Origin of the sequence: Algihabitans albus (assembly GCF_003572205.1) — a bacterium.
GTDB classification, from domain to species: domain Bacteria; phylum Pseudomonadota; class Alphaproteobacteria; order Kiloniellales; family DSM-21159; genus Algihabitans; species Algihabitans albus.
Genome location: NZ_QXNY01000006.1, coordinates 394426 through 450519, shown reverse-complemented (window position 1 = coordinate 450519; position 56094 = coordinate 394426). Strand labels below are relative to the sequence as shown.

General features: G+C 66.1%; 56 protein-coding genes (2 of these 56 cut by a window edge). 33 read left to right on the top strand and 23 right to left on the bottom strand.

The features are described 5' to 3' along the window. Positions 1-1267, top strand: partial view of a vitamin B12-dependent ribonucleotide reductase gene (locus tag DBZ32_RS18870; RefSeq protein WP_119168781.1) — the end only. Its footprint begins 2456 nt before the window's first position; only the last 1267 of its 3723 coding nucleotides appear in the window; its start codon lies beyond the left edge, outside the window; its stop codon occupies positions 1265-1267. Positions 1268-1428: 161 nt separating this feature from the next. On the opposite strand, the gene DBZ32_RS18865 is transcribed toward DBZ32_RS18870, so the two are convergent. Beyond that, complete coding sequence (locus DBZ32_RS18865) at positions 1429-1794, bottom strand: YunG family protein (protein WP_119168780.1); 366 nt, start codon at positions 1792-1794, stop codon at positions 1429-1431. A gap of 463 nt (positions 1795-2257) precedes the next feature. On the opposite strand from DBZ32_RS18865, the gene DBZ32_RS22200 reads away from it, so the two are divergent. The 3 genes from DBZ32_RS22200 to DBZ32_RS18855 all read left to right on the top strand — a co-directional run bounded on the left by DBZ32_RS22200 (position 2258) and on the right by DBZ32_RS18855 (position 4534). Next, positions 2258-2428 carry a hypothetical protein gene (locus tag DBZ32_RS22200; protein ID WP_162906842.1) on the top strand — a complete coding sequence of 57 codons (171 nt, stop codon included), beginning with the start codon at positions 2258-2260 and terminating at the stop codon, positions 2426-2428. A gap of 248 nt (positions 2429-2676) precedes the next feature. Next, a complete protein-coding gene (locus DBZ32_RS18860; protein WP_119168779.1) occupies positions 2677-3144 on the top strand; it encodes a RidA family protein in 468 nt (155 codons plus the stop codon). A 19-nt stretch (positions 3145-3163) separates the two neighbouring features. Then, positions 3164-4534, top strand: coding sequence for a glutamine synthetase family protein (locus DBZ32_RS18855; RefSeq protein ID WP_119168778.1), 1371 nt, complete (start codon positions 3164-3166; stop codon positions 4532-4534). A gap of 60 nt (positions 4535-4594) precedes the next feature. Here DBZ32_RS18855 and DBZ32_RS18850 read toward each other — a convergent pair whose 3' ends face one another. The 3 genes from DBZ32_RS18850 to dctP all read right to left on the bottom strand — a co-directional run bounded on the left by DBZ32_RS18850 (position 4595) and on the right by dctP (position 7715). Beyond that, complete coding sequence (locus DBZ32_RS18850) at positions 4595-5935, bottom strand: TRAP transporter large permease (RefSeq protein ID WP_119168777.1); 1341 nt, start codon at positions 5933-5935, stop codon at positions 4595-4597. A 3-nt stretch (positions 5936-5938) separates the two neighbouring features. After that, entirely contained in the window at positions 5939-6493 is a 555-nt protein-coding gene (locus DBZ32_RS18845) for a TRAP transporter small permease (RefSeq protein ID WP_119168776.1), read from the bottom strand. A gap of 142 nt (positions 6494-6635) precedes the next feature. Continuing rightward, positions 6636-7715 (bottom strand): TRAP transporter substrate-binding protein DctP, encoded by a 1080-nt coding sequence (gene dctP / locus DBZ32_RS18840; protein WP_119168775.1) that lies wholly within the window; start codon positions 7713-7715, stop codon positions 6636-6638. Between the two features lie 204 nt (positions 7716-7919). Here dctP and DBZ32_RS18835 point away from each other — a divergent pair, with 204 nt between their 5' ends. The 4 genes from DBZ32_RS18835 (at position 7920) to DBZ32_RS18820 (ending at position 11583) form a co-directional block, all read left to right on the top strand. Then, positions 7920-8777 (top strand): IclR family transcriptional regulator, encoded by an 858-nt coding sequence (locus DBZ32_RS18835; RefSeq protein WP_119168774.1) that lies wholly within the window; start codon positions 7920-7922, stop codon positions 8775-8777. A gap of 113 nt (positions 8778-8890) precedes the next feature. Continuing rightward, positions 8891-10147 carry a 3-isopropylmalate dehydratase large subunit gene (locus DBZ32_RS18830; RefSeq protein WP_119168773.1) on the top strand — a complete coding sequence of 419 codons (1257 nt, stop codon included), beginning with the start codon at positions 8891-8893 and terminating at the stop codon, positions 10145-10147. Between the two features lie 12 nt (positions 10148-10159). After that, entirely contained in the window at positions 10160-10678 is a 519-nt protein-coding gene (locus tag DBZ32_RS18825; RefSeq protein ID WP_119168772.1) for a 3-isopropylmalate dehydratase small subunit, read from the top strand. Further along, positions 10675-11583, top strand: a complete 909-nt coding sequence (locus DBZ32_RS18820; protein ID WP_119168771.1) for an isocitrate lyase/PEP mutase family protein — start codon at positions 10675-10677, stop codon at positions 11581-11583. Before DBZ32_RS18825 ends, DBZ32_RS18820 begins: the two co-directional genes overlap by 4 nt. A gap of 54 nt (positions 11584-11637) precedes the next feature. Here DBZ32_RS18820 and DBZ32_RS18815 read toward each other — a convergent pair whose 3' ends face one another. The 4 genes from DBZ32_RS18815 to nthA form a co-directional block, all read right to left on the bottom strand. Continuing rightward, positions 11638-13218, bottom strand: coding sequence for a sensor histidine kinase (locus tag DBZ32_RS18815; RefSeq protein WP_162906841.1), 1581 nt, complete (start codon positions 13216-13218; stop codon positions 11638-11640). 199 nt (positions 13219-13417) lie between these two features. After that, positions 13418-13690: a nitrile hydratase accessory protein gene (locus DBZ32_RS18810; protein ID WP_119168769.1), complete on the bottom strand. Its 273-nt coding sequence runs from the start codon at positions 13688-13690 to the stop codon at positions 13418-13420. Beyond that, positions 13687-14361: a nitrile hydratase subunit beta gene (gene nthB, locus DBZ32_RS18805; RefSeq protein WP_119168768.1), complete on the bottom strand. Its 675-nt coding sequence runs from the start codon at positions 14359-14361 to the stop codon at positions 13687-13689. The genes DBZ32_RS18810 and nthB overlap by 4 nt, the downstream gene beginning before the upstream one ends. Continuing rightward, positions 14358-15038 (bottom strand): nitrile hydratase subunit alpha, encoded by a 681-nt coding sequence (gene nthA, locus DBZ32_RS18800; protein WP_119168767.1) that lies wholly within the window; start codon positions 15036-15038, stop codon positions 14358-14360. The genes nthB and nthA overlap by 4 nt, the downstream gene beginning before the upstream one ends. Before the next feature lie 344 nt (positions 15039-15382). Here nthA and DBZ32_RS18795 point away from each other — a divergent pair, with 344 nt between their 5' ends. Genes DBZ32_RS18795 through DBZ32_RS18780 form a run of 4 tightly spaced genes read left to right on the top strand, consistent with a single transcriptional unit; the run spans position 15383 to position 18548 of the window. Continuing rightward, positions 15383-16423: an aliphatic sulfonate ABC transporter substrate-binding protein gene (locus DBZ32_RS18795; RefSeq protein ID WP_119168766.1), complete on the top strand. Its 1041-nt coding sequence runs from the start codon at positions 15383-15385 to the stop codon at positions 16421-16423. After that, positions 16423-17271 carry an ABC transporter permease gene (locus DBZ32_RS18790; RefSeq protein WP_119168765.1) on the top strand — a complete coding sequence of 283 codons (849 nt, stop codon included), beginning with the start codon at positions 16423-16425 and terminating at the stop codon, positions 17269-17271. Before DBZ32_RS18795 ends, DBZ32_RS18790 begins: the two co-directional genes overlap by 1 nt. Then, positions 17264-18001 carry an ABC transporter ATP-binding protein gene (locus tag DBZ32_RS18785; protein WP_119168764.1) on the top strand — a complete coding sequence of 246 codons (738 nt, stop codon included), beginning with the start codon at positions 17264-17266 and terminating at the stop codon, positions 17999-18001. The genes DBZ32_RS18790 and DBZ32_RS18785 overlap by 8 nt, the downstream gene beginning before the upstream one ends. Positions 18002-18014: 13 nt before the next feature. Continuing rightward, entirely contained in the window at positions 18015-18548 is a 534-nt protein-coding gene (locus DBZ32_RS18780) for an OsmC family protein (RefSeq protein WP_235830269.1), read from the top strand. Here DBZ32_RS18780 and DBZ32_RS18775 read toward each other — a convergent pair. Together DBZ32_RS18775 and DBZ32_RS18770 are read right to left on the bottom strand one after the other, a co-directional pair. Continuing rightward, a complete protein-coding gene (locus DBZ32_RS18775) occupies positions 18545-18991 on the bottom strand; it encodes a hypothetical protein (protein ID WP_119168763.1) in 447 nt (148 codons plus the stop codon). The genes DBZ32_RS18780 and DBZ32_RS18775 overlap by 4 nt on opposite strands. Before the next feature lie 18 nt (positions 18992-19009). Beyond that, positions 19010-19384 (bottom strand): DUF6152 family protein, encoded by a 375-nt coding sequence (locus tag DBZ32_RS18770; protein ID WP_162906840.1) that lies wholly within the window; start codon positions 19382-19384, stop codon positions 19010-19012. Between the two features lie 346 nt (positions 19385-19730). Between DBZ32_RS18770 and DBZ32_RS18765 the strand changes: the two genes are divergently transcribed. From DBZ32_RS18765 to DBZ32_RS18745, 5 genes are all read left to right on the top strand, one after another. Then, positions 19731-20378: a FecR family protein gene (locus DBZ32_RS18765; protein ID WP_162906839.1), complete on the top strand. Its 648-nt coding sequence runs from the start codon at positions 19731-19733 to the stop codon at positions 20376-20378. Between the two features lie 164 nt (positions 20379-20542). After that, on the top strand, positions 20543-22507 hold the full coding sequence (locus tag DBZ32_RS18760; RefSeq protein ID WP_162906838.1) for a CHASE2 domain-containing protein: 1965 nt from the start codon (positions 20543-20545) through the stop codon (positions 22505-22507). A gap of 66 nt (positions 22508-22573) precedes the next feature. Continuing rightward, positions 22574-23740: a GNAT family N-acetyltransferase gene (locus DBZ32_RS18755; RefSeq protein WP_119168760.1), complete on the top strand. Its 1167-nt coding sequence runs from the start codon at positions 22574-22576 to the stop codon at positions 23738-23740. Beyond that, positions 23737-24498, top strand: a complete 762-nt coding sequence (locus DBZ32_RS18750; RefSeq protein ID WP_119168759.1) for a hypothetical protein — start codon at positions 23737-23739, stop codon at positions 24496-24498. The genes DBZ32_RS18755 and DBZ32_RS18750 overlap by 4 nt, the downstream gene beginning before the upstream one ends. 144 nt (positions 24499-24642) lie before the next feature. Further along, positions 24643-25185 (top strand): hypothetical protein, encoded by a 543-nt coding sequence (locus tag DBZ32_RS18745; protein ID WP_119168758.1) that lies wholly within the window; start codon positions 24643-24645, stop codon positions 25183-25185. A 78-nt stretch (positions 25186-25263) separates the two neighbouring features. Here DBZ32_RS18745 and parA read toward each other — a convergent pair whose 3' ends face one another. Further along, positions 25264-25899 (bottom strand): ParA family partition ATPase, encoded by a 636-nt coding sequence (parA, locus tag DBZ32_RS18740; protein ID WP_119168757.1) that lies wholly within the window; start codon positions 25897-25899, stop codon positions 25264-25266. Between the two features lie 404 nt (positions 25900-26303). On the opposite strand from parA, the gene DBZ32_RS18735 reads away from it, so the two are divergent. From DBZ32_RS18735 to DBZ32_RS18700, 8 genes are all read left to right on the top strand, one after another. After that, a complete protein-coding gene (locus DBZ32_RS18735) occupies positions 26304-27296 on the top strand; it encodes an L-threonylcarbamoyladenylate synthase (protein ID WP_119168756.1) in 993 nt (330 codons plus the stop codon). A 47-nt stretch (positions 27297-27343) separates the two neighbouring features. Beyond that, positions 27344-28795 carry an FAD-binding oxidoreductase gene (locus tag DBZ32_RS18730; RefSeq protein WP_119168755.1) on the top strand — a complete coding sequence of 484 codons (1452 nt, stop codon included), beginning with the start codon at positions 27344-27346 and terminating at the stop codon, positions 28793-28795. A 120-nt stretch (positions 28796-28915) separates the two neighbouring features. Then, positions 28916-30643, top strand: a complete 1728-nt coding sequence (locus DBZ32_RS18725) for a PAS domain-containing sensor histidine kinase (protein WP_119168754.1) — start codon at positions 28916-28918, stop codon at positions 30641-30643. 173 nt (positions 30644-30816) lie between these two features. Further along, on the top strand, positions 30817-32613 hold the full coding sequence (locus DBZ32_RS18720; protein ID WP_119168753.1) for an acyl-CoA dehydrogenase: 1797 nt from the start codon (positions 30817-30819) through the stop codon (positions 32611-32613). Positions 32614-33359: 746 nt separating this feature from the next. Beyond that, positions 33360-33656, top strand: coding sequence for a BufA1 family periplasmic bufferin-type metallophore (locus tag DBZ32_RS18715; RefSeq protein WP_119168752.1), 297 nt, complete (start codon positions 33360-33362; stop codon positions 33654-33656). 45 nt (positions 33657-33701) lie between these two features. After that, positions 33702-34622, top strand: coding sequence for an MNIO family bufferin maturase (gene bufB, locus DBZ32_RS18710; protein ID WP_119168751.1), 921 nt, complete (start codon positions 33702-33704; stop codon positions 34620-34622). Further along, positions 34612-35367 carry an HvfC/BufC N-terminal domain-containing protein gene (locus DBZ32_RS18705; RefSeq protein ID WP_119168750.1) on the top strand — a complete coding sequence of 252 codons (756 nt, stop codon included), beginning with the start codon at positions 34612-34614 and terminating at the stop codon, positions 35365-35367. Before bufB ends, DBZ32_RS18705 begins: the two co-directional genes overlap by 11 nt. A 32-nt stretch (positions 35368-35399) precedes the next feature. Then, positions 35400-35897 (top strand): DoxX family protein, encoded by a 498-nt coding sequence (locus tag DBZ32_RS18700; RefSeq protein WP_119168749.1) that lies wholly within the window; start codon positions 35400-35402, stop codon positions 35895-35897. Positions 35898-36012: 115 nt separating this feature from the next. Here the strand turns inward: DBZ32_RS18700 and DBZ32_RS18695 are convergent, their stop codons facing one another. From DBZ32_RS18695 to DBZ32_RS18685, 3 genes are all read right to left on the bottom strand, one after another. After that, the gene (locus tag DBZ32_RS18695) at positions 36013-37233 is read right to left on the bottom strand and encodes a polyhydroxyalkanoate depolymerase (RefSeq protein ID WP_119168748.1); all 1221 of its coding nucleotides are present in this window, start codon (positions 37231-37233) and stop codon (positions 36013-36015) included. Between the two features lie 348 nt (positions 37234-37581). Continuing rightward, positions 37582-38397 (bottom strand): maleate cis-trans isomerase family protein, encoded by an 816-nt coding sequence (locus DBZ32_RS18690; protein WP_119168747.1) that lies wholly within the window; start codon positions 38395-38397, stop codon positions 37582-37584. Between the two features lie 11 nt (positions 38398-38408). Beyond that, positions 38409-39653 (bottom strand): D-amino acid dehydrogenase, encoded by a 1245-nt coding sequence (locus tag DBZ32_RS18685; protein WP_119168746.1) that lies wholly within the window; start codon positions 39651-39653, stop codon positions 38409-38411. 256 nt (positions 39654-39909) lie between these two features. Between DBZ32_RS18685 and DBZ32_RS18680 the strand changes: the two genes are divergently transcribed. The 7 genes from DBZ32_RS18680 (at position 39910) to DBZ32_RS18650 (ending at position 45670) form a co-directional block, all read left to right on the top strand. Then, on the top strand, positions 39910-41358 hold the full coding sequence (locus DBZ32_RS18680; RefSeq protein WP_119168745.1) for a DegQ family serine endoprotease: 1449 nt from the start codon (positions 39910-39912) through the stop codon (positions 41356-41358). A gap of 243 nt (positions 41359-41601) precedes the next feature. Then, a complete protein-coding gene (locus tag DBZ32_RS18675) occupies positions 41602-42279 on the top strand; it encodes a winged helix-turn-helix domain-containing protein (RefSeq protein WP_119168744.1) in 678 nt (225 codons plus the stop codon). Positions 42280-42289: 10 nt separating this feature from the next. Beyond that, a complete protein-coding gene (locus DBZ32_RS18670) occupies positions 42290-43690 on the top strand; it encodes a sensor histidine kinase (RefSeq protein ID WP_119168743.1) in 1401 nt (466 codons plus the stop codon). A gap of 20 nt (positions 43691-43710) precedes the next feature. Beyond that, positions 43711-44496 carry a DUF1194 domain-containing protein gene (locus DBZ32_RS18665; protein ID WP_119168742.1) on the top strand — a complete coding sequence of 262 codons (786 nt, stop codon included), beginning with the start codon at positions 43711-43713 and terminating at the stop codon, positions 44494-44496. Positions 44497-44514: 18 nt separating this feature from the next. Then, a complete protein-coding gene (locus DBZ32_RS18660; RefSeq protein WP_119168741.1) occupies positions 44515-44811 on the top strand; it encodes a hypothetical protein in 297 nt (98 codons plus the stop codon). Between the two features lie 194 nt (positions 44812-45005). Beyond that, positions 45006-45242: a hypothetical protein gene (locus DBZ32_RS18655; protein WP_119168740.1), complete on the top strand. Its 237-nt coding sequence runs from the start codon at positions 45006-45008 to the stop codon at positions 45240-45242. A 206-nt stretch (positions 45243-45448) separates the two neighbouring features. Beyond that, a complete protein-coding gene (locus DBZ32_RS18650; protein WP_119168739.1) occupies positions 45449-45670 on the top strand; it encodes a hypothetical protein in 222 nt (73 codons plus the stop codon). A 102-nt stretch (positions 45671-45772) separates the two neighbouring features. Here the strand turns inward: DBZ32_RS18650 and DBZ32_RS18645 are convergent, their stop codons facing one another. The 5 genes from DBZ32_RS18645 to DBZ32_RS18625 form a co-directional block, all read right to left on the bottom strand. After that, positions 45773-46243, bottom strand: a complete 471-nt coding sequence (locus DBZ32_RS18645) for an OsmC family protein (protein ID WP_119168738.1) — start codon at positions 46241-46243, stop codon at positions 45773-45775. Positions 46244-46417: 174 nt separating this feature from the next. After that, on the bottom strand, positions 46418-46996 hold the full coding sequence (locus DBZ32_RS18640; protein ID WP_119168737.1) for a MerR family transcriptional regulator: 579 nt from the start codon (positions 46994-46996) through the stop codon (positions 46418-46420). A gap of 285 nt (positions 46997-47281) precedes the next feature. Next, positions 47282-48331 (bottom strand): TRAP transporter substrate-binding protein, encoded by a 1050-nt coding sequence (locus DBZ32_RS18635; protein WP_119168736.1) that lies wholly within the window; start codon positions 48329-48331, stop codon positions 47282-47284. Positions 48332-48413: 82 nt separating this feature from the next. Continuing rightward, positions 48414-49739, bottom strand: a complete 1326-nt coding sequence (locus tag DBZ32_RS18630; RefSeq protein ID WP_119168735.1) for a TRAP transporter large permease — start codon at positions 49737-49739, stop codon at positions 48414-48416. Next, the gene (locus DBZ32_RS18625) at positions 49739-50245 is read right to left on the bottom strand and encodes a TRAP transporter small permease subunit (protein WP_208539297.1); all 507 of its coding nucleotides are present in this window, start codon (positions 50243-50245) and stop codon (positions 49739-49741) included. The genes DBZ32_RS18630 and DBZ32_RS18625 overlap by 1 nt, the downstream gene beginning before the upstream one ends. 241 nt (positions 50246-50486) lie before the next feature. On the opposite strand from DBZ32_RS18625, the gene DBZ32_RS18620 reads away from it, so the two are divergent. Further along, positions 50487-51362: a MurR/RpiR family transcriptional regulator gene (locus DBZ32_RS18620; protein WP_119168734.1), complete on the top strand. Its 876-nt coding sequence runs from the start codon at positions 50487-50489 to the stop codon at positions 51360-51362. A 31-nt stretch (positions 51363-51393) separates the two neighbouring features. Here DBZ32_RS18620 and DBZ32_RS18615 read toward each other — a convergent pair whose 3' ends face one another. The 4 genes in view from DBZ32_RS18615 to DBZ32_RS18600 are tightly spaced (at most 50 nt apart) and all read right to left on the bottom strand, a layout consistent with a single transcriptional unit that may run on beyond the window. Continuing rightward, the gene (locus DBZ32_RS18615; RefSeq protein WP_162906837.1) at positions 51394-52104 is read right to left on the bottom strand and encodes an ATP-binding cassette domain-containing protein; all 711 of its coding nucleotides are present in this window, start codon (positions 52102-52104) and stop codon (positions 51394-51396) included. Between the two features lie 50 nt (positions 52105-52154). After that, positions 52155-52982 carry an ABC transporter permease gene (locus tag DBZ32_RS18610; protein ID WP_119168733.1) on the bottom strand — a complete coding sequence of 276 codons (828 nt, stop codon included), beginning with the start codon at positions 52980-52982 and terminating at the stop codon, positions 52155-52157. Further along, positions 52951-53940, bottom strand: coding sequence for an ABC transporter substrate-binding protein (locus tag DBZ32_RS18605; RefSeq protein ID WP_119168732.1), 990 nt, complete (start codon positions 53938-53940; stop codon positions 52951-52953). The genes DBZ32_RS18610 and DBZ32_RS18605 overlap by 32 nt, the downstream gene beginning before the upstream one ends. Before the next feature lie 18 nt (positions 53941-53958). Continuing rightward, positions 53959-56094: the 3' portion of a TonB-dependent receptor gene (locus DBZ32_RS18600; protein WP_119168731.1), read on the bottom strand. It continues 36 nt past the right edge of the window; the window shows 2136 of its 2172 coding nt (coding positions 37-2172); its start codon lies off the right edge, out of view; its stop codon occupies positions 53959-53961.

Genomic DNA, 56094 nt, shown 5'->3' with positions numbered 1-56094 from the left:
CAACATCTACTGCTGCGGTGCCATGACCCTGGAGGGCGCGCCCTATCTGAAGCCCGAGCATCTGCCGGTCTTCGATTGCGCCACGCCCTGCGGCAAGACCGGCCGGCGCTATCTCTCCGCCGAATCCCACATCCGCATGATGGCCGCGGCCCAGCCCTTCATCTCGGGCGCCATCTCCAAGACCATCAACATGCCGAACGAGGCCACCGTCGAGGACTGCCAGGCGGCTTACGAGCTGTCCTGGAGGCTGGGCATCAAGGCCAACGCGCTCTATCGCGACGGCTCCAAGCTCAGCCAGCCGCTCGCGTCGGGCCTGATCGACGATGAGGCTGAGGAAGACGCGGAGGAGTTGGCGGAGGCCCTGACGGCCGCCCCGACCGCCGCCAAGGCCAGCCTGGTCGCAGAGAAGATCGTCGAGCGGATCATCGAGCGGGAAGTCAGCCGCCAGCGTCTGCCCGGCCGGCGCAAGGGCTACACACAGAAGGCCGTGGTCGGCGGCCACAAGGTCTACCTGCGCACCGGCGAGTACGAGGACGGCAGCCTCGGCGAGATCTTCGTCGACATGCACAAGGAAGGCGCGGCCTTCCGCAGCCTGATGAACAACTTCGCCATCGCCATCTCGATCGGCCTGCAGTACGGCGTACCGCTCGAGGAGTACGTGGAGGCCTACACCTTCACCCGCTTCGAGCCGTCCGGCATGGTCGAGGGCAACGACGCGATCAAGATGGCGACCAGCGTGCTGGACTACATCTTCCGCGAGCTGGCGGTCAGCTACCTCGGCCGCAACGATCTGGCCCATGTGGCGCCGGACGACGTTCTGCCGGACGCGACGGGGCGCGGCGAGGCTCAGTCCAACCTGGAAGACCAGGTCGAGCAGGCGATCACCGAGACGGTGCGACGCGTCACCTCGCGCGGCTACGTCCGCAACCAATTGCTGGTTCTGCCGGGCGGTGCCCAGGGCGGGCTGAAGGGCGGTGCGCAGGAAACCGCGGTGCAGTTCGAGGCGACCGGCACCGACGGTCCGGGCTATGCCGGAGACACGGCCGCAGCGCCGGCCGGCGTTCAAACCGCCAGCTTCGTATCCCAGGAGGTATCGGTCAGCCGCAGGATCGGCAGCGAAGTCGACCAGCGCCTGGAGCGCATCCGCGAGGCCCGCATGAAAGGCTACGAAGGCGATGCCTGCGGCGAGTGCGGCAACTTCACTCTGGTCCGCAACGGCACCTGCATGAAGTGCACCACCTGCGGCTCCACCAGCGGCTGTTCCTGACGCCTCTGGCGACACGACAGATCGCCGGAAAGCCGGTGACGAGAACGGGAGCGGGACCGTCGAGATGGTTCCGCTCCCTGTTTTTTCACAGGCAGGCGCCTCTTGTCCGCTCCTGACGTCTCGTCGCGACAGCAGACAGCGGTTTCGCGGCGACGAACAAACTACAAGTGCGCAACAAGCGAAGCCTTGAGAGCTTCGTATTCCCGTAAGGGGATACCGGTCATCGCAGCTTCGCGCGTCGTGACGTCATCGTCGTACTCTGCCGGAGCAGCGAAAAGCGCACCCGGCGCGCTAAATTGACTGTCTGTGAAATCCACGCGCCGCCCCTCCAGCCTGTTGTAATAGTGCCAGACTCCAGGCAGCCGCGTTCGGAGTAGGTCACCTCCGAACAAATCAAGAATAACTACGGCCGTCACGTTGCATTGGCCGGATGCGGGATTTTCCGGCGTCCACTGTACAGCGGTGTCGAGAGACCACGCGTGTTCGAGCGCAGAGCGGATGCGACCTTCATCGTAGGCAGGCGCCATACCGTTTCCTGTTGTCGATGGTTTTCGGTCCGGCCGAGGGTACACTGATCGAAGCGTTCCGAAACCCGTTTCCAAATCGCCGTAAAGCACGTCTGTCTTCGAATTTGGAGCGGTCTCGATCGAGACGTCCCTTCCACGTGGCGTCCGGGCCGACGGCGATTGACCGCTGGCGCAGCCATTGATTGTCCTTTATGCTTTAACCCTACAACTTAAGAAAGCCTTCATACGACCCGGGTTAGACCGTCGGCAACCGGCAGATCGCCAAGTGCCATAGACGTTTGGCGCAAAATTCCAGGGAGCGACGCGCGAGCCCAGCTTTTCGGAGGGGTTCGAGCGATGACTGTGATGAAGGTCACATTCATAGGGTCGCCACTGTTGCGCCTCGGCTTTGTCATAGGCAGCCGCTAACAGGTGTCCCCACATGAAGGACACGTAGGGACGAGCGTCGAAGAGCGAGGATCAGATGGCTAAGACTTGGACCAACAACCGTGAGCCGAGACTCGAGGACCTGCTGGAGGACGAATTGACCTGGAAGCTTCTGGAAGTCTCCGGGTCGACGGTTGAGGAGCTGCGGCGCGAGATGACGGACGCCCGATCGCGTCTTAAGGCCCGCACTCAGGCAAGGGCCGCCTAGGAGCCAAGTTCAGGTAGGGCCCCGCCCAGGACCCAAGTTCAGGTAGGGTCCCACCCAGGACCCAAGGAGGAGATCGGCCGGAGGTGCTTCGCCTCCCGCCGATCCGATTTTCTCTCCAAACGAAGCTCAGCGCTTCGCCGACACTTCCCTTCCGGCCTTCCGCTCGGCTACTCTCCGCGCGCCGTGGGCAACCGCTCGCGGTCATCAGCAAGAGACATGCGAGAGCCGACAGGGAGGAGAGCCGCGCCATGGCCGGAACGATCGACGCGAAGCTGAAGGACTTGGGTATCGAGGTTCCGGAACCGGCCGCGCCGGTCGCGAACTACGTGCCTTTCGTCGCCGTGGGCAAGCTGGTCTTCATCTCGGGCCAGGTTCCCCTGGTCGACGGCAAGCCGCAGTTCCTCGGCAAGGTCGGCGCGACCTTCTCGGTCGAAGAAGGGCAGCAGGCGGCGCGGATCTGCGCCATCAACCTGATCGCCCAGATGAAGGCCGCGGCCGGCGGCGACCTGGACAAGGTGAAGCGCGTCGTCCGCCTGGGCGGTTTCGTCAATTCCACCCCCGATTTCACGGACCAGCCCAAGGTCGTGAACGGCGCGTCCGACGTGATGGTCGAGGTCTTCGGCGACAAGGGCAAGCACTGCCGTACCGCGGTCTCTGCCGGCGGTCTGCCGATCGACGTGGCGGTCGAGGTCGACGCCGTGATCGAGCTGGAATAGACGGCGAACGAACGCCTCCATGACCGAAGAGTCCTTGCGCGAGGTTCGCGCGTTCCTCGCCGAGTTTCCCGACACCCAGGCGGTCGACGTCATCTTCGCCGATCTCTCGGGCGTCGTCCGCGGCAAGCGCTATCCCGTCGCCGATCTGTCCCGCATTTTCGGCGACGGTCTGGCCTTCCCGGCCTCCAGCTTTCTGCTCGACACCGCCGGCGCGAACACGGATGCCGGCGGCAGGGGCTTTTCCGACGGCGATCCCGACTGCTTCGCGGTGCCGATCCCGGACACGCTCGACCGAGTGCCCTGGTCGGCCCAACCGCTGGCCCAGGTACTTCTGACCTGTCGCCAGCGCGACGGCCAGCCGCTCTTCTTCGAGCCGCGCAACGTCCTGGCCCGCGTCGCCCAAAACCTGGAGTCCGAGTTGGGACTGACGGCCTGCGTCGCCTTCGAACTGGAGTTCTATCTGATCGACCGGTCGCGGGGCGCCCTGGGCGCCCCGCAGCCGCCCTTCTCCCCCGCGACGGGCGAGCGCGACCGCGCCACGCAGGTTTACGGCATGGACCAGGTCGATACCTTCGGCGCCGTGCTGACCGACATCGTCGAGAGCTGCAAGGCGCAGGGCGTGCCCACCGGCGCCATCTCCGCCGAGTACGCTCCCGGGCAGTTCGAGATCAATCTGCGTCACGTGGAAGATCCGTTGGCCGCCGCCGACGACTGCGTTCTCTTCAAGCGCGCGGTCAAGGGCGTCGCACGGAAGTACGATATGCAGGCCACCTTCATGGCCAAGCCCTATCCGGAGGAAGCCGGCAACGGGATGCATCTGCATATCAGCCTGTTCGATGCCGAAGGACGCAACGTCCTGGACGACGGCCAGGGCGGGATCAGCGACAGGTTCCGCCATGCGCTCGGCGGCCTGCTGGCCACCCTGCCCGAGGCCATGGCCTTCCTGGCGCCCAACATCAATTCCTACCGCCGCTACCAGCCGGACGTCTTCGTCCCGATCCGCCGTTCCTGGGCCGAGGAGAACCGCTCCGTCGCGCTCCGCATTCCCTTGGGCAGCGGCACCGCCAAGCGGGTCGAGCACCGCATGCCCGGCGCAGACGCCAACCCCTACCTGACGCTGGCGGCGCTGCTCGCCGGGATGCATCACGGCATCGCCAACAGGCTCGACCCCGGACCGCCGGCCAGCGGAAACGCGGCCACCGCCTTCGACCCCGCCCTGCCGATGCGTCCGCGCCGGGCCTTGCAGAGGTTGCGCCGCGGCAAGCTGCTACGCGACTACCTGGGCAAGGACTACGTCGATCTCTACGTGCAGGCGAAGGAGGCCGAGTACGAGACCTTCGAGGCCGCCATCACGCCGCAAGAATATCAGTGGTACCTGTTGGCGGATTGATTCGGTCCAGGCTCGAAAAGGCTCGGATCGCGTAGGCGCCACGCGGCATCCGTCTCGCCGCTACAGCAAGCTCGGGAGCCAGAGCGACAAGCCCGGCACGCCCATGATCAGGCCGAGTACGACGATCTCGATCAGCAGGAACCAGGCGATGCCAACGAAGATGGTCTCCAGTCTCACCTTGTCTCCGACGATCGATTTGATGACGAAGACGTTGAGCCCTATGGGCGGCGTGACGAGCCCGATCTCCAGAAGTTTTATGACCACGACGCCGAACCAGATGAGGGACAGACCGTAGCTCTCGACGATCGGAATGGTCAGGGGCAAGGTCAGCAGGATGATCCCGATGGGATCGAGAAACATGCCGAGGATCAGGTACATCACCACGATGACCGCGAGGACGACGAGCATCGAGGCGTCGATATGGGCGATCCAATCGGTGATGGCGCCGGACAGGCCAGTCAGCGCGATGAAGCTGACGTAGATCTTGCCGCCGATGGCGATCGCGAAAATCATCGACGACTGAAACACGCTTTCGCGCAGGGCCGAGACGATCTTCTCGCGGCTGAGACGGCCGAGCAGAAGGCCGAGCAGAAGCGTCGCACAGGCCCCGATACCGGCGGCTTCGGTCGGGGTGAAGACCCCGCCGTAGATGCCGCCGATCACGACCGTGAAGATCGCGACGATGGCCCAGCAGCGCCCGAGCGCCTGCCAACGGTCGTCTCGGGCGATGGCGTCCCGGGGCACCGGCGCGGCTTCGGGCCTGATGCGCACCCAGATGTAGATCACCAGGAGATAAGCGGCGAGCGAGAGCAGTCCCGGAACGATCGCGGCGACGAAGAGCTTGGAGATCGATTGCTCGGTGAAGACGCCGTAAAGAATGAAAAGGATCGACGGCGGAATCAGCGAGCCGAGCGTGCCGCCGATCGCGACGGAGCCGGCAGCCAGCGACTTCGCGTAGCCGAACCGCAGCATCTCGGGGATGGCGATCCGCCCCATCGCGGCGGCGCAAGCGACGGACGAGCCGGTAATGGCCGAGAAACCGCCGCAGCCGACGACCGAGGCCATGGCCACGCCGCCGGGCAGCCGCGCGAGCCAGAGCCGGGCCGCCCGATAGATGTCGGTGGTAAATCCCGCCTCGTAGGCGAGATGGCCCATCAGGATGAAGAGCGGCACCGTCGATAGGGAGAAGCCCGTGATGAAGGTGTAGGGACCGTTGCCGATGAGCGACAGAGTCGGGCGCCAGGCGGCATCGGGATTGAAGTTACCGCCGGGACGCCAGCCGAAAATGATGAAGATGCCGATCGACGCCGTGATTCCCAGCGCCGCGGCGATCGGGACCCGGAGCGCGAGCAGGGCCAGCGTTACGCCAAGGGCCAATCCGCCGACAAGAAGAGGCTCCATCCGTCAGACCTGTTCCGACCGATCCGGCGCCGTGGGGCGATCGTGCGCGGGCGCCACGCCCGTCGCGCAGGTGCGCAGCCCTTCCGCGATCGAAACGGCGAGCCGAAGGACGAAGAGAGCGATCCCCGCAGCGAAGACGATCTTCATCGGCCAGGTCGGGATTTCGAGCGTTCCGTCGTAGTAGGTGCCCTGGGCAATCTCGCGCGGCAGCTTTTGGGACACCATGAAGCCGATACTGCCGAAGAAGACCATCATGGCGAGCGCACCGAAAGCCCGCAGCAGACCGCGCGCACGGACCGGTAGCCAGTCGGTGGTGACCGTCACCGCGATATGCCCGGACTGGCTTTCGATGAAGGCCAGCGGCAGAGCGATCACGCAGACCATCAAGAGGCCGACCATGATGAGATCGTCCGGGATCGGCGCGTTGAAGAGCTGACGCCCCAGCACCGAAGCGGTGACGATCCCGCCCATGATCAGCAGCGCGGTTCCGGACAGGATCATGGCGACGCGTTCGAGCGCGCCGAGCAGTCTGCGAAACAGATGCGTCACATCGCCCATAGATCACCCGCCATGGATCGCCCGTTTGCGGTTATCCGGTTTCGCAGGGAGGTACCGACACGCTGAGACGGAGGTATCGACATGCGAAGGGAACCGTCTCCACCCGAGCTTCGGGCGGAGACGGTGTCGGACTAGGTGGAGCTCAGCGATCCCAAGGATATCCCTGGGCCTCGTGCTCGGCGTCGTATTTCGCGATCAGCTCGAGGAAGGCACCGCGAATGCCGTCGGCATCCAGATCCTTCTCGCCGGCTTTATCGATCCAGCGCTGCGCATCCTGCTCGGCAAGCTCGACCAGCGCTTCGCGCATGCCGGCGGCCGGCTCGATCATTTCGATGGCATGGCCGTCGATGCCGGCTGCGAGCTCGGCCTTGGTTTCCGTCCGCGAGGCATGCATCAGTTCGGCCACGTGGAGCGTGAAGTCGCGGCCCAGCTCGTCGATCAACGCCTGATGCTCCGCGCTGAGGTCCTGATAGGTTTCGAGGTTCATCGCGATCCCGAAAGCGAGCGTCTGGCCCAAATCGACGCCGGTGATGTAGTTCGCGATCTCATGCTGCTTGTAAGCCTTCACGACGTAGTAGTAGGTGGTCGACCCGTCGATGGAGCCGTTCGACAGCGCCTCGTAGACCTTGGGCTGCGACACCGAGACGGTCGACGCGCCATGCGCTTCCAGCGCCGGCACGAAAGCGCCGGTCGCACGCAGCGTCAGGCCGTCGAGATCCTCGAGCGACGTGATCGGCTTGTCACGGGACAGAAGCTGCGTTGGACCCGTCGTATAGTTGCCGAAATAGTGCAGATTGAAGGAATTGGCTTCCTCGATGGCAGCCGGATGGGTCGTCATCAGCTCGTAAGCCGCCATCATGCCGACCCATTCGTCGGGCAACTGCACCGTATCGACGGCCTCGTAGACGACAAGCCGACCCGGGGCGTAGACCGGGACGATGGAGGCCATGTCGGCAACCCCGTCGGACACGCCCTGCGCCGCGTCGCGGGCCCCCAGAAGCGCTCCGCCCCAAACGATATCGAGACCCAAGGCTCCGTCGGACCGCTCGCGCAGTTCGCTGTCCAGCCATTGGAGAGCACCGGCTCTCGTGCCTCGATTGGGGGCGAACTCCGCGAAGCGCAGCATCTGCATCTCCGCTTCGGCATTCGACCAGACCGCGGACGCGCTCAGTCCGCCAACTGCAACCGCGACGGCCAACAGACCTGTCGTCACTTTTCTCATAGCGATCTCCTCCCTCAAGCAATCCGTTGACCGGACATTGGGGAAATTGCACGCAGGGCAGTGATCTTTGTCAACAGGTAATTATAATTTCACTATATGAAATATTTCGCTACGATAGCCGTCGAATATCGTTTTTCAATCTGAGGCAGATGCCGCAAACCACGAGCCCCCTGACAGGGCCGACAGGCCGAAAGGTGACGACCCATGCGCCAAACGTCGAGCGATCCACGCCGTGACAGCGACCCGGCGGACGGCAGCCGCAGAAGCGACGGTGCGACGCTGCCGCGCGTCCGGGCGGTGTCGCGCGCGATCGCCATCATGCGCACCTTCACGCCCGAACAGCCGCGCCTCTCGCTCAGCGCCGTCGCCGAGAGCGCAGGCCTGGATGCCGGAACGACGCGCCGCATCCTGGTGACGCTGCGCGACGAGGGAATCGTCGAGCAGGATGCGAAGTCAGGCCAATATGCGCTGACGCTTCAGGCCATGCGCTTCGCCGGCGCGGTTCCCGACGGTCAGTCGCTGCGAGACCTGGCCGAGGACCTGCTGCGCGGCCTCGCCGACGAGGTCGGCGCCACGGCCTTTCTATCGGTCGCACGCGGCCACGAGGCCATCTGCCTCGCCCGGTTTCACGGCCAGGCGCCGGTGGAGGTGCGCTGGTGGGCACTCGGCATGGGACGCCCGCTCAATTGCGGCGCGGCCCCACGTCTGCTGCTCGCGCATCTGCCGGTGGAGGAGCAGGACCGCATTCTGGCCCAGCCGCTGGCGACCCTGACCGATAAAAGCATCACGGACCCGGACCTCCTGCGGGTGGAACTCGACGAGATCCGACGGAACGGATGGGCCTTCGCCCGCGACGACGTGGCGCTCGGCCTGTCGGCGGTGGCGGCACCGGTTCGCGACGATCGCGGCCTCCTGGTCGCCGCAATGTCGCTCGGGGGACTGACGCCGCAGATTTTCGGCGACACGCCCGATGGCGACGGAAGGCCCCGTGCCTTGTCCCCGCTTCTGGACTGCTGCGCGCGCCTGTCGGACCGGATTTCAGGCCTTGATTTCATCAGTTGAAATTATTGTTATTCCTTGACAAGCACGCCCACCTGGCCGGTACTTCCGCCGACGCAACGCCCTGTCTCAAGGCCTGAGACAAGGGATTCGCCGCTTCGGGAGGGAGGCCGCCGATGGGGGCCACGATCGCAGAAAAGATTCTGGCGCGCGCCGCCGGCCGGGACCGGGTACGCGCGGGGGAAGAGATCAAGGCGCGGCCGGACTTCGTCATTGCCTACGACTTCCCCGGCTACACCGACGTCATCTTCCGGCAGATGAAAGAGGATTTCGGCATCGACAAGGTGGTCGATCCGAGCCGCTTCGCCCTATTTATCGACCATATGGTTCCGGCGGTGACGCCGCAGGAAGAAGAGCTCCACCAGGTGACCCGCGACTGGGGCGCCGCGCAGGGCGTGCCGGTCTATGAGCGCAAGGGCATCGGCCATCAGGTCGCGGCCGAACTCGGCTATGCGACGCCTGGCGCCTTCGTCGTCCATTTCGACGGCCATATCTCGCAACTCGGGACCTATGGCGCACTGGCAATCGGCGTGCGCCGCCATCTCCTCGAGGCCTTCGTCAAGGAGCGCATTCAGATCAAGGTGCCGAAGACGACGCGCATCGATCTGACCGGCCGGCTCCGGCCCGGCGTCATGGCGCGCGACGTGTTCCATCACATCGTGCGCGTGATCGGCCCCTCCGCCTGCCGCTTCCAGGTCCTCGAAATCGGCGGCAACGCGCTTGAGCACATCTCGCTCGAAGGCCGGCAGACGATCACCTGTCTCGCCATGTTCACCGGTGCCATCACCGCGATCATCAATCCGGATCGAACGAGCCTCGACTACGCCTTACCGCGTGCGCGGATCGCGCTCGACCCCGTCAGCTCCGACCCCGACGCCGACTATGCGGCGGTGCATCGGATCGATCTGTCCGGGCTGCAACCCGTCGTGGTCATCCCGCCCAGCCCCGCCAATACGCACGACCTCTCCGACTTCGTCGGCACCGAGGTGCAGGTGGGATACCTGGGATCCTGCGCCAGCGGCCGGGTCGAGGATCTCAGGATTGCCGCCGAGATCCTGCGCGGGCGTCAGGTCAAGCCGGGCTTCCAGCTCCATGTGGTACCGACCAGTCAGGAGATCATGCGCCAGGCCGCGGAGGAAGGCATCATCACCGATCTCATCGCATCGGGCGCCTTTGTCACCTCGTCCTCCTGCGACTACTGCTTCGGCCGCATGGGTGTGATGAGCGCGGGCCAACGGGCGGTCTCGACCGGCACGCTCAATGTGCGGGGGCGCATGGGCAGCCCCGATTCCGAAATCTTCATCGTCAATGCGGCAGCCGTGGCGGCGGCTGCGATCGAAGGCAAGATCGCCGACCCCCGCCCCTATCTGTGACGGAGCCGCCCGATGCCTTTGAAGAATCTGCGGGGCCGCGCCGCCTTCGTCTTCGACGAGATCGACTTCGACGTCGACCAGATCGTCGGCGTCAAGAACATCAAGATCAAGGATACGGACGAACTCGCGAAAGTCGCCATGCAAGGCTACGACCCGGACTTCGCCACCAGAGTAAAGCCGGGGGACTTGCTGATCGGGAATGAGAATTTCGGTTACGGCCACCCGCACTATCCGCCGATGATCGCAATGCGCCGGCTCGGCATTTCGGGCGTTGTCGCCGAGAGCTTCTCGCCTGGCTATTGGCGCGGCGAGATTGCGATGGGCTTCCCGCAAATCGCCTGCCCCGGCGTCCTCGGCCTCGTGTCCCGCTGGGACGAACTGGAGGTCGACTGGAAAGACAGCCAAGTGATCAACCGCACGACCGGAACGGCCCTGCCCTTCGAGCCCCTGTCCGACGGCGACCGGATGATGCTCGAACACGGCGGCCTGATCGGCTACCTGCATGCCCGCGACGAGGAAGAGACCGAATGACCAGGCTCGACAAGACCACTTTCGCGGCGAAAGCCCGCGCCGGCGAGACGATCTGGACCGCCGGCGCCTTCGATGCGCTCTCGGCGAAACTGGCCGAGGAAGCCGGCTTCGCCGCCATCATGTCGACGGGTTTCGGCGTCTCGGCCTCGCATCTCGGGGCGCCCGACGTGGAACTCTACACCATGACCGAAAATCTCGCGGTCGTGCGCAACATGGTCAACGCCGTCACGGTGCCGCTGGTCGCCGATACAGACACCGGATACGGCAATGCGATCAACGTCATGCGTACGGTGCGCGAGTTCGAGCAGGCGGGCGTCGCGGCCATGATCCTGGAAGACCAGGAAGTGCCGAAACGCTGCCCGGCGGTCGCCAACTCGGTCGAGATTCTTCCGATCGACGAAGGCAGCGCGAAGATCCGTGCGGCCGCCGAGGCCCGGCGCGACCCGGACAGCGTGATCATTGCGCGCACCGACGCCTTCAACGAAGCCGATGGGATCAACCGCGCCAGAGCCTATGTGGCCGCCGGCGCCGACCTTATCCAGCCGATCTCCCGAGGCTTCACGGACTTCGACGCGCTGCGGCGTCTCCGCGACGCCTGCGGCGTGCCCTTGTCGCTGCAGATCCTGGGGTGGCTCGAAACCGACCTGACGCGGGATCAGATCGAGCAGGTCGCCGGTCTCGCGGTCTTCCCCCTCGTCTCGCTGATGACCGCAACCGCCGCGATGCGCGCCAATCTTCAGGCCCTCAGTGGAGCGCATTCCACCCGCGAACTGCCGCGGCAAACGACGAGCCTCAAGGACTTCAAGAGCTTCATCGGCTTCGACGAGGTCGAGCGCCAGAAAGCGAAGTTCCTGGTGCGGGAACTGCCCGAAGCTCTCTCGACGGTCGACGAGGGCGCGAGGTAGCGCGGGAGGGGAACCAGTCGTCCTTGCCGGCGGAACGATCCAGAGGCGCGCCGGCTATCCGCGAAACATCAGCTTGACCATCGTGCCCTTGCCCAATTCGCTCTGAATTTCCAGAGACCCGCCGTGCAGCTCGATGAAGCTCTTGACCAAGGGCAGTCCGAGGCCGGTGCCCTGCCGCCCGCTCGTGGAAACATTGCCGATCTGGCCGAAGGGCTCCACCGCGATGGCAATATCTTCCGGAGTCATCCCAACACCGGTGTCACGAACGCTGACGGTGACGGCATCCGGGCTTTCGGCCAGATCTAGCGGCGCCGCGCGGAGTTGGACACTGCCGCCCGCCTCGGTGAACTTGCAGGCGTTGGACAGCAGATTGACGATCATCTGCTTGGCCGCGCGACGGTCGGCCATCAGCTTCAACCCCTCGGTCGCCACCTCCGACTCGACTTCCAGGCCCCGGCCCTCGGCAAGCCCGCTGACGAGGGAAACGCACTCCTCGATCAACGCCTGTGCGTCGAGCGGTTCCGGATCGATTTCCATCTTGCCCGCCTCGACCTTCGCCAGGTCCAGGATGTCGTTGATGATGGACAGCAAGTGCGCCCCGCTTTCGTGAATCGAGCGGGCGTAATCAAGATATCTCTCGCTGCCGAGCGGCCCCAGATATTCCTCGGACAAGAGCGACGAGAATCCCAAAATGGCATTGAGGGGCGTGCGCAGTTCGTGACTCATCATGGCGAGGAACTCGCTCTTCGAGCGGTTTGCCTCCTCGGCATGCTGACGTGCGCTCTCAGCCGTTTCCCGCGCCTCGGCGAGCTTGAGGTTCGCCGCCGCCATTTCATCATGCAGCCGCTTCATCTCGGTGATGTCGCGGCGCAGGGAGACGAAACCGACACCCGGCACGCGTTGCTCGTGCACCAGGTGCCAGCAGCCCGCCGTCTCCTGCTCGAAGGGCACGCCCGAAGCCTTGTGCAAGCGTTCGAGGCGTTTTTGAAAGTAGGCTTCGGGATCGCGTTCCGCCAAAGGGTCGAGCACGACGCCCGTCGCCTCCATCGAGTAGCGAACGATATCGAAGAAATGGCGTCCCGCCAGAACCTCGAAAGACGGCATGTAGGGGAAAAAATCGTGGTAGGCGCGGTTGAAATAGACGAGACGGTCTTCCGTATCGTAGATCACCAAAGCTTCCGGAAGCTGCTCGATGGCGATCCGGACCAGGGTATCGAAGCGCTGCTGCCCTTCGGTCTCCGGCGTCGGTCTCAAGGTGGCGACCAGCCGCTCGCCCTCGGGCAGGGACAAGCGCCCCAGGCTGACCCGGCAGGCGACGGGATCTCCCCGGCGAGGCCGGAGCATCACGAATTCGCTGTCGAGACGCCAGGTCTCCGCAGGCTCCGGTCCCGCCAGAAGCTGACCCGGCGACAGAGCGCAGAGTTCCGACGGCGTGTAGCCCGTCAAGTCGGCGACGACCTCGTTGGCATGCAGCACCCGGCGACCGTCCAAACTGAACAGAAGCACACCGGCTTCGGAACCGGAGGCCTCCCCCTGATTCCTCAGCTCTCGCCGGCCGAAGCCCGGCTTACTGGAGTCGGGCCGGCAGGACTCGCGCAGATGGGAGCGGCGCCGAGCGGGCTGGCGGGGTCTCAAGCTCTTCCCTTCCTCTCCCATTCCTACCGGCTCTAGGGCCACTCCATCCGCTCAGCACAGTCCGAAACCATAAAACCGCTTCTGAGATAGATGGATCGCAAAACTCTACCATAGGATTAATGGCATTTATCGCCATGGCATTGGATCGAGCGTAGCTCCTCAAACGCGAAACGCGAGCGGGGAGCGCACTTCGCGGCCCTCAAGCAAGTCGCTTCCTTTGAACCAGGTCTTCCAGAGCTGCCAGGTAGTGCTGCCAGTAGGTATCACCGCGATCCGGGTCTCCCGCCGCCTGGGCGCGCCGAATCGCTGCGCTCAGGGCGTCGGCATGCTCCGGCCAGGTGAAAATATCTCGGGCGACGAGGTGGTGAGCCAGGGCAAAGACTCTCGCTTGCCAGGGCTCCTCGAAGGGTCGCCCGCTGTCCGCAAGCAGTGTTTGCGCCGGGGGCGTTTCAGATGGGGGCTTTCCGGTCATGCCGCCGGATCCAGGTAGGGTTCGAAACAATCAACGCGGATCGACCCGGGATAGGCCTGCTCTCCCCAGATATCCTTGGCGTCGAAAGCGACGCTGTAGAGGTGCTCGGGCTGTTCGCCGCCACCGCAGGCGTTGGTATCCGGAAAAACGTGCGCGCCGTGGTGCAGCAGGATCTGGCCGGGCCGTCCGCGCAGGTAGCGCGGCAGCCGGGTATGGCCGGCCGGGGCCATCACCTTGGCGACCACCCGGTCGCCAAGCACAAAGGCCGGCGGACGGGTCGCCGCCCGCGCGCTCGGCCCGCCTTTGGCCAGGGTCGCGGCAACCTGCGCCGCCTTCAGCACGCGCGGCGGTTCGGCCGGCGGCGCCAGGGACCGGCCCTGCTCGATCTCCTCCCGGCTGCAGAGGCCGGACTGAACCAGCAAGGTCTCAAGCCCCTGCAGCCAGATCTGATAGTAGCTCTTCGCGAGGTAGGCGCCAGGCGCCTGGTTCTCGCGGGCGTAGCGCGACATGTCGATGTTCCACCTGCCGGTCGCCCCGACGGCCAGCGTCAGCCCGAAGACCCGGCGTTCCCAGTCCGCCTTGAAGAGCGCCGCCGAACCGCCCCGCGAGGTCTCGTCCGGCTCGACGGGACCGAACCCCTGCATACCGCCCAGATCGTGCGCACCGTTCACGACACCGTCCCCCCAGGCGACGACACCTCTTGCGGCGACTTGGCGAGACCGGTTCCGATCATCGAGTCCCGCGTCACCAGCTCGGCCAGTTGGTCCTCGGTCCAGTCTTCGGTTCCGGCCGGACGCTCGGGAATGACGAGGTAGCGGATCTCGGCCGTGGAATCCCAAATGCGGAACTCCGTATCCTCGGGCAGCCGCACCCCGAACTCCTCCAGGACGCCGCGCGGTTCGAGCACGGCACGCGAGCGGTAGGCGGCGGATTTGTACCAGGTCGGAGGTACGCCCAGCACAGGCCAAGGGTAGCAGGAGCAGAGGGTACAGACGACGAGATTGTGCAGGCCCGTGGCGTTTTCGACAGCCACCATGTGCTCGCCTTGGCGCCCGGCGAAACCGAGCTCGGCGATGGCGCCGGTCGCATCCGCGAGCAGACGCGCCCGGTAGTCCGGGTCCGCCCAGGCCCTGGCAACGACCCTGGCACCGTTGCGCGGGCCGATCTTCGTTTCGTAGGTTTCGATCAGCGCGTCCACGGCGACCGGATCGACATAGCCTTTCTCGACCAGCAGAGCTTCGAGTGCCTGCACCCGTTTGGTCATGGGGTCCGGCCCGGCATCGTGGTCGTGACCATGCGGATGATCGTGGGAATGGCTATGGGACGGATCGTGATCTTCGGGCGCCATGGACGTCTCCCTCCAAGACTTTCGATTGAGGCCGAGTGTGTACGGAGGACCGCCGTTCCATCAAGAGGCCGTATTAACGTTTACTTTGTGTTTTGTATTTTCTATTGACGACACGGCGTCGTGGAACGATGCTTGTCCAACAGCGCCGCTTTGAGGCTCAGCTTGCGGGGCGCTATATAAGTACCAGCTAAAGCGAGTGGGACAGGTCCCGCCGCTCACGCCGCGTCGGGGCTTTTTTTGTGCCCGACGGTGCGGTCTGAAGCGGCTCTCCCCTTCCCGGCATCGCGGAGCCTCGTATCGAAACGGGCCTCCGCGGAGGCCGTAGCGAAGCGAGGAGAGTTGTTATGTCGACCCGTCGTAGCTTTTTGTCCCTGGCCGCCGCCGCCATCGCGACCGCCGGTCTTGTCACCACGGATCTGATCGCCGCCGCACCGGCGTCGGCGGCGGAAACGCCCGAGCGTATCGGCATCGACTGGGCTTACTACAACCCGGTCGCCATCCTGCTGAAGAACAAGGGCTGGCTGGAAGAGGAGTTCGCCGAGGACGAGACCGAGATCCGCTGGGTGCTCTCGCTCGGCTCCAACAAGGCGCTGGAGTTTCTGCGCGGCGGCTCGATCGACTTCGGTTCGACGGCGGGCAGCGCCGCCATCGTCGGCCGCGCAAGCGGTTTGCCGATCAAGGCGGTCTATGCCTACTCCAAGCCGGAGTGGACCGCTCTCGTCGTCCGTCGGGACAGCGAGATCCAGAGCGTCGCCGACCTGCGCGGCAAGACCGTCGCGGTCACCCGCGGCACCGATCCGCACATCTTCCTGCTGCGCGCGCTGGCCGAGGCCGGCCTGAGCGAAGACGACATCAAGCCGGTGCTACTGCAGCATCCGGACGGCTACCGGGCCCTGGAGCGCGGCCAGGTCGACGCCTGGGCCGGCCTCGATCCGCACATGGCCAAGGCCGAGCTGGAGTCCGACGCCCGGCTGTTCTTCCGCAACGCCGACCTCAACACCTACGGCATCCTGAACGTCCGCGAGGCCTTCGCGCAGGAGTATCCCGAGACGGTCGCCCGGGTGCTGCGTGTCTACGAGCGGGCCCGCCGCTACGCCCTCGAGAATCCGCAGGAGCTGCAGGCCGGTCTGGTCGCGGCGGCGAAGATCGACCCGGCCGTGGCGGCGCGCCAGCTGGAACAGCGCACCGACATCACCGACCCGGCGATCGGACAGGCCCATCGCGAGACCTTCCTGGCGACCGGCCGGGTGCTGCAGGAGATCGGCGTGATCGACGAGGACCTGGAGGTCGGAACGGTGGTCGATGAGCTGATCGACGCCAGCTTCCTGACGCGGCAAGCCGCAAAGGCCGGCGAGACCGCCGCGACCGGCAAGGCCGCCGAGTGATGCTGGCCGAAAACAGCGAGCGCCGGGTGACGCTCGGCTGGCGGGGGACGGCGGCCAAGGCCGCCGTCTTCTCCGTCGCGCGCTTCAAGGGCCTGATCCTGCCCGTTGCGTTGCTGCTCGCCTGGGAAACGACGGCCCGCCTGGAACTGATTCCCAGTTTCCTTTTGCCGGCGCCCGGCGAGGTCTTCGGCGAGCTGGCCGACCTCTGGCGGTCCGGCGAGCTGATCGACCATATCCTGATCACCGTCTGGCGCGTCGCCCTCGGTTTCGCCGTCGGCGCGGCGGCGGCGACCCTGCTGGGTGCCTTGACCGGCAGCTCACGTATTCTGCGCGAACTGCTCGATCCGACGATTCAGGCGCTGAAGGCGGTGCCTTCCCTGGCCTGGGTTCCCCTCTTCATTCTCTGGTTCGGGATCTTCGAGACCTCGAAGGTGCTGCTGATCGCGGTCGGCGTCTTTTTTCCGATCTACCTGAACCTCGTGACCGGGATTCTCGGCACCGACCGCAAGCTGGTCGAGGTCGCCAGGATCTGCGGTCTGTCGCGGTTCGATCTGGTGCGCCGCATTCTGGTGCCGGCCACCCTGCCCAGCTACATGACCGGGCTGCGTGCTGGCCTCGCGCTCGGCTGGATGTTCGTGATCGCGGCCGAACTGATGGGCGCCAGCGAGGGTCTCGGCTTCCTGATGATCGACGGGCAGATGACCGGCCGGCCGGCCGTGATCATCGGCGCCCTGATCCTTTTCGCCCTGGCCGGTAAACTTTCGGATGCCTTGATCGAGGCCGCATCGACCCGACTTCTGTCCTGGCAGGACGGTTACGGCGGAACCCAGGAGAAGGCCGATGCTTGAGATCACCTGTCTGGGGAAGACCTTCGACGCCAGCGCGGGCGTGGCCCACCGGGCGCTGGAGGGCGTGACGCTGAGCGTCGGCCAGCACGAGATCGTATCCTTGGTCGGCACCTCCGGCTGCGGCAAGTCGACCCTGTTGCGCATCGTCTCGGGACTGGAGACTCCGACCAGCGGGGCGGTGTCGCTCGACGGCCGGACCGTGGAGGGGCCCACGCCGGAGGTCGGCATGGTCTTTCAGGAGCCGCGGCTGATGCCCTGGCTCAGCGTCCGCGAAAACGTGCGCCTGGCGCTGCTCGACCTGCCGACGCGGGAGCAGGAGGCACGCATTGCCGAGGCGCTGGAAGATGTCGGGCTGAGCCGCTTCGCGGAGGCCTATCCCCGCCAACTCTCCGGCGGCATGGCCCAACGCACGGCCATCGCCCGCGCGCTCGTCCGGCGGCCGAGCTTCCTGTTGTTGGACGAACCTTTCAGCGCGCTCGACTCCTTCACCCGTCAGAAACTGCAGCAGCACTTGCTGGCGCTCTGGGAGCGTTCGCGCTTCACGCTCGTCTTCGTCACCCACGACGTGCTAGAGGCCGTGACCCTGTCCGACCGCATTCTGGTCATGCGCGGCCATCCGGGCCGCATTGACCGCGAGATCCACGTCGATCTTCCCCGCCCCCGCGCCCGCACCGCCCCCGAGGTGCGCGCGCTGGAGGAGGAGATCGTCACCGCACTCGACCTTTCATAAGGAGACAAAACGGATGAGCGACCCGATCACGGCAGAAGAGCTGAAGGCGCTGCAGGCTCCCCTGAAGTCGAAGTACCGCGAGGATGCGAAGGCCGGCGTCGTGACCTTCCGCGCCGAAGGTCGGCTCGACGAAGGCATCTCCTGCAAGGTCGACACCGGCCGGGCCCTGGTCGACGCCGGGCTGCATCCCGCCGCCGGCGGCCTGGGCGATCAGGCCTGCTCCGGCGACATGCTGCTCGAAGCGCTGGCGGCCTGTACCGGGGTGACGCTGCGCGCCGTCGCGACCGCCATCGGGTTCGATCTGCGCGGCGGCCGGGTACTGGTCGAAGGCGACCTGGACTTTCGCGGGACGCTGGGTGTCGAGCGGGAGGCACCGGTCGGCTTCCAGGCGATTCGCTTGACGTTCGATCTGGAGACGGACGAGCCGCAGGAGCGGATCGATCAGCTGCTGAAACTGACCGAACGCTTCTGCGTCGTGCTGCAGACGATTCAACAGCCGCCCCGGATCGAGAGCAAGCAGGTCGTCGCGGAAGCCGCAGTTTCCTAGAGCTGATAGCCGATCAATCGGCCGAGGCCCAGCACGGTCAACCAGAGGCACAAGGAGACGGCGGCGAAAGGCGCGGTCCGGCGCCGCGCCAGCACTCGTTGCCGGGCCAGGACGGCGTTGGCGACCGCCAGGCTCACCAACGCCATCTTGATCAAAAAGAGATCGAGAGACGCATAGTCGGTCGCGCTAACCGCAAACAGCAACGCACCCGTAAGAATCGCGAGACAGAGCCCGGCCACCGCCGTCTGGCTCAGAACGCGCTCGAGAGCCTCGACCGGCGCGGCTCGCCAAAAGCCGAGCCTGCGGAGATCGAGCGGAACGATCGCACCGACTAGCAGGGCAAGGCCGAGAATATGCCCGGCATTGACGAGCGGATAGAGCCAGCGCGAGCTGCGCAGAACGGTGGCGACCTCCGTCGCTTCCAGGGCCAGCAGGACCTCCACCGCCGCTGTCCCGATCCGCTAGTCCCGGTTCGGATAGAGATCGTAGAGCACACCGTCGATGGAAAGGCGTTCCGCCTTCATCCGAAGCTCAGTCTCATCGGAGGCGCGCTGACCGGACGCCACGATCTCGCGCCCGACCGACAGCAGGGCATCGGTCAGACCGGCCTGCTCGTTGCGCCACGGTTGACCCACCTCGACGATCCAGCGCTCCTCTTCGGCATCCACCTCCAGAATACCGTGAGGATTGCCGAGCCGCGCCTCGCGGATCACGCCAGTCAGCTCGAAGGTGCCATCGTCCGTCCAGCGCCATCCATGGTGCGCCGAAGCCGGAGCGCCTACCGCGACCCCCACGACCGCAGTCGCCGAAGCCAAGAACCCTCGCCTCGTCAGCATGACCACTCCTTCCGTTCCGTCGGTTCGACCGCGTCGCGCCCCCAGAAAGCATCCACAAAGTACCCAGAAAGACTAGCCCGAACGAAACCTCTCAGGCCAGCCGTCTTCCTCGCGCGCAGGCACCTGGAGCGATCCACCTCTCCTTTAGGGTTAGCGAACGATGAGATTGCCCTCACAGCAGATGTATACGATTAGTTTCAAGTTGCCGCTTTAGGAGCGACAAGAGGCACCGTTAGGGTCGATCTTCTCCCGCCGAGGCTCCATCGGCCTATCCGTGAGGCAATCCGTTATGAACTTTTTTCCCTCGATAGCTCGCTTTGCGACGTCCCCTCGCGGGACGAGGATTTTGAGACTTCAGAGCGCCGTTACCCCCTGTGCAAGAGTCGCCTGCCTGGCAATCTTCTGTCTGTCGCTGATGGCCGCCGGATCGGCGGCGCAGGCCCAGGAGACGGTCGCGCAGGTCGAAGCCGTCAGCGGCCGGGCCGTACTGCAGCGCGGCTTGACGAGTCTGACGGTCGAAGCCGGACTGGACGTCCAGCGGCTCGACGAAATCATGACGTCCGGCGACGGACGCTTGCGCCTGGCCTTTCTGGACGGCACCGTCATCACCGTCGGTCCGAACTCCCGCGTGTTGGTCCAGTACTATCTCGACGCCTTGAACGTGCAAGACCGACGCCCACGCTTCCTGACCCTCGTCGTCGGGATCCTGCGAGCCAGCGTCCCCAAGATCAGCTCGCTCGGCTGGTCGGTGGAAACCCGCGCCGCCATCGCCTCGTCCCGTTCGACCGAATGGATCGTGGAGGCCAGCGCCGAGACCACCTCGGTGCTGGTGCTGGGCGGCCGCGTCGAAGTCACCGACACCCAAGGCGGCCGACTTCTGCTGACCGGCGGCGAGGGTGTCGACGTTACGCTGTCGCAGCCGATGGCCGCCCAGCCGGTCCGTTGGAACGCCGTACGCGTGATAGACGCCGTCGAGCGTACGACGCTTCGCTAAGCCCGATCATCGCCACAGCCCCTGCCGCCGACGGCAGCAGGCTTTGGTGTCATAGCGAAGTCAGACTGTTAAGCTTCGGTATCGACCAGTCGCCTTCCCCTGCGCGGCAGCCGCTGCAACGGCTGTCGGGGGCGGCTGTCGGCGGAAGATCTGGAGTAGGCGCGATGCGCTCACAGCCATGGCGGCCTCAGCGATTAACGGCAGCGGCGGTCGGTTTCCTGGCAGCGCTGCTCGCTTTCCTTCTGCTCGATGCCCCTATGATCCAGCGGTTGGAGGCGCCGACCCTCGACTGGCGCTTTCAGTTGCGCGGCCCCATCGCCCCTGGCCCCGACGTCATCCTGATTCTGATCGACGAGCCGAGCCTGGAAGCCCTGGGCGGCTGGCCGCCTTCGCGGTTCGATCTGGCCCGGGCGGTGGAGCGCCTGACGTCGGCCGAGGCGCGCCTGATCGTCTTCGACCTTCTGTTCGCCACAGGCGGCGGTACCGACGAAGAAGAACGCGCGGACGCGGCGCTGGCCGAAGCGATCGCCAGGGCGGGCAACGTCACCCTGGGCTACGCCTTTACCTTCGGCCCGCAGATGCTGGCGCGCCTGGAGGCGTCGGATCTTCCGCCCGACGGAACCGCATTGCAGCGCTATCGGAGATCCCCACAAGCCATCGGCCCTCTACCGCACGCCAGCGGTACTCTGCTGCCGCCCCGCTCCTTCAGCGAAGCGGCCGCGACACTCGGGCATATGTCGGTGCTGCTGGCGCCGGACGGCGCGTTGCGCAGCGAAGCAACGGTGGTCGCCTTCGAAGGCACCCTCTACCCCTCGCTGACCTTGCAGGCGGCGAGACAGTTCCACCGCTTACCGCGCAGCGATCTGACCGCCGAAGTGGGCCAATCGATCAGCCTCGGCGACCTGCGGTTCGAGGTCGACCGGCGCATGCGCCTGCCCGTCAACTTCTACGGACCGGCGGGAAGCTTTCCGAGCTACAGCCTGATCGATCTACTGAACGGAGCCGTGCCCGACTCCGAGTTGCGGGGCAAGGCGGTGATCGTCGGGAGCACGGCCGCGGCCGCCGTACCGGTTTTCGTCACCCCTTACGATTCGGCTCTTCCCTCGGTCGCCTACACGGCCACGGTGCTGGACAACCTGCTGCAGGGCCGCAGTCTGGTTCGGCCGGAATGGTTGCACGGCCTGGATATCCTGGCCGCCGGACTTGGAGCGGTGCTGGCCTACGGCGCCGCGCGCCGCCTGCACCCGCTGGCGGTACCGCTGGCTCTGCTGGTCCCCGGAACGCTCTGGACCGGGCTGGCGTATCTGGCCTTCGTCCGCTGGCAGTATTGGCTGGCGCTCGCCGTACCGCTCGGTCTGATGGCACTCGCCGCCGGCTTCGGTGCGCTGATGCGCAGCCGGGCCGAGCAGCGGCGACGCGAGGCCGTCGCCCGCGAGCGGCGGAACCTCTCGCGCTACTTCTCGCCGGCCGTCGCCGAGCGGCTGGCTGCGAAAAACGAGCCCTACAGCCTGACCGGACAGCAGTCGGCAACGGTCGTCTTTTTCGACATCATCGGTTTCACGGCGGTCTGCGAATCCTTGCCTAGCGCACAGACGATCGAGCTGCTGCGCGGCTTCCACAGCCGTGTCGAACGCGCGGTCTTTGGCCAGGGCGGCACACTCGACAAGTATCTGGGGGACGGCGCGCTCGCCGTCTTCGGCGTCCCCGACCCTCTGCCCGGCGAGGCGGCCCGTGCCCTGGCCGCCGCAGTGGACCTGCAGGCAAGCATCTCGGCCTGGTCGGACGAGCTGGCGGCAGAGGGTCTACCGCGCCTGAAAACCGCCATCGGCATTCATCATGGGCCGGTCATCGTCGGCGACATCGGGGGAGAGAGCCGCTTCGAGTTCACGGTTCTGGGCGACAGTGTCAACGTCGCCAGCCGCCTGGAGGGCCTGACGCGGCAGTTGCAAGCAGCCATCGTCGCCTCCGAGACCACCATCCAGCGGGCCGGCGAGGCAGCCGGTGGCATCCCCTTCGGCTTCCATCGCCATGGCGAGGTTACCTTGCGAGGGCGGGAAACTCCGCTGGCGGTCTGGGTCTGGCGCCCGGCGGACCAGAGTCGCCTGGGCAGCGCGCAGGCAGCCGTCTGATGCCGGAGGTCGGCAAGACACCCAAGCTTGTCTTGCCAGAGCGCCAGCCGCACCTAAACTCCCAACATGCCCGACGGAGCCGATAGCCTGACCCTGCGCACGGTCGCCTCGCTTGGCGAGGTCACCGCCGACCAGTGGGATGCCTGTGCCGGAACGGCCAATCCCTTCGTCAGTCACGCTTTCCTCAGTGCCGTCGAGGACTCCGGCTCCGCCACGGCGGAACGCGGCTGGCTCGGCCAGCATCTGCTGCTGGAAAAGCCCGACGGCACGCTGTTGGGTGCCGTGCCGCTCTATCTCAAAAGCCACTCCTACGGGGAGTACGTCTTCGACTGGGGCTGGGCCGACGCCTACGAGCGGGCCGGCGGAAGCTACTATCCCAAGCTCCAGTCGTCGGTGCCCTTCACCCCGGTGACGGGGCCGCGCCTGCTTTCCCGACCGGGCATGGAGCGGGACAGACTCTGCCGTACCCTGATCGCCGGCTTGGCCGAAGTGACCAAGCGGCACGAAGCCTCGTCTCTCCATGTCACCTTTCCCGAACGAGAGGAGTGGACGCGTCTGGGCGAGGCCGGCCTGCTGACGCGGATCGGGCTGCAGTACCATTGGCACAATCCCGGCTATGCAAGCTTCGACGCTTTCCTGGACACGCTTGTCAGCCGTAAGCGAAAGGCGATCAAGAAAGAGCGCCGCAAGGTGCAGGAGAGCGGTCTTCGCCTGCGCGCGCTGGTCGGGGACGAGATCCAGGAGCGGCATTGGGATGCCTTTCACCGCTTCTATCTCGACACGATCGACAAGAAGTGGTCTCGGCCCTACCTGACCCGCGACTTTTTCCTGCTGCTCGGCGAACGGCTCGGCCCCAGAGTCGTCTTGATCGTCGCCGAGCAAGGCGACGAGGTTCTGGCCGGCGCCCTCAATCTGATGGGCGACGATGCGCTCTACGGCCGTAACTGGGGCTGCGCCGCCGACCACAGATTCCTGCACTTCGAGGCCTGCTATTACCAGGCCATCGACTTCGCCATCGCGCAGGGCCTGAAGCGCGTCGAAGCCGGTGCCCAGGGCGAACACAAGATCCAGCGGGGCTACCTGCCGGTCGAAACCTACTCCGCGCATCTCATTCCCGATCCCGGTTTCCGTGAAGCGGTCGCCCACTTCCTGAAACGCGAAGCCCAGGCGGTGCGCGCGGAGATCGCGGCCCTGGGGGACTGGAGCCCCTACCGCGCGACCGCACCGGAATGAAGGCGGCAGCGGCATCCTTGGTCGTGCTGCTGCCGCTGCTGATCGCTCCGGGGCAACGCGCGGCCCTGGCGTCCGAACCGGAATCCGGCCAGGTATCCAGCCAAGCATCGGGATGGGCGCAAGCCTGCCGCGCCGCGCCGCGTGTGGCGGCGGTCGAGCCTTGCGGGGCCGCGCTGACTGCGGACCCGTCAGATATCGAGGCCGAGCGGCGTCTGGCCTGGGGCTTGCTCGCCACCTACCGGGAAACCGAAGCGATCGACCGCTTCGTGACGATCGCCCGCCGGCGGCCGGACGACCCCCAGGCGCATTTCGACGCAGCCTCGGTCATGACCGGCCTACGCATGTATCCGCAGGCCATCCCCCACCTGCGGCGGGCGCTTGCCCTGGCCCCAGACCTGCTGAGGCACCAGCGGCTCGCCGCCATTCTCTTCGTTCATACCGGCGACTGGGCCGAAGCCCATGCCGCCCACAGGATGTTGGCCGTGGCCGGCCTCCCGACCGGTCTGTTCGATCTCGCTCAGGATTTCGCCCAGGGCCGCGGGGTCGCCCCCGATCAGGCCGAAGCCCGCCACTGGTACGAGCGGGCCGCCGAAGCCGGACACGTCGGCGCCATGCGCAGCCTGTCCGAGAAGCTGCGCTACGGTGCGTTCGGAACGCCGCCGGAGCCGCAGTTGGCGGGCCGTTGGCAGGCCCGTGCCGAGGCAGCGGTGGAAGGTCTTCCGGGAGCCGCCGCACCCCCTGGCGGACCGGCCGACTAGAGGTCAGCGAAGACCGACTCACGGTGTCGGAGCGTGGCGTGAAGGATGATATCCCTTTTTGAGACTGATTATCGCTTGCTCGTTCGACATGAAACGGTCAAGGATCTATGATATAGATCAGTCGTGCAGCGAGGAGCTCCGGCGATGTACCGCGACAATTCCCTGGTCCCAAGCGAAGCGATCCGCCTCCTGGCGCTTGGTCTTCTGGCTGACGCGCCCAAAAGTTACGCCGAAGTGGCGGGCGAAGTTCGCCATTTTACCGGACGCATGGTCGGGCCGTCGCTCGAACTTCTGGCCTCGCCGCTGGAGCTGTTGAAGGTCGAAGGCTTGGTCGAACCGGTCGACAGCAGCGGCGAGAACGACGATCTGCGCATCACGGAGTCCGGCCAGAGCGAGTTGCAACGGCTGCTGGCGGCAAATCTGCGACCGCAGGTGACCGACGTCAACAAGCTGATTATCGCTTTGAAGATGCGCTTCCTGCACAATCTGTCGCTGGAGCAACAGCTAGAGCAGACCGACCTGTTGGTCGAGATCTTCGAGCGTGAGCTGGCCCGCCTAACGGATCTGCGCGGCCACACTCCGGCCAATGGCGGTGAACTGCCGGCTTGGCTTGAGCTGGAAATCGGGGCGACGCAGGCGCGGCTTACCTGGTTCGAAGACCTGCGCGACCGTCTTCCGGCGGCCTAGTCGCGGGGGGCCCAGGTCCGGCCCGGGAAACGCCGGGGCCGGCCGCAAATCTCTACAGCCAAATCTCAACGGCATGTCCTAGGACGTCTTCAAGATCTCCTTGGCCAGGGCGCTGATCTCTCTCGCCGCCTTGCCGCTGGGCTGCACTTCGCCCACGGAGCGCCCTTCCGAAAGTGCCGAGGCGAAGACCACCCGGTTGCCGATCTGGGTCTTGGCAATCCTTGCGCCGAAGCCCTTGACCTCTGTCAACATCTCCTCGTTCAGCTTGGCACGCGGCGGCACCCGGTTGAGCACGACCAACACCGGCGTGTCCTCGCCGGCGGCCAGCTCCAGGGTCGGACGTGTCGCCCAGACATCCATCGGCGAAGGCTGGACGGGAATCACCACCAGATCGGCGGAGCGCACGGCAATCTTGGCCTCGGTCTCGGCATGGGGCGGCGAGTCGATCAGCACCACCTCGTGCTCGCGGGCCAGCCGTTCGACTTCGTTGCGCACGCGCCATCCCTTGATCGCGCTGACAAGCAGCCCGGCCCCAGCATCGCCGAAACGCTCCTCACGCAGACGAAACCACATGGTCAGCGACTGCTGCGGATCGATATCGACCACAGCGACCTTCTTCTTGGCCGCCGTGTAGGCGACGGCCAGATGCGCGGTCAGGGTGGTCTTGCCGGCCCCGCCCTTCTGCTGAGCAACCGTGATGATCTTGGCGGCCATAGCTGTTTCCCCCTTCCGTTTTGCTGCGCCGCAGCATAAAGGGCTTGCCGGATGGATGCACCATAATCGAACGGCCCTCCAAGATCATTTGCGTCAGCGGTATTGCCATATTTGCGCACTTGACGGGCGCAATTGCCAGGCGCAGGCTTTTCCCACGTGGTCGCAGCGTCCGGCCCAGCCGACGATCGCGACGACGACAGGCTCGCCGCAGTGCCCGTGCGGCGAGGGTGCCGGATGGCCCCGCACCTCTCGGAGGTGATGGCGCGTTGAGCGCCGAGGACCAACGGCCTCACAGGAGCGAAGCCGGAAGCCGCCATATCCTTGGCGGCTTCCGCATTCCTGGGTGCCGGCGGGCGGGGGTGCCGACTGGACAGTACCGCCGGAAGCAGCTACCCAGCCGCGCCATGAGCGATCCGTCCCCCCGCATCCGGCGATCCGACCCCGAGGCCATTGCCGAGGCCGCCGCTATTCTGAAGGCGGGCGGACTGGTCGCCTTCCCAACCGAAACCGTCTACGGCCTGGGGGCGGATGCGCGCGACGACGCAGCCGTCGCCGGGATCTTCGCCGCCAAGGGACGGCCGCGCTTCAACCCTCTGATCGCACACTTTGGGGAGTGGGAGGCTGCCGAAGAGGACGTGGTTTTCGACGCGCGGGCCGAGCGGCTGGCCGCCGCCTGCTGGCCCGGCCCGCTCACTCTGGTGCTGCCGCGCCGCCCGGACTGCCGGATCTCGTTGCTCTGCTCGGCCGGACTCGAAACCCAGGCGGTCCGTGTGCCGGACCAAGCCGTTGCCCGCGCCCTGTTGCGGTCCGTCGGCCGTCCCCTAGCGGCGCCCAGCGCGAACCGCTCGGGCCGGATTAGCCCCACCGCGGCACAGGCCGTGGAGAGCGAGCTCGGCAAGGCGGTGGACCTGATCCTGGACGATGGTCCCTGCAGGATTGGCCTGGAATCGACGGTTCTGGATCTTTCCGGAGAGCGTCCGCGTCTGCTGCGCCCCGGCGGACTGCCGCTCGAGCGGCTGATCGACCTTCTGGGCGAGGTGCCGGAGGCCCGGGCCGCGAACGCCCCCCTGGCGTCCCCCGGCCTGCTCGAGAGTCACTACGCGCCGCAGACGCCGCTTCGGCTCGACGCCGCCGCTGCGACAGCCGAAGAGGGGTTGCTGGCCTTCGGACCCGACGTTCCGGCGGGCGCGGCGATGACGCTGAACCTCTCGCCAAGTGGCGATCTCACGGAAGCTGCGGCCAACCTCTTCGCCTACCTTCGCCGTCTGGATGCGGCCGGCTTGCCGGCTATCGCTGCCATGCCGGTCCCCGAACAGGGGCTCGGTCACGCGATCCGAGATCGCCTGCGGCGTGCAGCGGCGCCGCGCCCTGCTCCCGCGCCACACTCCACGCCCTAACGCAACTGCCCTAGCGGAAGCCGGATCGAGCGCCTAAAGTCTCGACGATGCCAGAAGGTAGTCCCATCACCGAACGCCACGGCCGCCTGCAGGAGGCCATCGCCAATGTGGTCGGCCCACGCCATCTCCTCACCGATCCAGCCGATCTGGCCCCCCACCTGACGGAAGAACGGGGCCGCTATCGCGGTCGCACGCCCTTCCTCGTGCGCCCCGGCACTCCGGAGGAGACGGCCGAGGTGGTGCGTCTTTGCGCCGAGGCGCGCGTCCCGATGGTCCCGCAAGGCGGCAATACCGGGCTCTGCGGCGGCGCCATCCCCTTCGAGACGGGCGACGAGGTCATCGTCGCCCTGGGCCGCCTGAAGCGCATCCGGGATCTCGACGCCGAGAACTTCACCATCACGGTCGAGGCCGGCTGCATCCTGGCGGACCTGCAGCAGGCGGCGGCCGCCGCGAATCGGCTCTTCCCGCTCAGCCTCGGTGCCCAGGGGAGCTGTCAGATCGGCGGCAACCTCTCGACCAACGCCGGCGGCGTCCAGGTGCTACGCTACGGCAACATGCGCGACCTCACCCTGGGCCTGGAGGTGGTTCTCCCCGACGGGCGGATCTGGGACGGGCTGCGCGGCCTGCGCAAGGACAACACCGGCTACGACTTCAAGCACCTGTTCCTCGGCGCGGAGGGCACGCTCGGCATCGTCACGGCCGCGGTGCTGAAACTCTTCGCCCGACCGCGCGAGATCGTCACCGCCTTCGTCGCGCTGCCGAGTCCGGAGGCCGCGGTCGACTTGCTCGGCCGCGCCCGCAGCGCGACCGGCGAGGCCGTGACGTCCTTCGAACTGATCCCGCGCCTCGGTCTGGAGATGACCCGGCGGCGCGTCGAGGGCTGCAGCGATCCCTTGGAGAGCCCCTCGCCCTGGTACCTGCTGATCGAACTCTACGGCGGCGGCGAGACGGGAGCGCTCGGCGAAGCGCTGGAAAGCCTGCTCTCCCAAGCCTTCGAGGCGGCCTTGGTCACCGACGCGGCGATTGCCCAGAACGCCCAGCAAGCCGCCGATTTCTGGCGCCTGCGCGAAGGACTGGTCGAGGCTCAGAAACACGAGGGCGGCTCGATCAAGCACGATGTCGCCGTACCCGTCAGCAAGGTCCCGGCCTTCATCGCGGAGGCGACCGCCGAAGTCCAACGGCGGATCCCCGGCGTCCGCCCGGTCCCCTTCGGTCACGTCGGAGACGGCAACATCCACTTCAATCTCAGCCAGCCCGACGGCGCGGAGCGGGACGCCTTTCTGGCGTGTTCGGAGGAAATCAACGAGGCGGTCCACGACATCGTCGCGCGCTTCGGCGGTTCCTTTTCCGCGGAGCATGGCCTGGGCCGCATGAAGGTGGCTGAAGCCGAACGCCTGAAACCGCCGATCGAGATCGAGATGATGCGGCGGCTCAAGCGAAGCTTCGATCCGCACAACCTTATGAATCCCGGCAAAGTGGTTTCTGCCGGTCACACTTAAAGTATTTTAACTTTCCTCTGGGAATCTGCAGTTATTCAATCCTTAAGTTTTTCGACTCAACATTTCTCGGGCAGGTGACCTGACCTCCGCAAACCCAACGGTTTCGCTCTCTCCTCATCTATGCTGCTGTCATTCGACAACATCGAGCTGAAGCGCCTGCTCGACTCCATCAGCGCGCCGACCTTCGTGGTCGACGTCCTGGAGAACGGCGTGTTCCGCTACGCGGCCTTCAATCGCTACAACGAGGAACGCTGCGGCCTCAGTCACGAGGAGGCGACCGGACGGCGGTTTGAAGATCTGCTCGATCCCACACTGGCCAGCCACCTCGAAGGCCGCTATCTCGCCTGTATCGAGGCGGGAACCATCACCGAGTACGATGAAGAACTGGAGGTCGCCGGCAGGCGGCGGATCTGGAGCATCTCCCTCTCCCCTCTGTTCGACGACGACGGGCAGGTCAGACGGATCCTCGGCACGGCCAACGAAGTTACCGTCCTGCGCGACCAGGAAGCCCAGCTACGCGACCGCGAAGCCTGGCTGTCGACCCTGGTGGAAGGCTCCCTGCAAGGCATCCTGATCCACCGGCACAACCGGCCGCTTTTCGCCAACACCGCCTTCGCGCAGATCTACGGCTACGCTTCGCCTGAGGAGGTGCTCGCGGAAGACGACCTGACCCACCTCGTCGCACCGGAGGAACGTCAAGCCCTGGCCGCGCTCAGCCGCAGCGCGGACGAGACCAGGAACCTGGACCACTTCGCCCGGGTCCGCGGCCTGACCCGAACCGGCTGCCCGCTCTGGATCGAGTTCCGCGCCCGCCGCGTCGACTGGGACGGCCAGCCGGCCCTCCAGATGACGGTCGTCGACGTGACCGAGCGGACGCGCTACGAGGACCAGCTTATCGCCTCGAAGGACAGGCTGGAGCAGCAGGCGGAGTCGCTGGTGCGCCTGGCCGGCGATCTGGCGAAGGCCCGCACCGAGGCAGAGCGCGCGCGAAGAGCCTCGGAACAAGCCAATCGCGCCAAGAATCAATTCCTGGCCGCAATGAGTCACGAACTGCGCACGCCGCTGAACGCCATCCTCGGTTTCTCGGAAATCATCGCCCAGGAAGCCTTCGGCACCTGCAGCGTACCGCAGTACGTCGAGTACTCGCTCGACATCAACGAAAGCGGCCGGCACTTGCTGGAGCTAATCAACGACATCCTCGACATCGCCAAGATCGAAGCAGGCAAATTGGAGATCCATCCGGAGATCGTGGAATTGGATGAGGTTCTCGAGGCCTGCCGGCGGCTCTGCGCGGTCAAGGCGCGGGAGCGCGATATCGAGCTGCAGCTCGACATCGCCGGCGGCGCACAGTTCGTCTATGCGGACATGCGCGCGCTGAAGCAGATTCTCTTCAACCTGCTTTCGAACGCCATCAAATTTTCCAAGCCCGGCGGCCAGGTCGACTTGGCGGCGCGGCGGCTCAGGGGCGACTGGCTCGAACTGTCGGTGACCGACGAGGGGATCGGCATTGCCGGAGACCAGATCGGTCACGTGTTCAATCCCTTTCATCAGGTCGACAATCGATACAATCGCGAAGCGGGCGGTACCGGCCTCGGCCTCGCCCTCGTCAAGGCGCTCGCGGAGTTGCATCGGGGAACCGTCACCCTGGAAAGCGAGCTGGGTCAGGGAACCTGCGTGCGGGTCGCCTTCCCACCCGAAAGCTTTCTGAAGCAAAGCCAGGGGTCGCCCGCCGGCGGCATACCGGTCAGCGAGGAAGGTAGGGCCGAAAGCGACGATCCGTCGACAGACCCGGAAGCAGGCGATCTGCAGGTCGGTGGGCTTCGCGGCCGGTCGCGCCGCCCGGTCTAACCGCGTCCCGCAGGGCGGCGGCCGAAGCAATCGGCCAGGCTCTTCGGACCCTGACTCCGAACTCCTCGAAACGCGATGCCGCACGCCATTGCCAGGGCGCAGGGGGCGACCTACTGTCCGGAACTGAAAGCGGCTGCCGAAACAAGCCGTGAGCCGCCCGGAGGACTGCCCCGATGACCGATTACCGTGCGCCGATCGACGACATGCGCTTCGCCCTGCGCGAAATCGCAGGCCTGGAAGAACTGTCCCGCCTCGAGGGCTTTGCCGAGGCCGACCCCCAATTGATCGATCAGGTGCTCGAGGAGGCGGCCCGCTTGGCCGGCGAGGTCATCGCCCCGCTCAATCACCCCGGCGACCGTATCGGCGCGGTTTTCGAGAACGGTGTGGTGCGCACCCCGGAGGGATTTAAGGAGGCCTACCACACCTACGTGAACGCCGGCTGGAATACCCTGCCCTTCGATCCTGATTACGGGGGCCAGGGACTGCCCTGGGTGGTCGCCGGCGCGGTTCAGGAGATGTGGAACGGTGCGAACATGGCCTTCGCGCTTTGTCCGCTGCTCAACCAGGGGGCCGTCGAGTTGCTTTCGGCGCACGGCAGTGCGGCGCAGAAGGACACCTATCTGCCGAAAATGATCAGCGGCGCCTGGACCGGCACCATGAACCTGACCGAGCCCCAGGCGGGGTCCGACGTCGGGGCCGTCAAGACGCGGGCGATTCCGAACGGCGACCACTACCTGATCCAGGGCCAGAAGATCTACATCACCTACGGCGAGCACGATTTCACCGACAACATCGCCCACATGGTGCTGGCCCGCACGCCCGGCGCCCCCGAGGGTACGCGGGGCATCAGCCTGTTCCTCGTGCCGAAGTACATGGTCAACGCCGACGGCAGCCCGGGGCCGAAGAACGACCTGCGCTGCGTGTCTATCGAGCACAAGCTCGGCATTCATGCCTCGCCGACCTGCGTCATGGCCTACGGCGATTCCGGCGGCGCGATCGGCTATCTGGTCGGCGAAGAGAACCAGGGCATGCGGCAGATGTTCACCATGATGAACAATGCGCGTCTGGCCGTGGGCATCCAGGGGGTCGGCATCGCGGAGCGCGCCTATCAGCAGGCGCGCGCCTTCGCCTTCGACCGCGTGCAGAGCCGCGACCTGGCCGATCACGCCGGCACGCCGGTCGCCATCATCAAGCACCCCGACGTGCGCCGCATGCTGCTCACCATGAAGGCTTTGACCGAAGCGGCGCGCGGCCTCACCTATCACACCCTGGCCGGTCTCGACCGCGCCAACGCCGTCACCGACGAGCGCAGCCGGCAACAGCAGATGATCGACGTGGTCGAACTGCTGACCCCGGTGGTGAAGGGCTGGAGCACCGACATCGGCGTCGAGGTCGCCTCGCTCGGCGTGCAGATTCACGGCGGCATGGGCTTCGTCGAGGAAACCGGCGCCGCCCAGCACTATCGCGACGCCCGCATCGCGCCGATCTACGAAGGCACCAACGGCATCCAGGCCCTGGATCTGGTCAATCGCAAGGTCGTCCGCCATAGAGGTTTTCCCGCCCGTTCTTTCTCCGCCTCCGTCCGCAAGGAGGTGGAGACGCTGGCCAAGCTTCCGGGCGACCGCTTCACCGGGCTGCGGCGGGAACTGACGGCGGGTGCCGAGGCACTGGACCGGGCAACCGACTGGCTGTGCGATGTCTGGGCCGGCAATCCCCGCCTCGCCGCCGCCGGCGCAACGCCCTACCTGCGGCTTCTGGGAACGCTTGGCGGCGGCTGGGTGCTGGCCCGCCAGGCCGTCGCGGCCGCACGGCAGCTCGAGGCCGCCAACGGTCACGCCGTCTACCTGGACGGCAAGATCAAGACCGCCCGTTTCTACGCCGATAACATCCTGCCTCAGGCGAGCGCCGCGGCCGCGGCCGCGACCCGCGGTGCGGAAACGACCCTGGATCTGGACGACGCACAGTTCTGATCTGCGGTTCGACTTGCGGTCTGCGATGCGGTGCCATACCGGGTGGCCCTTGAGCCCCCGACTGGCAAACAGGCAGACGGCAGCAAAAAAACTCCGCAAGACAAAGAAAACCCGGTTTCGCCAGGGAGAACGAAACCGGGTTAGAAGGCTTGGGAGGGCTGCTATCGATAGTTGGAATTTAACGAAGTTTCTACACCGTCCCATTGATCTGCGTCAAGTGCCGTGCCCTTCCTCGTTGATCTTGGGAACCTGCGGCAGCCGGAAAGCAGCCCTCGGGGCCTTTGGACGGAGGTCTTCTTGGCGGCAGCCCTGGCCTCGGGTTTCTGGGGCCGGGGCCGGCGAAGACCACCCAGGCATCAGGCTGATAGGCTGAAAAAATTTATTTATTTCAATAGGTACTGGCGTTTTTTCGATATCCGGATTGAGATGGGCCGAGCGGTCGATGCTGTTGATCGTGCGCGACAGAGGCTGAAACCTGGAGGACCGCGCTCCCGGAATTCCCGCCCGGGGCGGTCCCGGGGACGATCCGGCTCAACCCGGTCGACGCGGAAACAGCCGCTCCGGGCCGGGATCGCGGCGCCGCCCGGCCAACACTTTCGTGAAGCGTCGTGATTCGCGTCTTGTCGTGGGGTTACTCACCTTGTGGGGTGCGAGCCACGCCAAGGCGGGCCGCGGGTCGGGCACTGGCCCGAACCATCCAGGTTTCGATAAAATTCAGGTTTCGATACAATGAGGAGAAATCGCTGATGTTCGAGAAGAAGCTGACCGCCGCGACCGCCGCCTTGGCCCTTGCCGGCGCCGTCGCCATCACAGGCCTGGCTATGACCCCTGCCGCCGAAGCTGCGGGCGCCAAGTGTTACGGCGTCGCCAAGGCTGGCGAGAACGACTGCGCCAACGCCGCCGGCACCCACTCCTGCGCCGGCCAGTCCACCGTCGACTATCATGGCGGCGATTGGAAGGCCACGGCCTCGGCCGAAGCCTGCCTGGAAATGGGCGGCCAGACCGATCCCTTCGAGGGCGTGAACGCCGAGAAGGCCAGCTAACTCGGCTGTTCGAGGACCTCGATCCTCTTGGGGAGGGATCAATCCATGACCGCTTTCGCGCCGCTTGGCCGGACGGATCAGGGTGAATCCCGCACCGCAGACCCGATCCCTGTCGCGCCAATCCCGGCGGCGGCGGGGATCGGACTGCGTCACCCGCACCTGCCCGACTTTCTGAACGGCCGCCCGCCGGTCGCCTGGCTGGAGGTTCATTCCGAGAACTTCCTCTCCGAGGGCGGCCCGCGCCGCCGCGCGCTGGAGGCGATCCGGCGCGACTACCCGATTTCCTGCCATGGCGTGGGCCTGTCGCTCGGATCGGCCGAAGGCTTGAGCGAGGCGCATCTGGCGCGTTTGGCCGCCCTGTTCGACGCGGTTCAGCCCGGCCTGGTCTCCGAGCACGTCGCCTGGTCGGTCGACGAGGGTACCTACCTCAACGACCTGTTGCCGCTTCCCTACACCGAAGAGGCCTTGGCCGTTCTCTGCCGGAATATCGAGCGTGCGCAGGAGGTTTTCGGCCGGCGCATCCTGGTCGAGAATCCCTCCAGTTACCTTCAGTTCGACGCATCCCGGATGGGCGAGGCCGAATTCCTCGCCGAAACCGTCCGGCGCAGTGGCTGCGGCCTGCTGCTCGACGTCAACAACATCGTGGTGAGCGCGGAAAACCACGGTTTCGATCCCATCGCCTATCTCGACGCCCTGCCCCTGGAGGCCGTTGGCGAGATCCACGTCGCGGGTCATGCCGAGGTCGAGCTGGAGGGTCACCGCCTGCTGATCGACGATCACGGCAGCCGGGTTCCGGACGCGGTCTGGCATCTGCTCGAGGCGGCCCTGGAACGAACGAATAGCGTTCCGGTGCTGGTCGAGTGGGATACCGCAATTCCCGAGCTGTCGGTGCTGCTGGAGGAGGCCGCAACGGCGCAACGGGCCCTGGAGCGCCTGACGCCAAGGAGCGCGCGTCGTGCTGGCTGAGATGCAGGGCGCCTTCCGCCGGGCCCTGCTGCAGGGCGACGAGGCCGCGGCCCTGTCGGGCATCGCCGAAGGTGGGCTGCCGCCGCGCCTGCGCCTCTCCGTCTATCGCAACAACGCGCTGGGCTCGCTGTCCGGCGTGCTCGCAGCCGCCTATCCGGCCCTGGAGCGCCTGTTGGGCAAAGACAATTTCCGGCTGCTGGCCCGCGCCTTCGTTGCCGCGCATCCGCCGAACCGACCGCACCTCTCGAGCTACGGCGCCGAGCTGCCCGCCTTCCTGGCAACCTTTCCGCCGACGGCCGGCTATCCCTTCCTGCCCGACCTCGGGCGGCTGGAATGGGCTCGCAACGAAACGCTCTTCGCCGCCGATGCGCCGGCCCTGACCGGCCGCAACCTGGAGGGCCTGGCACCGGAACGTTTGAGCGGCCTGCGGCTGCCCTGGCATCCGGCAACCCGGCTGATCGAGAGCGCTTATGCCATCGAGCGCCTCTGGCTGGCAGACGCCCTGGGCCGCGGCGTGGCGGCAGGGGCTCAGTCGGTTCTGGTCACGCGCAGTGCCGAGGGCGCCGTTCTGCAGCGCCGGATCGGCCAGGGTGACGTCGCTCTCTTGCGGGCCTTCGCCAGCGGCGAGGATCTGACGGCCGCCGCCGTAGCTGCTTTCGCCGCCCAGCCCGACTTCGATCTTCAGGCCGCGCTGGCCGACCATCTCACCCAGGCAACTTTCACAGAGCCCAAAGAGCCCGCCTGACTTACAGGCGCGCCAGACCGGAGGTATCCGCGATGTCCCTCTCCTCCACCAGCGAGTCCCGTGGCTCGACGACGCTGCTCACCAGCCTCTACGCCCGTTTCGAGCCGCTTCGCGATGCCGTGGAAGCCTACGGCCAGCCCATCGTTTCCCTGATCGCGCGGCTCTGGATGGCGAAGATCTTCTTCGATGCCGGCTGGAGCCGGGTGAACAACTGGGGCAGCCAGGAATTCCTCTTCGGCTTCATCCACCCGGTGCCCTTCCTGCCGCCGGCCCTGGCCGCGCCGATCACCACCGTCGGCGAGCTGACACTGGCCGTCCTGCTGGCCTTCGGCCTGTTGGGCCGGCTCTCGGCCGCCGGGCTGCTGGTCATGACCATGACCATTCAGTGGATCGTCGGAGCCACGCCGGAGGGGATCGAGAACGGGATCGCGCATCCGTCGCATTATCTTTGGATGCTAGTTTTCGGCCTGCTGATCGTTTACGGCCCCGGCAAGCTCAGCCTCGATCACCTGCTGGGCAAGCGCAGCTAGCCTGCCAATTTCCCACCGCTACAAAAGAAGCGGCGCCCCGATCCCGAGGCGCCGCTTCGCTTTGTCTATCCTCAGAGAGTCCGCGTCAGCTCTGCTCACGCGTCAGTCGACAGTCTTACCCGTGCTCTCGCACGAAGGCACCGATGGCCGGCTTGATCTTCTCGCGCCAGCGGCGACCGTTGAAGATGCCGTAGTGACCGACGCCGGGCTGCAGGAAGTTCTCGTGCTTGGACTGATCCAGGCCACTGCACATGGCGTGGGACGCGATGGTCTGGCCCGGCGCCGAGATATCGTCCAGCTCGCCTTCGACGGTCATCAGCGCCGTCTTGGCGATCGCACCCGGGTCAATCGTCTCGCCGCGCCAGGTCAAGGTGCCCTCGGGCAGGCTGTGGCGCTTGAAGATATGGTCGACGGTCTCGAGGTAGTAGCGCGCCGGCACGTCCATCACCGCCAGGTACTCGTCGTAGAAGCGGCGATGCGATTCAACGGAATCGCCATCGCCTTGAACGAGATGGCGGAACATCTTCACATGCGACTCGAAGTGCCGCGATGGGTTCATGGAGAGGAAGCCGCCAAGCTGCAGGAAGCCCGGATAGACGGCGCGACCACCGCCCGGATAGTAGGCCGGGACATCGTCGATCAGGCTGCGCTCGAACCACGCCATCGGGCGGGACTCAGCAAAACGGGTGACGGCGGTGGGCGCGGCGCGGGTATCCACCGGCCCGCCCATGAGGATCATGGTCTTGGGCTGGGCGGGATCGTCGGCCTGCGCCAGCAGCGAGATCGCAGCCAGCACCAGCGGCGCCGGCTGGCAGACCGCCATGACGTTGAGATCGGGCGCCAGCCGCTTCATGAAGTCGATCAGCGTGTCGAGGTAGTCCTCAAGCCCGAAGGTCCCGGCCGCGGCCGGCACGAAGCGCGCATCGATCCAGTCGGTGACATAGACCTCGTGGTCCGGCACCAACGCTTCGACCGTGCCGCGCAGCAGCGTTGCGTGGTGACCGCTCATCGGCGCCACCAGCAGGATCTTGGGGTCGCTGCGCCGAACGCCGACCCGCTTGAAATGCATCAGATCGCAGAAAGGCGTGCCGCCGGCTCTCTCGAGCTCCAGCGGGACCTCCCGACCGTCCACCGTCGTATGCGTCAGTTCCCAGTCCGGCTTGCCGCGATAGCGGGTCGCGGAATCGAAAACCTCCAGCCCCGCCACGACGCTGCGCCCCAGATGGGTGTAAGTCATCGGCACCAAGGGATGGGTCAGGAACTCGCGCGCCGTTTCGGACATCATCCGAAAAGGTGTCATCGCGATATGCTGGAACTCGTAGAGCGAATAAAGCATCGAAGATCCCCGCGTCTGTTGCACTCGCGACCGGCTGTTCCTTGGGCTTTTTCTTATGTCGCTTCGCGCGTTTCTGTTCGCCCGAAAGAACCCCACCCCCTGCCGACGCCGGGAAGCATGATGCATCGAGATGAAGAAATAGCAACCGCGCTCCATAACTATTGAGTGTTTGCATAACGACTATGCAGTAAGGCTGTAGGCATACGGTCCTTTTGGCGAATCTTTGAAAACCCAGCTCTACGGCCTTTCAAAAGGCGTTAGCTCGGCATCGCGCGGAGGGTTGAGCCGAGATCTTCGGCCCAAACGGAAAACTTCACGATTAAATGATGTGGTGAAGCGGCAGAGCCGCTAGTCGAGCCCGCAACGGAAAAGCGCGCCGAGTCGCGGCAGGGCCGTCTCGACTCCCGACAGGCGCAGGGCGTGCCAGGCCAAGGCATGATTGGAGGAGGTAACCGGCTTGCCGACCGCCGCCTCGATGTCCTCCACCGCTTCGACCAGGCGCATTGAGGTGCAGGAGACGAAAAGCCCGTCCACGTCCGGCTCGCCGGCCAGCCGCTCGGCCGCCGCGCGAAGCGAGGCCGCATCGATTCGGGCCACGGTCGGATCGTCGCCCTCGTTGAAGGAGCCCATCACCGGCACCTGGATGCCCCGCGACTGGAAGAAGTCGCGCAACATCCGATTGACCGAGCGGAGATAGGGCGTCAGCAGCGCGATCCGTTGCATGCCGAGCGCCTGAAAGGCCGCCAGGGCGGCCAGGGCCGGGTTCGTCGCCGTTTTCGGCGCGCGCGCCCGAAGCACGAGGTCCCGCACCCGCTCCGGTCCGATCACCATCGAGGCGGACGTGCAGCCATAAGCGACGCAGTCGAGGTCGGAACCGGGCAAGAGCACCTTCGCGCAGTCCGGGATGCGTGCCTCCATGGCCTTGAGCGTCTCCGGCGTGATGGCGGCGTCGTTCCAGATGCGGCTTTGAAACAGCGCGACATCGGGCAGCTGCGCCAGAATCCGATGGAACTCCTGTTCCACCGTACCGTCGGTCGCCAGAACGATCAGCCCGAGGCGGGCGGCAGCTCCGAAGCCTGCGTCGAGCGTGAAGGGCAGATGCTCCAGGTCGACGCGCGGCCGATCGTCGGGGTGAAGCGACAGAGAAGCTGCGTCGACTGCCATGAGCCTTGTCCTTACTGCAGAAGCAGACCGTCCAGCGGTATCTCGGGCGTGCGGCCGGCGATCAGGTCCGCGGTGATCCCGGCCGTTCCGCAGGCCATGGTCCATCCCATGTGGCCGTGCCCGGTGTTGAAGTAGAGGTTGTCGTGGCGACCGCGACCCAAAACGGGCATCCCCTCCGGCGTCATCGGCCGGAGCCCGGCCCAGTAGCTCGGCTGGCCGTAGTCGCCGCCCTCGGGGAAGAGATCGCGGGCCACCGACAGCATGCGGTCGAAGTCGGCCGGCTTGTGATCGGTCGCGTAGCCTGAGAACTCCGCCGTCGCGGTGATCCGGAGCCGGTCTCCGAAACGCGCGTAGGCCACCAGATTATCCTCGTCGACGCCGCCCAGGCGCGGCGCACGGTTGCGCCCGGCGATCGGTAGCGTGACCGAGTAGCCCTTGACCGGATAGATCGAGAGGCGCGCGCCGAGCTGCCGCGCGATCTGCGGACTGTAGACGCCGAGCGCAAGCACGAAGGCGTCGGCGGCGACCTCGCCCGCGTCCGTGACCACCGCCTCGACCGAGCCTCCCCCGAGGCGAAATCCCTGCACTGTCTCCCCGAAGCGGAAGCTCGCGCCGCCGGCCGCGCAGGCCTTGGCGAGTTCGAGCGTGAAAAGGCGGGCATCTCCCGACTCGTCGCCGGGCGCGAAGATCGCGCCGGCCAGCCTGTCCTGTAGCGGCGCCAGCGCCGAGTCGACCGCGACGGCTTCGGCCGCCGTCAGGCTTTTCAGAGCGATGCCTTGGTCGGTCAGAATCCGCATCTTCTCCAGTGCGCCGGCGAAGGAATCGGGCTCGCGATAGAGGTAGAGCAAACCGCCGTCGCGGGCATCGTAGGTCGCGCCGCTGGCCGCCACGACCTCGTGAAGCCGAGCCTGCGAATAGAGGCACAGCCGGGCCTTGCGCGCGGTGTTGACAGAGGCGCGCTCCGCCGTGCACTGCCGGAGAAACTTCAAGGTCCAGCGCCAGAGGGCCGGATCCAGGTTCGGCCGGAAGCGAAAGGCCTGGTCGCCGCGCCAGAGCGAGCGCAGCAGCATGCCCGGCGCCTTGGGCGACGACCAGGCATAGGCATGGCCCGGGGCCACCAGACCGGCATTGGCAAAGGATGTGAAGGCAGCCGGCTCCTCCGCACGGTCGATCACAGTGACCGCGTGACCGTCGCGCTGCAGCATCCAGGCGGTCGCGACGCCCACCACTCCGCTGCCGAGCACGACGATATGCATGCCACGCTTCCCATAAACCGGATCTAAAGGGAACTCTGGCGCAACGCGCGGTGTCTGCCAAGCTTTGCCGGCATTGCCTCAGGAGGTCGGGACGGTCCGCAACAGCCGTCCGGCCCTTGCCTGATTTCCGACAAAATTTCAGTGAGTCATGAGATTTGACAAGACCTTACGACAAGTTAATCCGGCGGACAGGCATGCGTAAGCCTTTCGCCCTATATTCATTCACAACCGCCATACACTGGAGACAGGCCGCAAGATGTCAGCACATCATTTGTTCCGCAGCGCCGCCAAAGGCGCGCTGCCTGCAGCGCTTGCGGGTGCCCTGCTGTTGGCAGGCACCGCAGCGCAAGCCAGATCGGCGCCCGAGAGCTTCGCGCCGCTGGTCAAACAGGTCAGTCCCTCCGTGGTCTTCGTCGCAACCGAACGACAGGGCAACGCGGAGGCCCAGCGCCTGCCGTTCCCGGAGGGGTCGCCCTTCGAGGAGTTCTTCGAGCGTTTCGGCAACCCCAACGCGCCCGAGGGGCAGCAGCCGCGCCCCCAGCGCGGCGTCGGCTCGGGCTTTATCATCGACGACGAGGGCTTCATCGTCACCAATCACCACGTGGTGGAAGGCGCGGATGAGATCGAGATTACGCTCGAGGATGGCGACATCTATCAGGCGGAGCTGATCGGCACCGACCCGCAGACCGACCTCGCCGTCCTGAAGATCGAACCGCGGGGCGACCTGGCGGTCTTGGACTTCGGAGATTCCGACGCCGTCGAGGTGGGCGACTGGGTCATGGCCGTAGGCAATCCCTTCGGCCTGGGCGGATCGGTCACGGCGGGCATCGTTTCGGCCCGCAGCCGGAACATCAATGCAGGCCCCTACGACGACTTCATCCAAACCGACGCCGCGATCAACCGGGGCAACTCGGGCGGACCGATGTTCAACCTCGACGGCGAGGTGATCGGCATCAACACCGCGATCTTCTCGCCCTCCGGCGGTTCGATCGGCATCGGCTTCGCCATCCCCTCCAACCTTGCACGGCCCATCATCGCCCAGCTCCAGGAAGGCGGCACGGTGGAGCGCGGCTGGCTGGGCGTGATGGTCCAGCAGGTCACGCCCGAACTGGCGGAAGCGGTCGGCCTCGACGGGCCACGCGGTGCGCTGGTTGCCAATGTGGTGCCGGGCGGCCCGGCGGATGCCGCCGGTCTGGAGCAGGGCGACGTGATCGTCAGCTTCGCCGACAGCGAAATCGAGGAGATGCGGGACCTGCCCCGGATCGTTGCCGGCACCGAGATCGGCCAGGGTGTGGACGTGCAGATCTGGCGCAACGGCGCGGAGGAACGTTTCCAGGTCGAGATCGGCAGGTTGCAGCCGGAGCAGGCGGCCCTGGAGCCCGAGCCGCAAGACACCCCAGATGCTTCCGCATCCGAAAGCCTGGGGGCCGATCTGGTCGCGCTCGATCCGGAAATGCGGCAGCGCTTCGACCTTCCGGGCGACGCGCAAGGCGTTGTTATCGTCGAGGTCCAGGGCGACGGACCGGCTGCAGAAGCCGGTTTGCGCCCCGGCGACGTGATCCGCCGCGTCGATGGCGAGCAGATCGAAACGCCGGGACAGGTTTCCGACGCGCTGTCGGAAGCCGCTTCGGGTCAGCGCTCCGCACTAATTCTCGTCGAACGCGACGGTAACCCCCTCTTCGTTGGGGTGAAGCCGCGCGTCTGACGAAACTTGCCGGATATCCAGCGGAATTCGGCCACTCACGACGCATAACTCGCCGGCAGGTGCCACCCGATCGGGACCGGGACCTGCCGGTTTTCTCTTTTCCGCCAGGGCCCGGACGGGAGACCCGAGCAGGCAATGCCTGAAGACGGGTGGCTCAAAAGGACAGAGTCCATGCAAGATGATAGACAGGCAGCGGCAAGCCGCACTTCTTCGGCAGACAGCAAGGTCGGAAGCAGAGTGACGATGCGCATCCTGATCATCGAAGACGACACCGAAACCGCCGACTACATGCGCAAGGGCCTGAGCGAGTCGGGCCACGTGGTGGACCGCGCCGACAACGGACGCGACGGTCTCTACATGGCCTCCAGCGGCGAGTACGACGTGGTCATCCTCGACCGCATGCTGCCAGGTCTCGAGGGCCTCAAGGTGCTGGAGGCGCTGCGCGCGGCCTCGATCCAGACGCCCGTGCTGATGCTGAGCGCGCTGGGCCAGGTCGACGACCGGGTCGGCGGCCTGCGGGCCGGCGCCGACGACTATCTGACCAAACCCTTCGCCTTCTCCGAACTGCTGGCGCGCCTAGAGTCCATGACCCGCCGCAGTGCGGCCGCCGCGCCGGAGACCACCCTGGCCGTCGGCGACCTGACGCTCGACCGTCTCAGCCGGAAGGTGGTGCGGGCCGGCCAGAACATCGATCTGCAGCCCCGCGAGTTCCAGCTACTGGAGTTCTTGATGCGTCACACCGGGCAGGTGGTCACCCGCACCATGCTGCTGGAAGGCGTTTGGGACTATCACTTCGACCCGCAGACCAACGTGATCGACGTGCATATGAGCCGGCTGCGGCAGAAGGTCGACAAGGGCTTCGAACCGGCGCTGATCCGCACCGTGCGCGGCGCCGGCTACCTGCTTTCGGCCGACGGTTGAGGCGCGCGGCGTGACGCTCCAACGCCTCCTGCCGGCGGGTGCCACGGCGCGCTTCGCGCTCGTCTACTTCGGCTTCTTCGCGCTTTCGGTTCTTTTGCTCCTGGGCTGGGTCTACTTTCGCACCGTCCCTGTGCTCGACCGTCAAGTCGGCGAGACAGTCGCCGCGGAGCTGCGCGGCCTGGCCGATCAGGCGCGCGAACGAGGTCTGTCGGGACTCGTCGAGGCCATCGACCGGCGGTCCGGCGAAAACGGCGACCCGAATGGGGTCTACCTTCTGGTGGGACCGCAGGGCGAGAAGCTGGCCGGCAACCTGGGCGCTTGGCCGGACACCGCCATCGGCGACGGCGACTGGGTGTTGCTCACGCTACGCCGAAGGACCGACGAAGGGGTTCAGCCGCGCCAGGTCGGCGCCCGCAGCTTCGCGCTGCAGACCGGTCACCGCCTGTTGGTGGGCCGGGACTTCGGTGCGCGGGCGCATTACGCCGGCGCCCTGGTCGAAGCCCTCGCCTGGGCGCTCGGTGCCGCCCTCCTTCTCGGCGTCGCAGGCGGCTGGCTGATCAGCCGCAACGTCGCCCGGCGGGTGGGCGCGGTCACGGCGACCAGCCGCCAGATCATGCGCGGCGACCTTTCGCAGCGCATGCCCAAGGACGGCAGCGGCGACGAGTTCGACCGGCTGAGCGACAGTCTCAACGCCATGCTGCAGCGGATCGAGGAGCTGATGACGGGCCTGCGGACCGTGAGCGACAGCCTCGCGCACGACCTGCGGTCGCCGCTGACGCGCCTGAAGGGCCGGATCGAACTGGCGCTGCGCGGCCCGGAAGATACGGAAGCCTACCGCGAGGCGCTGGAACGGGCGCTGGCCGAGGCCGATCACCTGCTCGCGACCTTCGGCGGCCTGCTGTCGATCGCGCGGGCGGAAGCGGGGGCGGCGAAGTCCCAGTTCGAGCTGCTGGATCTCGGCCTGCTCGCCGAAGAGATCAGCGAGCTCTACGAACCGGCCGCGAGCGAGGCCGGTCTGAGCTGGCGGAGCAGCATCCAACCGCCGGCCCCGGTCGAGGGCCATCGCCAGCTTCTCGCTCAACTGATCTCAAATCTGCTCGACAATGCGCTCAAGTATTGCAGCGGCGGCGGTACGTTAGAGCTGGCGGTGAAGACATCCGCCGGCCAGGTCGAGCTCTGCATCGCCGACAGCGGCCCCGGGATTCCAGTCAAAGACCGGGAGACCGTTCTGAAGCGCTTCGTGCGGCTGGACGAGAGCCGCCGCGAACCCGGCAGCGGACTGGGCCTGTCCCTGGTCGCGGCCGTCGCAAAACTTCATGGCGCCGATCTGCGGCTGGAGGACAATGCGCCCGGCCTGCGCGTCCGACTGACCTTCGAGCAAGCCCCGCCCCAAACAGCCGCGACGACGTAACGAGAGAGAAACTCGAAGCCGTGGCCTTCCGCGCTAAAGTCACGGCCATGCGCAGTCTGCTCGCCACTCTGCTGATCGGCCTGACGGTCGTGCCGGCCGCAGCGCAGGCGCCGGTGGATCCGGCCGCCGGCAACCTGGAACCGGTCGACCTGGAACTGGTCCTGGCCGTCGATGCCTCCGGGTCCGTCGACGACGCCGAGTACCGGCTTCAGATGCGCGGCATCGCGGCCGCCTTGCGCGCGCCCGACGTAGCCGCGGCGATTGCCAGCGGACCGGACGGGTCGATTGCCGTCACCGTCATGCTCTGGGCCGAAGCAAATCGGCCGAAACAAGCTTTGCCCTGGGCACGGCTGTCCGGCAAGGCGAGCATCGAAGCCTTCGCAGCCCAGGTCGACGAAATGCCGCGAAAGCTGCCGGCGGGCGGCACCGGGATCGGCAAGGCGATCCAATATGCCGTCTGGCAGATCGAACGCAACGGCTACAGCAGCGCGCGACAGGTGATCGACCTGTCCGGAGACGGCCGGGAGACGGCCTTTCGGGAATTCAGCCTCACGGCGCCCCAGGGCCGCAGCGTCGCGGTGCTGAAAGACATCACCGTCAACGGCCTAGCGATCCTGAACGAGGTGCCCGACCTTGATCTCTACTATCGGACGGAAGTGATCGGCGGGGCCGGCGCCTTCGTCGAGGTGGCGCGCCGCTACGAGGACTTCGCCGAGGCCATGCGACGCAAGCTGCGGCGGGAAATCGAATGGCGACCGCAGGTGAGCCGCGCCGTCGCGCCGGAGCCTGACACCCCCCTCCCCTAAGCCCGAAGGTCTGTTGTCATGATAAATTCACATAACCTGGAACGCGCCGATTTCGAGGCCGCCGCCGCCGCCGCCGCCGGTCGCAGCACGACGGATCTGCTCGCTGAAACGGGGCTTCCGGCAGGTCCGTCGCGATGGATGCTGGCAGTCGGAGAGCTGCGACTTCCGCTCCGGGTCTTCGTGGCTCTCGCCTTGCAGATCAAGGGCCTGGAGGGAGCGGCCCCAACGACGGCTGAGGCCCGCATGCTGGCTCTCGATGCCGGATTGACGCCCTATGACGGTCACCTTGCGGAGGCCCCCTTGCGGACGGGGTGACGCTCTAGATCCGGCAGAACCCGCTACCGCAGCAAAGGCACCCAGCCGCTTCGCACAGGTGGAATTGACTTGGCGCAAGACCTACTTAAGACATAGTGGTCTATATGGTTATAGCGTTCCGTAGTCAGGGCCGGCTGCGAGACGCTGAAGTATCGATGGCAGGGCTGGTTCTCGGGAGGTCAAGACCAAACGTTATGAAACAGCCCAGTACGTCCGACCCCTTCACTGAAGTCGTCACCCAGCCGCTGGAGGTCGATGGCCTGCCGGCAGGCCTGGCCCTGTCCCTGGGTCACAACCTCGTTTTCTTCACGACCGAGCCGGACCTGGCGACACTGGATGGCGGCAGCTTCGCATCCCTGGCCCAGCTCACGGCCCAGATCCGGCGCATCCGCGCCCGGCGTGCTGAGCTTCTCCGGTCGACCGCTTGCTAGCTTAGCCCCGGCGCGGTTCAAGCATGGCTTGGCCCGCCTCCCTCCACGCGCAGGGTGGGTCGGCGAGACATCGAGTTTGCCGCCAGGCGGTCTTCGGTGCCGGGCAGGCAAGACCCGTACCTCTCCCAGCCTTTCTGATTTAGGCTGCGACCTGTAAGGTGATCTCAAGAGCGGCAAACGCATCCATTTGGGAGCCCTTGGAGACCATGACCACGCGTGCCAAGCGACCGGTAGCCGGTAAGGCCAAGAACAAGTCGACCCCCGGCAACGAGACGGCGGGCGCTCCCGGCAAGCCGAAACGCGCAGCCGCCAAGGCCCGCTCCCGAGCGGCCAAGGCGCCAGCAGCCAAAGCCCCCGTCGCATCGAACCTGGAAGCGCCCGACAGTGTGCTTCACAGCCTTGCGGCACGACGCTGGCTCGGACAGTAGCGGCCGAGGGCCGGCTGCCGGCAATCGTCGCAAGACCGTCTTGAGACAGAGGCAGAACCGCCGGCGATCCGGCACTCGGCCGATCCGGCGCTGCCTCGGGTCCTACGACTGCTCCAGCGAGACGACTGGATCGTGATGAACGGGGAAGTTGACCGAGCGGGCGATGAAACACTTGGCCGCGGCCTCGGTGTGCAAAGCTCTGGCCCGCTCGACATCGCCCCCCGAGGCGATCGTCACCTGCGGGCACAACCGTGCCGAGACGAACTGTCCGCCGCCGCCTTTCTCCAACTGCATCTCCCCCGTCGCTTCGTCGCGGTAGTCGAGCACGACGATGCCGGAGGTCGCGCAGAGGTGCAGATACCAAAGCAGGTGGCAGCCGCTCAGGGCCGCCAGCAGGAGGTCTTCCGGATTGTGCCGGCCGGCATCTCCCCGGAAGGCTGGATCCGATGACCCCAAGAGGTCGGGCCGGCCCGGAATCTCAACCCGATACCCACGCCCGTAGCTCTTGTAGTCGGTCGTCGCGCCCTGCTCCGCCGCCGACCAGGTCACAGTCGCTTCGTACCGGTGCGCCATCGCCGTCTCGCCACAAGAAGACGGCCGCATCTCTCTGCGGCCGGTCTCACAGGTTTCACCGGTGGCCGCCCACTAGCCACGGCCACCGGCATTGCCTCCATCGTGCGAACCGTATCGCCGCTGCGCCGACGGAGGTCGGTCCCAGAGCGACGCGATCCGGCGCGTCCGAAGGACTCACGCGCGCCGGGTCAGGCTCTCGATGATCTTCAACAGACGATCGCACTCGGCCTGCTGATCCTGACGGCGCAAGTCGAGCTCGCCCCAGAGGCGCGCCACCTCGCCGCGCAGAAATTCGAGCTCGTTGCCCCCGCCCGCCGACTGAGGTGCGGCCGACCGCTTCGCGGCGGCTGCCTTGCGCGTTCCGGTCGCACGGCGAGTGGTGGCCCGGGCCGGAGCGGACTTGGCAGCGACGGGCGCCGCCGGCGTCGCGACCGATGTCGCGGCCTTTCCGGTCGTCTTGCGCCCGGTCTTACGCGTCGTCTTACGGGCGGCCTTGACGGCGGGCTTGCGCTGAGCAGCGACCGTTGACTTGCGCTGAGCGGCCTGCGCCGCCTTGCCGGAGCCGGGGCGACGCCCGCGACGCGGCTTGGAGGCAGAGTCCGAAACGAATCGCTTCAGCGCTTCGACATCAACCTTACGCAAACGCCCCTCGGTTTGAGACGGGACTTTGCCCTGATCAATCAGGCGGTAGATGTGCGCGCGAGACAGACCGCTTTCAGCCACTGCCTCAGCCACTTTCTTGAAGTTAGCCATTGCCTATCCTATGCAATTTCTCATGGGTCGCCACGATCATTAGCGGAGAGACTTCGGAGCGTCACTAAAAAAATGACCTCACGAGACAAGCAGACCTTTTAATGACTTAAATATCTATAAAGATCGGCAGCCAAGGGAGCGGTGAAGATCGCTCCGACGTAGCTCCTTCTTTCGTTCGAGCCTCGCGATCCGAGTCTCGGACCTTCACGAGACTCGGGCGACCAAAGAAAGATCCCCGGAAGCGTCTCTTCCGGGGATCGTCGCGTTCCGTCCTTTGTCGTCGCGTCAGGAATAGCGGTAGGGCGGGCCCGCCCTCTGCATCACCTCACGGTACTCCTTGAGAATGGCGACGACGCGGGCGTTGCGGTCGCTCTCGCCGGCGACCTCGTCCCAGAACTTCATCGCCTCGTCTTCGACCTGCTGCCACTCGGCGTCCGGAATGGTGGTCAGCTCCAGCTTGTCTCCACCGGTCCGCAGTTTCGCCTCGCCCCCCCAATACCAGTGCTGACGGTAGTAGTGAGAGCTGTCCATGCAGAGGCGGAACAGGGTCTTGAGATGCTCCGGCAGTTCCTCCCAGCGCTCCGAATTGGCGAAGTAGGAACCGCACCAGGCACCGGAGATATTGTTGGTGAGGAAATAGTTGGTCACGTCGGCCCAGCCGACGGTGTAGTCCTCGGTGATGCCGGACCAGGCAATGCCGTCCAGCTCGCCGGTCTGCACCGCGACCTCGATGTCTTCCCACGGCAGAGTGACAGGGACCACGCCGAAGCGTGACAGAAAACGGCCGGCCGTTGGGAAGGTGAAGACACGCTTGCCCCTGAGGTCTTCCAGGCTGCGGATCGGGTCGACCGTGGCGAAGTGGCAGGGATCCCAGGCACCCGCCGACAGCCAGGTGACACCGTCGATTTCGCCGTAGGCCTCCTCCCAAATCTCCTTCAGGCCGTAATCGTTGAAGAGGACGGGCACGTCCAGGCTGTAGCGAGTCGCAAAGGGGAAGTAGCCGCCGAAGACGGAGATGTCGACGGGCGCAGCGATGGAGTCGTCGTCTGACTGCACCGCATCGATGGTGCCGCGTTGCATCGCGCGAAACAGTTCGCCGGTCGGCACCAGTTGGTCCGAGTAGTAGAGTTCGATCTCCATTTCGCCATTGGCGACCTTGTTGAAGGCGTCGATCGACGGCTTGATCACATGCTCGGCCAAGGCCGGACCGGCGTAGGTCTGCAGTCGCCAAGTGATCTTCGACTGACCGTGAACCGCCGGTGCGGCCACCGCCGCGGCGCCGGCGGTGGCGGTCGCCGCCCCTGCCGTCTTCAAAAACTTGCGTCTTGTGGTCATCGCTCTGCACCTCCTCGTTCGGGTTCGTTGTCTCCTGGGCCCATGCCGGCTCCACTGAACCGGCCGCGCCTTCTTCTGTTCGTCAGCGTCCGTAATGCAGCTCCGGCAGCCAGAGCGCGATCTGCGGGAAGGCTATGACAAGGACCAGCGCCAGCAGCATCACCGCCACGAAGGGAGTGACGGAACGGTAGATGTCCATCAGGGTGATCTCCGGCGGCGCCATGGCCCGCATCAGGAAGAGGTTGTAGCCGAAGGGCGGCGTCATATAGGCGATCTGGCAGGTGATGGTGTAGAGCACGCCGTACCAGACGAGATCGAAACCGAGCGCCCCGACCAGCGGCACGTAGAGCGGTGCGACGATCACCAGCATCGCGGTGTCGTCCATGAAGGTGCCGAGCAGCAGGAAGGAAAGCTGCATCAGGATCAGGATCTCCCAGGGCCCAAGCCCCAGGTCGCTGGTGAAGAAGCCCTCGATGGCCCGCACCGCGCCCAGGCCGTCGAAGACCGCGCCGAAGCAGAGGGCCGCCAGGATGATCCACATGAACATGCAGCTGATCGCCAGCGTCTTGCGCATCGTCGTTTCCATCACCGGCCAGGTCAGGCGCCCCTTGACCAGGGCGGCCAGCGTGGCCGAGACGGCGCCCACGGCCGAGCTCTCGACCAGCGAGGTCACGCCCATCAGAAAGAGGCCGGTCATGGCGAAGAAGATGGCCAGCGGCAGAACGCCGGCCCGCAGCAGCTTCAGCCTGTCCACGAGGCTGTAGCGCTCCCGCTCCTCCCTGGACAGCGCCGGCCCCAGTTCGGGCGTGATGCGGCAACGCACGACGATGTAGAGCACGAAGAGCGCGGCCATCATCAGGCCCGGCAGAACTCCGGCCAGCCAGAGCTGGCCGACCGGCTGGCGGGCGATCATGCCGTAGAGTACCAGCACGACGCTGGGCGGGACGAGAATGCCCAACGACGAGCCGGCCTGGACGACGCCGGTCACCATCAGCTTATCGTAGCCGCGACGCAGCAGTTCGGGCAGGGCGATGGTCGCGCCGATCGCCATGCCGGCGACACTCAGCCCGTTCATGGCGGAGATCACCACCATCAAGAGGATGGTGCCGATCGCGAGCCCGCCGGGCATCGGCCCGAACCAGACATGGAACATGCGGTAGAGATCGTCTGCGATGCCGGACTCCGACAGCATGTAGCCCATGTAGATGAAGAGCGGCAGCGTCAGCAGCGGATACCACTTCATCAGCTTCATGGCGGCCGAGAAAGCCATGTCGCCGCCGCCCTGGCCCCACAGCAACAGGGCGGCGATGGCGGCGACCGCGCCGATCGCCGCGAAGACCCGCTGTCCGGTGATGAGCATGAGCATCATCGAGGAGAACATCAGCAGGGCGATGACTTCGTGGCCCATCAGAGGTCGATCCCGCGCAGCCGGCAAAGATCGCGGATCCAGGTCGCGATGGCCTGAAGCAGCATGATGAAGATGCCGATACACATGACGATCTTGATCGGCGCCATGTAGGGCCGCCAGGCGGAGTAGCTGCGTTCCCCATAGACCAGGGCATAGATCGAGCTGTTGATGCCGCCGTAAAGCAGCAGCACCAGGTAGGCGATGAGAAAGAGAATGGTGAAGGAGTCGACCCAGGTCTTGGTACGGTCCGACCAGGCGCCGTAGAGCAGATCCATGCGGACATGGCCGCCGAGCTGCATCGAATAGCCTCCGCCCAGCAGAAAGTAGGCGACCATCAGAAACTGAGCGAGCTCGAAGGTCCAGATCGCCGGCAGGAAGAAGGTCTTGGAGATCGAGGAGTAGAGCAGCACCGCGATCATCGCGAAGATCAGATACATGGTGACGCGACCGACGGCCCGGGCCATCGCCTCGACAGCGCGAACGTAGAGTCTGAGCGCCGCTACCACCTGCCTGTCCCCACCCCGCGCTGGCCTGCGCCGACCGTAACCGGCCTGTCAGCGGATCGGCCGGCCGGGACGCCGCTTGCCTGAAACCTGCGCGTCATCTTTCCAGATGGCTCAGGACAGTCAAGGCGATTCTGAAACGTTTCTTTCTGGTGCGATTGATTAGACAAAACTTCTTCACAACGGGCTAGACTGGCCCCGGAAGCGGACCGACAAGAGGCCGCGGTAAGGAGGCCGCCCGAGCGTGGAAACCGTGCAGGACTTCACCGTCGCAGAACGGATCCGCGGTCGCTTCGCCGCGCTGACCCGCGCCGAGCGCCAACTCGCCAATGCCATGCTGGCCAGTTACCCCGTGCTCGGACTCGACAGCATCGCCAGCGTCGCGGAAGCCTCGGGCGTGTCGGGGCCGACCGTCGTCCGCATGGCCAAGAAGCTCGGCTTTGCCGGCTTCCCCGAACTGCAGGCGGCACTGCGGGCGGAGCTGGAGGCCACGATCTCCACGCCCATCGCCAAACACGACGGCTGGGCCGCCGATGCGCCGGACACCCACATTCTCAACCGTTTCGCCGAGGCGGTCATGGAGAACCTGCGCCAGACCCTCGGCCAGATCGACCCCGAGACCTTCGACGCGGCGGTCGCCCTGCTGTCCGACCGGGAGCGCCGCGTCTACGTGGTGGGCGGCCGGATCAGCCGCGCCCTGGCCGACTACTTCTTCACCCACCTGCAGGTCGTGCGCCCCGGCCTGACCCTGATCGCCCCCAATGCGAACACCTGGCCGCACTACGTGCTCAACATGCAGCCCGGCGACGTCCTGGCCCTGTTCGACGTGCGCCGCTACGAACACGACCTGCTGCGCCTGGCCGAAATGGCGAAGGAACGCGGTGCCGTCCCCCTGGTCTTCACCGACCAGTGGGGCTCCCCCGCCGCCAAGCACGCGGCCCACAGCTTTCACGCTCGGATCGAGGCGCCCTCGGCCTGGGACTCTTCCGTGGTCACGCTCTTCATCGTCGAGGCGCTGATCGCCGCGGTGCAGGATTCCGGCTGGGCGGAGACCCGCGAGCGGATGCGCAGCTTGGAAGCCTTGTTCGACCAGACCCGGCTGTTCCGGAAGTTCGTGTGAGCCGTCCGGTTTGTGTAGGGCGAACGATCTCTCAGTCCCGTCCCGACGCGCTCGACTCGAGCCGAAGCGTCAGCCGCTGTGCAGCCGCCTGAATCGCATCGCCGTTCCGTTCGGCCGGCCGGCGCTCGAAGCTCTCCAGAAAGGCAATGCGGCCGGATGAGGAAATCGCAACGACCCGATCGGCGATGCGAGACGCCTCCAGGAGATCATGGGTCACCAGGACAGCCCCGAGACCGCGCCGTTCGACCAGCGCACACAGCATGGACTGCAGACTTCGGCGCATCTGTAGATCCAGTCCATTGAAGGGCTCGTCGAGGAGAACCAGCCGCGGTTCGACGGCGAGGGCACGGGCCAGGGCCACGCGCGCACGCATGCCCCCGCTGAGTTGGGCCGGATAGAGGCCATGGGACTCGGGGGGAAGACCGCACTCGAACAAGAGACGCTCCGCCATGGCCCGCCGCTCGCGGCGGTCGACCCCACGCGACAAGGCGCCGAAAGCGACATTCGCGAGCGCGGTTCGCCAGGGCAGCAGACGATGGTCCTGGAAGACGAAGGCGGTTCGCTCCCGACAGCCCGCGACGGTTCCGGCGGTCGGCTCGAGAAGATCCCCGAGCAAGCGTAAAAGGGTCGTCTTCCCGCACCCCGACGGACCGATCACCGCGACCAGGCGGGCCGGCTCCACCGCAAGATCTATCTCCCGCAGGACCGTCCGGCCACCGAGGTCGACGGAAACGGCGGTCAAGGCGGCAAGAGCATCCCCCCTGCCGGGTGCAAGCCGCGCTGCGGACCGGGTCACGAGGCGACCTGCCGCCCGGCGCCCGCGGCCGGCTCGCGCCAAGGTTCCAGCCGACGATAGAGCGGTTGAATCAAACCGTACTGCACGGCCAGGAAGCTCCCGACGGCCAGCAGGATCCAGGCGAAGCTTTCCGCAGTGTCGAGGTTCGATCTCGCCACGGCGAGGCCGGAGCCGATGCCGCTGTGCGCGCCCAGCAATTCGGCCATGACGGCAACCTTCCAGGCAATTCCGAAAGCGGTCACCATAGCCGGCAGGAGGTAGGACAGGAGGTGGGGCAGCAGGACCTCCCGGAGGAAGTCGGGAAACCTCAGGTGAAAGCTCTCGGCCATCTCGACCAAGGCCGGATCGACCGTCCGCATCCCCTGCAGCATGGCGAGAAAGACGATGGGAACGAGCGCGACGGCAATGGTGAAGATCACCGCCTGACCGCCGAGCCCGAACCAGAGGAGAGACAACACGACCCAGGCGATCGGCGGAACGGCCAGCATCATCGAAAGGATGGGCCCGACCGCCTGTCGAAGCGGAACCGAGAGGCCGGCCGCAAGGCCCAGGACAGCACCGACGGTCAGCGCCACCGCGAAGCCGCAGAGAACGCGAAAAGCCGTTTCCAGGAGATACGAAAGGGCGACGCCGTCGAACAGAATGCGGCTCAAGGCCGAGGCGGTCTCCAGAGGCGACGGCAAGGCTATCGGGCTCAAGGCGAGGCTGCCGAGCCACCAAGCCAGGATCAAGGCGAACAGGCCGGCGCTGCTCCAGACAGTCCGCTGCAGTGGAGTCGGAGAGGGCGCCGCTCTAAGCCTGGATATCGAGGTAGAAATCGTCATCGGGGAGCCTGCCTCCGATCAGTGCCGCGGACTCGCCGGCCAACTCGCCGTAGAGGCGTTCCAAGGATGCGCGCGCCTGGGCAGGTGTCCGCAGGGAGAGGTTCATGAAGGGAATCGAGCGCTCCAGGACCGGCTGCCGCAGACCGAGATAGTCCTCGCCGAGCCGTGCCGCCGAGGCCGGATTGTTCCGCACCCACTGGGTCGAGCCGCGGAGTTCGCTCAGCAGCTTGTTCGGGAGGTCGGGAAGACGGTCGCGGAGGCTGTCCTGCATGATGAGGACGGCCATGGGAATGTCGAGCCCCTCGCCGCCTGTCTCGGCGTAGAGCTGTTGAAAGTCCAGCGCCCGGAACACGGGAACCGACTGCGCCAGTCCCCGCATGATCGACGCCGTGGCCGCCGGCTCCTGCAGTACCGCGAACTCGGCTTGCCCTGCCAACAGAAGCTGCGCCGCCTCGATGGGAGTCGCGGTGTATTGCACCTCGACGTCGTTCAGGCTCATGCCGCGCGCGCGCAGCAACAGCTCGAACACTCGGTCCGGCATGTCGCCCCGGAAGGGGACCAGGACCCGCTGCCCGGCCAGGCCGGTAAGGTCATCGAGACCGCCCCGCGTCGTCATCAGGTAGAGCATGCCGGTGGTCAGGACGCCGGCGAGGCGCATGCCCGTTCCGCGATTGTAGAGATTGGCCGCCGTCGGCGCCGGCGAGGTGGTCAGCTCGATCGCCCCGGAGACGACGCCGGCTCGCATTTCGTCCGGCGACCGCCAGATCGTCAGCGTCGCGTTGTCCGCCAGCGGCGCCAGACCATTGCGGTCCACGAGGTGGGCCAACGGCACGGAGACGCCGATGGGCGCGCCGAAGAGGCGCAGGGATTGGGCGAAAGCCCTGTACGGCAGGCCGGATACAGCGGCCGTGGCGGCAAGCCCGCCAAGGACCGACCGGCGCGTGATCGCGAAAGACACGATTGCCTCCTTTCTCGGTTAGAAAGTGACGATGGCGTTGACGAAAAGGGATCGGCCGGGCGCGGCGATCCGCGATCTTTGCCGGGAATCGAGCGTATGACGCGCGACATGTTCCCGGTAATCGCTGTCGAAAACGTTCTCGACGCCGAGCCGCAGTCCGATCCGGTCGTAGAGCTGCGCACCGGCGTAGAGGTCGAGCACCGCGCAGCCGTCAGTCTCGCCTTCGTCGAAGCCGGACCCCGTCACCGCGTTGTCGTCGACGCGGGTCTGGTCCGCAACCAGCCGTAGCTTGCCGCCGAGCGACCAAGTCCCGAAGCTGCCGAGCCGATCCGAGTAGTCCAGCAGGAGATTGGCCTCGAGGGGCGCGATCCCGTACAGCGGCCGCTTGTCGCTGCTGTTCTGTCCATAGCTGTAGATGACGTTGGCGCGTGCCGATAGGTTGGTCGTCACGTTCCACTGACCGTCGAGTTCGGCGGTAAAGATATTGGCATCGACGTTGCGGAAGATCAGAGCGCCGTCGTTTCTCAACACCCCCGACTGCAGCCTCGCGGAGTCGCGCGTGATGAAGTCTTCGACGTGGGAGAATCGTAGGGCTCCGGAGATCTGCCAGGCGCCCGGCAGCAGCGTCGTACCGCCGCGCCTTGCACGCCCGAAGTCGATCCAGTCGGGACCGTCGAAGATGAAGCCGGCCGCCGCCTGATAGTGCCGTTCGGGCTCGAGTTCGGGATTACCCACCAGGCGGTTTGCCGCCTGGGGCGGCGGCGTGGTTCCGGCCCAATAGCGTTCCTTGGAGTCCGCGGCGCGGTCCGTGCGCGCGACCTCGCCGAACAGCGTCAGCCGGTCGTCCAGGGTCTCATGCTGATAGACGGCCCTGGCCGACAGCAGGTGATCGTTCTGCTCGACCTCCGTCGACCCGTAGTAGAAGTCGTAGAGATTGGAGGCCGTGGCGGGCAAGCCTGGCGCGAGATTGGCGAAAGGCCCCTGACCGGCTGTATCGACATCCTGCGCATCCGCGTGGACGAAGCGATACCCCAGGCCGAAGCGCATGTGGTCGTCCGCGCTCAGACTGGTCGCCGTCTCGAAGGTCGGCCCGAATTCGGCGACCGCGATATCGGGGAACAAGGGCGAGGCCAGCCCATTCAAGCGCGGTTCGGGGCTCGCGGCGTTCAGATCGGTCAAGCGGTCTCCGTCGCGCCGCTCGACGATCCAATCGAGGCCGAGCCGGTTCTCGAAGGCGCCGGCGGTGAAGTCTCCGAACAGGCGGCCGTCGATGAAAAAGCGTTCGTTTTCGACCTCGATCCGCCGGGCACCGGGCGCAACCGTGAAATCCCGGACGTCGAAGTTGTTGTTGACCCGCTCGACGTCGCGGATGCGCATCTCCGCCCTGACGCGCGAGACCGCCTCACCCGGAACATCCCTGAGCTCGAAACCGAGCCGCCCGACCAGTCGGTCGGTCTCGAGATTGTCCAACCGCGATGACGGTGTCGCGTCGTCATCGATATCGTCGCGCAGCAGAACGGCGAAGGCTTCGAAGTCCGCCGAGGGCGTCCAGCCCAACACGAGCTGCTGGCTGTTGCGGGAGTATTCGAAGGGAACCTGCTGGCCGTCGCCGCCCTCGAAACCGTCGCGCGCATCGGTCCCGCGCGCGAAGGCGCGCAGGTAACCCTCCGGTCGGCGCAGCGTTGCCTGCCCCAAGGCCTCCAAGGTGTCGCCCGGCGTCGCATAGCCGCCGGAGATCTTGAAATGATCGGCGTTGCGCCGAAGCGCGTCGTCCGTCCCAAGCGGCAAACGAATGTTGTCCGTCCGGTAAGGCATGTCCCCCGGCGCCCGGTCGAACTGGAAAAGCGGCGCGATCGGAAGCGGCCGGGAATCGCGGTGCTGGCGCAGCCGCGGCAGAAAGTCCGCGACCGGCTGAACGCCCCTGCCCGGAGGGCGCGCGGCATCCAGTCCGGCACCTCGGACGGCTTCGAACTGACGAATCGGGCTCGTATGGTTCGGTTGCACATCGCCGTTCTGAATTTGAAAAAACGGCAGACCCGAACTGCTCTCGTTCGCGGCCGCCTGCAGCGGCAGACCGACCAGCAGGCCGGCAAGGAGACAAAACCCGAGCTCAAGCGACCGGCCGCGCCGACCGACATACCGGATCGACGCCCG

Bases quoted from the DNA above. Each gene is read 5' to 3' on its own strand.
- DBZ32_RS18845 (WP_119168776.1), bottom strand. From the start codon at position 6,493: ATGGGCGATGTGACGCATCTGTTTCGCAGACTGCTCGGCGCGCTCGAA.
- DBZ32_RS18685 (WP_119168746.1), bottom strand. From the start codon at position 39,653: ATGCATATCGTCGTGCTCGGCAGCGGAGTGGTGGGCGTCGCGACCGCC.
- DBZ32_RS18640 (WP_119168737.1), bottom strand. From the start codon at position 46,996: ATGGCTAACTTCAAGAAAGTGGCTGAGGCAGTGGCTGAAAGCGGTCTG.
- DBZ32_RS18650 (WP_119168739.1), top strand. From the start codon at position 45,449: ATGACCACGCGTGCCAAGCGACCGGTAGCCGGTAAGGCCAAGAACAAG.
- DBZ32_RS18810 (WP_119168769.1), bottom strand. From the start codon at position 13,690: ATGACCGGAAAGCCCCCATCTGAAACGCCCCCGGCGCAAACACTGCTT.
- DBZ32_RS18730 (WP_119168755.1), top strand. From the start codon at position 27,344: ATGCCAGAAGGTAGTCCCATCACCGAACGCCACGGCCGCCTGCAGGAG.
- DBZ32_RS18750 (WP_119168759.1), top strand. From the start codon at position 23,737: ATGAAGGCGGCAGCGGCATCCTTGGTCGTGCTGCTGCCGCTGCTGATC.
- DBZ32_RS18700 (WP_119168749.1), top strand. From the start codon at position 35,400: ATGTCCCTCTCCTCCACCAGCGAGTCCCGTGGCTCGACGACGCTGCTC.
- DBZ32_RS18850 (WP_119168777.1), bottom strand. From the start codon at position 5,935: ATGGAGCCTCTTCTTGTCGGCGGATTGGCCCTTGGCGTAACGCTGGCC.
- DBZ32_RS18635 (WP_119168736.1), bottom strand. From the start codon at position 48,331: ATGACCACAAGACGCAAGTTTTTGAAGACGGCAGGGGCGGCGACCGCC.
- DBZ32_RS18830 (WP_119168773.1), top strand. From the start codon at position 8,891: ATGGGGGCCACGATCGCAGAAAAGATTCTGGCGCGCGCCGCCGGCCGG.
- DBZ32_RS18780 (WP_235830269.1), top strand. From the start codon at position 18,015: ATGAGCGACCCGATCACGGCAGAAGAGCTGAAGGCGCTGCAGGCTCCC.
- DBZ32_RS18755 (WP_119168760.1), top strand. From the start codon at position 22,574: ATGCCCGACGGAGCCGATAGCCTGACCCTGCGCACGGTCGCCTCGCTT.
- DBZ32_RS18675 (WP_119168744.1), top strand. From the start codon at position 41,602: ATGCGCATCCTGATCATCGAAGACGACACCGAAACCGCCGACTACATG.
- DBZ32_RS18695 (WP_119168748.1), bottom strand. From the start codon at position 37,233: ATGCTTTATTCGCTCTACGAGTTCCAGCATATCGCGATGACACCTTTT.
- DBZ32_RS18855 (WP_119168778.1), top strand. From the start codon at position 3,164: ATGACCGAAGAGTCCTTGCGCGAGGTTCGCGCGTTCCTCGCCGAGTTT.
- DBZ32_RS18860 (WP_119168779.1), top strand. From the start codon at position 2,677: ATGGCCGGAACGATCGACGCGAAGCTGAAGGACTTGGGTATCGAGGTT.
- DBZ32_RS18725 (WP_119168754.1), top strand. From the start codon at position 28,916: ATGCTGCTGTCATTCGACAACATCGAGCTGAAGCGCCTGCTCGACTCC.
- DBZ32_RS18745 (WP_119168758.1), top strand. From the start codon at position 24,643: ATGTACCGCGACAATTCCCTGGTCCCAAGCGAAGCGATCCGCCTCCTG.
- DBZ32_RS18645 (WP_119168738.1), bottom strand. From the start codon at position 46,243: ATGGCGCACCGGTACGAAGCGACTGTGACCTGGTCGGCGGCGGAGCAG.
- DBZ32_RS18735 (WP_119168756.1), top strand. From the start codon at position 26,304: ATGAGCGATCCGTCCCCCCGCATCCGGCGATCCGACCCCGAGGCCATT.
- bufB (WP_119168751.1), top strand. From the start codon at position 33,702: ATGACCGCTTTCGCGCCGCTTGGCCGGACGGATCAGGGTGAATCCCGC.
- DBZ32_RS22200 (WP_162906842.1), top strand. From the start codon at position 2,258: ATGGCTAAGACTTGGACCAACAACCGTGAGCCGAGACTCGAGGACCTG.
- DBZ32_RS18660 (WP_119168741.1), top strand. From the start codon at position 44,515: ATGATAAATTCACATAACCTGGAACGCGCCGATTTCGAGGCCGCCGCC.
- nthA (WP_119168767.1), bottom strand. From the start codon at position 15,038: ATGGCGCCCGAAGATCACGATCCGTCCCATAGCCATTCCCACGATCAT.
- DBZ32_RS18790 (WP_119168765.1), top strand. From the start codon at position 16,423: ATGCTGGCCGAAAACAGCGAGCGCCGGGTGACGCTCGGCTGGCGGGGG.
- DBZ32_RS18820 (WP_119168771.1), top strand. From the start codon at position 10,675: ATGACCAGGCTCGACAAGACCACTTTCGCGGCGAAAGCCCGCGCCGGC.
- DBZ32_RS18690 (WP_119168747.1), bottom strand. From the start codon at position 38,397: ATGGCAGTCGACGCAGCTTCTCTGTCGCTTCACCCCGACGATCGGCCG.
- DBZ32_RS18655 (WP_119168740.1), top strand. From the start codon at position 45,006: ATGAAACAGCCCAGTACGTCCGACCCCTTCACTGAAGTCGTCACCCAG.
- dctP (WP_119168775.1), bottom strand. From the start codon at position 7,715: ATGAGAAAAGTGACGACAGGTCTGTTGGCCGTCGCGGTTGCAGTTGGC.
- DBZ32_RS18785 (WP_119168764.1), top strand. From the start codon at position 17,264: ATGCTTGAGATCACCTGTCTGGGGAAGACCTTCGACGCCAGCGCGGGC.
- DBZ32_RS18720 (WP_119168753.1), top strand. From the start codon at position 30,817: ATGACCGATTACCGTGCGCCGATCGACGACATGCGCTTCGCCCTGCGC.
- DBZ32_RS18770 (WP_162906840.1), bottom strand. From the start codon at position 19,384: ATGCTGACGAGGCGAGGGTTCTTGGCTTCGGCGACTGCGGTCGTGGGG.
- DBZ32_RS18630 (WP_119168735.1), bottom strand. From the start codon at position 49,739: ATGGGCCACGAAGTCATCGCCCTGCTGATGTTCTCCTCGATGATGCTC.
- DBZ32_RS18610 (WP_119168733.1), bottom strand. From the start codon at position 52,982: ATGACGATTTCTACCTCGATATCCAGGCTTAGAGCGGCGCCCTCTCCG.
- DBZ32_RS18865 (WP_119168780.1), bottom strand. From the start codon at position 1,794: ATGGCGCCTGCCTACGATGAAGGTCGCATCCGCTCTGCGCTCGAACAC.
- DBZ32_RS18795 (WP_119168766.1), top strand. From the start codon at position 15,383: ATGTCGACCCGTCGTAGCTTTTTGTCCCTGGCCGCCGCCGCCATCGCG.
- DBZ32_RS18825 (WP_119168772.1), top strand. From the start codon at position 10,160: ATGCCTTTGAAGAATCTGCGGGGCCGCGCCGCCTTCGTCTTCGACGAG.
- DBZ32_RS18715 (WP_119168752.1), top strand. From the start codon at position 33,360: ATGTTCGAGAAGAAGCTGACCGCCGCGACCGCCGCCTTGGCCCTTGCC.
- DBZ32_RS18835 (WP_119168774.1), top strand. From the start codon at position 7,920: ATGCGCCAAACGTCGAGCGATCCACGCCGTGACAGCGACCCGGCGGAC.
- DBZ32_RS18760 (WP_162906838.1), top strand. From the start codon at position 20,543: ATGCGCTCACAGCCATGGCGGCCTCAGCGATTAACGGCAGCGGCGGTC.
- parA (WP_119168757.1), bottom strand. From the start codon at position 25,899: ATGGCCGCCAAGATCATCACGGTTGCTCAGCAGAAGGGCGGGGCCGGC.
- DBZ32_RS18680 (WP_119168745.1), top strand. From the start codon at position 39,910: ATGTCAGCACATCATTTGTTCCGCAGCGCCGCCAAAGGCGCGCTGCCT.